At 73.2% G+C, this 41,560-nt stretch carries 38 protein-coding genes and 1 pseudogene; 26 read left to right on the top strand and 13 right to left on the bottom strand.

Annotated elements, in window-relative coordinates; genetic code table 11:
* The 11 genes from UW392_RS32370 to UW392_RS32320 all read left to right on the top strand — a co-directional run.
* The coding region (locus UW392_RS32370; protein ID WP_320778741.1) for a WYL domain-containing protein at positions 1-791 on the top strand (791 nt) is incomplete at its 5' end.
* Positions 792-820: 29 nt separating this feature from the next.
* Entirely contained in the window at positions 821-1,111 is a 291-nt protein-coding gene (locus UW392_RS32365; RefSeq protein ID WP_320778743.1) for a hypothetical protein, read from the top strand.
* Positions 1,112-1,121: 10 nt separating this feature from the next.
* The gene (locus UW392_RS32360) at positions 1,122-1,316 is read left to right on the top strand and encodes a hypothetical protein (RefSeq protein ID WP_320778740.1); all 195 of its coding nucleotides are present in this window, start codon (positions 1,122-1,124) and stop codon (positions 1,314-1,316) included.
* A gap of 313 nt (positions 1,317-1,629) precedes the next feature.
* Positions 1,630-1,911 carry a Sec-independent protein translocase subunit TatA gene (gene tatA / locus UW392_RS32355; RefSeq protein ID WP_320778739.1) on the top strand — a complete coding sequence of 94 codons (282 nt, stop codon included), beginning with the start codon at positions 1,630-1,632 and terminating at the stop codon, positions 1,909-1,911.
* A 48-nt stretch (positions 1,912-1,959) separates the two neighbouring features.
* Positions 1,960-2,907, top strand: a complete 948-nt coding sequence (tatC, locus tag UW392_RS32350) for a twin-arginine translocase subunit TatC (protein ID WP_320778738.1) — start codon at positions 1,960-1,962, stop codon at positions 2,905-2,907.
* Between the two features lie 119 nt (positions 2,908-3,026).
* A complete protein-coding gene (locus UW392_RS32345; RefSeq protein ID WP_320778737.1) occupies positions 3,027-5,879 on the top strand; it encodes a DEAD/DEAH box helicase in 2,853 nt (950 codons plus the stop codon).
* A 358-nt stretch (positions 5,880-6,237) separates the two neighbouring features.
* Positions 6,238-7,860, top strand: a complete 1,623-nt coding sequence (locus UW392_RS32340; RefSeq protein ID WP_320778736.1) for an ATP-binding protein — start codon at positions 6,238-6,240, stop codon at positions 7,858-7,860.
* Positions 7,861-7,886: 26 nt separating this feature from the next.
* Complete coding sequence (locus tag UW392_RS32335) at positions 7,887-8,264, top strand: roadblock/LC7 domain-containing protein (protein WP_414496727.1); 378 nt, start codon at positions 7,887-7,889, stop codon at positions 8,262-8,264.
* Positions 8,261-8,680, top strand: a complete 420-nt coding sequence (locus UW392_RS32330) for a DUF742 domain-containing protein (RefSeq protein WP_320778734.1) — start codon at positions 8,261-8,263, stop codon at positions 8,678-8,680. Before UW392_RS32335 ends, UW392_RS32330 begins: the two co-directional genes overlap by 4 nt.
* On the top strand, positions 8,661-9,281 hold the full coding sequence (locus UW392_RS32325; RefSeq protein WP_320778733.1) for a GTP-binding protein: 621 nt from the start codon (positions 8,661-8,663) through the stop codon (positions 9,279-9,281). Before UW392_RS32330 ends, UW392_RS32325 begins: the two co-directional genes overlap by 20 nt.
* Before the next feature lie 73 nt (positions 9,282-9,354).
* Positions 9,355-10,950 carry a cytochrome P450 gene (locus UW392_RS32320; RefSeq protein WP_320778732.1) on the top strand — a complete coding sequence of 532 codons (1,596 nt, stop codon included), beginning with the start codon at positions 9,355-9,357 and terminating at the stop codon, positions 10,948-10,950.
* On the opposite strand, the gene UW392_RS32315 is transcribed toward UW392_RS32320, so the two are convergent.
* A complete protein-coding gene (locus tag UW392_RS32315) occupies positions 10,944-11,924 on the bottom strand; it encodes an RluA family pseudouridine synthase (protein ID WP_320778731.1) in 981 nt (326 codons plus the stop codon). The two genes, UW392_RS32320 and UW392_RS32315, sit on opposite strands and share 7 nt — an antisense overlap.
* A gap of 172 nt (positions 11,925-12,096) precedes the next feature.
* On the opposite strand from UW392_RS32315, the gene UW392_RS32310 reads away from it, so the two are divergent.
* Positions 12,097-12,678, top strand: a complete 582-nt coding sequence (locus tag UW392_RS32310) for a GNAT family N-acetyltransferase (protein WP_320778730.1) — start codon at positions 12,097-12,099, stop codon at positions 12,676-12,678.
* Between the two features lie 89 nt (positions 12,679-12,767).
* Here UW392_RS32310 and UW392_RS32305 read toward each other — a convergent pair whose 3' ends face one another.
* Together UW392_RS32305 and UW392_RS32300 are read right to left on the bottom strand one after the other, a co-directional pair.
* Positions 12,768-13,619 (bottom strand): siderophore-interacting protein, encoded by an 852-nt coding sequence (locus UW392_RS32305; RefSeq protein WP_320778729.1) that lies wholly within the window; start codon positions 13,617-13,619, stop codon positions 12,768-12,770.
* 152 nt (positions 13,620-13,771) lie between these two features.
* Positions 13,772-14,704 (bottom strand): 5'-3' exonuclease, encoded by a 933-nt coding sequence (locus tag UW392_RS32300; protein WP_320778728.1) that lies wholly within the window; start codon positions 14,702-14,704, stop codon positions 13,772-13,774.
* A 259-nt stretch (positions 14,705-14,963) separates the two neighbouring features.
* Here UW392_RS32300 and UW392_RS32295 point away from each other — a divergent pair, with 259 nt between their 5' ends.
* The 4 genes from UW392_RS32295 (at position 14,964) to UW392_RS32280 (ending at position 20,596) form a co-directional block, all read left to right on the top strand.
* Complete coding sequence (locus UW392_RS32295) at positions 14,964-16,052, top strand: betaine/proline/choline family ABC transporter ATP-binding protein (RefSeq protein WP_320778727.1); 1,089 nt, start codon at positions 14,964-14,966, stop codon at positions 16,050-16,052.
* Positions 16,045-18,663: an ABC transporter permease/substrate binding protein gene (locus UW392_RS32290; protein ID WP_320778726.1), complete on the top strand. Its 2,619-nt coding sequence runs from the start codon at positions 16,045-16,047 to the stop codon at positions 18,661-18,663. Before UW392_RS32295 ends, UW392_RS32290 begins: the two co-directional genes overlap by 8 nt.
* Before the next feature lie 521 nt (positions 18,664-19,184).
* Positions 19,185-19,748 (top strand): XRE family transcriptional regulator, encoded by a 564-nt coding sequence (locus UW392_RS32285; RefSeq protein ID WP_320778725.1) that lies wholly within the window; start codon positions 19,185-19,187, stop codon positions 19,746-19,748.
* A complete protein-coding gene (locus tag UW392_RS32280; RefSeq protein ID WP_320778724.1) occupies positions 19,745-20,596 on the top strand; it encodes a helical backbone metal receptor in 852 nt (283 codons plus the stop codon). Before UW392_RS32285 ends, UW392_RS32280 begins: the two co-directional genes overlap by 4 nt.
* Here the strand turns inward: UW392_RS32280 and UW392_RS32275 are convergent.
* A complete protein-coding gene (locus UW392_RS32275) occupies positions 20,523-21,680 on the bottom strand; it encodes a TDT family transporter (RefSeq protein WP_320778723.1) in 1,158 nt (385 codons plus the stop codon). The genes UW392_RS32280 and UW392_RS32275 overlap by 74 nt on opposite strands.
* A 70-nt stretch (positions 21,681-21,750) precedes the next feature.
* On the opposite strand from UW392_RS32275, the gene UW392_RS32270 reads away from it, so the two are divergent.
* On the top strand, positions 21,751-22,710 hold the full coding sequence (locus UW392_RS32270) for a LysR family transcriptional regulator (RefSeq protein ID WP_320778722.1): 960 nt from the start codon (positions 21,751-21,753) through the stop codon (positions 22,708-22,710).
* A 69-nt stretch (positions 22,711-22,779) separates the two neighbouring features.
* On the opposite strand, the gene UW392_RS32265 is transcribed toward UW392_RS32270, so the two are convergent.
* From UW392_RS32265 to UW392_RS32250, 4 genes are all read right to left on the bottom strand, one after another.
* On the bottom strand, positions 22,780-23,445 hold the full coding sequence (locus tag UW392_RS32265) for an aspartate/glutamate racemase family protein (protein ID WP_320778721.1): 666 nt from the start codon (positions 23,443-23,445) through the stop codon (positions 22,780-22,782).
* A 42-nt stretch (positions 23,446-23,487) separates the two neighbouring features.
* Positions 23,488-24,210 (bottom strand): AroM family protein, encoded by a 723-nt coding sequence (locus tag UW392_RS32260; protein WP_320778720.1) that lies wholly within the window; start codon positions 24,208-24,210, stop codon positions 23,488-23,490.
* A 92-nt stretch (positions 24,211-24,302) separates the two neighbouring features.
* Complete coding sequence (locus UW392_RS32255) at positions 24,303-25,988, bottom strand: OPT family oligopeptide transporter (RefSeq protein WP_414496726.1); 1,686 nt, start codon at positions 25,986-25,988, stop codon at positions 24,303-24,305.
* Positions 25,989-26,125: 137 nt separating this feature from the next.
* Entirely contained in the window at positions 26,126-27,097 is a 972-nt protein-coding gene (locus UW392_RS32250) for a DUF1177 domain-containing protein (protein WP_320778719.1), read from the bottom strand.
* Between the two features lie 103 nt (positions 27,098-27,200).
* On the opposite strand from UW392_RS32250, the gene UW392_RS32245 reads away from it, so the two are divergent.
* Both UW392_RS32245 and pepE read left to right on the top strand, forming a co-directional pair.
* Complete coding sequence (locus UW392_RS32245) at positions 27,201-28,067, top strand: IclR family transcriptional regulator (RefSeq protein ID WP_320778718.1); 867 nt, start codon at positions 27,201-27,203, stop codon at positions 28,065-28,067.
* Positions 28,064-28,789: a dipeptidase PepE gene (pepE, locus tag UW392_RS32240; RefSeq protein ID WP_320778717.1), complete on the top strand. Its 726-nt coding sequence runs from the start codon at positions 28,064-28,066 to the stop codon at positions 28,787-28,789. The genes UW392_RS32245 and pepE overlap by 4 nt, the downstream gene beginning before the upstream one ends.
* Here the strand turns inward: pepE and UW392_RS32235 are convergent.
* On the bottom strand, positions 28,758-29,495 hold the full coding sequence (locus UW392_RS32235; RefSeq protein ID WP_320778716.1) for a gamma-glutamyl-gamma-aminobutyrate hydrolase family protein: 738 nt from the start codon (positions 29,493-29,495) through the stop codon (positions 28,758-28,760). The genes pepE and UW392_RS32235 overlap by 32 nt on opposite strands.
* A 92-nt stretch (positions 29,496-29,587) precedes the next feature.
* Positions 29,588-30,334 carry a FadR/GntR family transcriptional regulator gene (locus UW392_RS32230; RefSeq protein WP_320778715.1) on the bottom strand — a complete coding sequence of 249 codons (747 nt, stop codon included), beginning with the start codon at positions 30,332-30,334 and terminating at the stop codon, positions 29,588-29,590.
* A gap of 82 nt (positions 30,335-30,416) precedes the next feature.
* Between UW392_RS32230 and UW392_RS32225 the strand changes: the two genes are divergently transcribed.
* The 3 genes from UW392_RS32225 to UW392_RS32215 are packed head-to-tail and all read left to right on the top strand — an operon-like array spanning position 30,417 to position 33,972.
* The gene (locus UW392_RS32225; protein ID WP_320778714.1) at positions 30,417-31,778 is read left to right on the top strand and encodes a glutamine synthetase family protein; all 1,362 of its coding nucleotides are present in this window, start codon (positions 30,417-30,419) and stop codon (positions 31,776-31,778) included.
* Positions 31,779-31,786: 8 nt separating this feature from the next.
* Complete coding sequence (locus tag UW392_RS32220) at positions 31,787-33,193, top strand: aldehyde dehydrogenase family protein (RefSeq protein WP_320778713.1); 1,407 nt, start codon at positions 31,787-31,789, stop codon at positions 33,191-33,193.
* Positions 33,190-33,972 (top strand): 3-oxoacyl-ACP reductase, encoded by a 783-nt coding sequence (locus UW392_RS32215; RefSeq protein ID WP_320778712.1) that lies wholly within the window; start codon positions 33,190-33,192, stop codon positions 33,970-33,972. Before UW392_RS32220 ends, UW392_RS32215 begins: the two co-directional genes overlap by 4 nt.
* A gap of 46 nt (positions 33,973-34,018) precedes the next feature.
* On the opposite strand, the gene UW392_RS32210 is transcribed toward UW392_RS32215, so the two are convergent.
* Positions 34,019-35,221, bottom strand: a complete 1,203-nt coding sequence (locus UW392_RS32210; RefSeq protein ID WP_320778711.1) for an amino acid deaminase/aldolase — start codon at positions 35,219-35,221, stop codon at positions 34,019-34,021.
* Between the two features lie 1,604 nt (positions 35,222-36,825).
* Here UW392_RS32210 and UW392_RS32205 point away from each other — a divergent pair.
* Together UW392_RS32205 and mycP are read left to right on the top strand one after the other, a co-directional pair.
* Positions 36,826-37,638: a hypothetical protein gene (locus UW392_RS32205; RefSeq protein WP_320778710.1), complete on the top strand. Its 813-nt coding sequence runs from the start codon at positions 36,826-36,828 to the stop codon at positions 37,636-37,638.
* On the top strand, positions 37,635-38,816 hold the full coding sequence (gene mycP, locus UW392_RS32200) for a type VII secretion-associated serine protease mycosin (protein ID WP_320778709.1): 1,182 nt from the start codon (positions 37,635-37,637) through the stop codon (positions 38,814-38,816). Before UW392_RS32205 ends, mycP begins: the two co-directional genes overlap by 4 nt.
* On the opposite strand, the gene UW392_RS32195 is transcribed toward mycP, so the two are convergent.
* Positions 38,801-39,784 carry a serine hydrolase gene (locus UW392_RS32195; protein WP_320778708.1) on the bottom strand — a complete coding sequence of 328 codons (984 nt, stop codon included), beginning with the start codon at positions 39,782-39,784 and terminating at the stop codon, positions 38,801-38,803. The two genes, mycP and UW392_RS32195, sit on opposite strands and share 16 nt — an antisense overlap.
* A 128-nt stretch (positions 39,785-39,912) precedes the next feature.
* Between UW392_RS32195 and UW392_RS32190 the strand changes: the two genes are divergently transcribed.
* Entirely contained in the window at positions 39,913-40,641 is a 729-nt protein-coding gene (locus UW392_RS32190; RefSeq protein WP_320778707.1) for an SseB family protein, read from the top strand.
* Between the two features lie 23 nt (positions 40,642-40,664).
* On the opposite strand, the gene UW392_RS32185 is transcribed toward UW392_RS32190, so the two are convergent.
* Positions 40,665-41,030, bottom strand: a complete 366-nt coding sequence (locus UW392_RS32185) for a DUF1844 domain-containing protein (protein ID WP_320778706.1) — start codon at positions 41,028-41,030, stop codon at positions 40,665-40,667.
* 338 nt (positions 41,031-41,368) lie between these two features.
* On the opposite strand from UW392_RS32185, the pseudogene UW392_RS32180 reads away from it, so the two are divergent.
* Positions 41,369-41,560: pseudogene (locus UW392_RS32180) on the top strand (translation initiation factor IF-3); the annotation flags it as partial.

Raw genomic sequence — 41,560 nt, 5'->3', positions numbered from 1 at the left:
AGGCCACCGCCCTGCTCGTCGCCGCCCGCGCGGTGGCGACCCTGCCCGGTCTGCGCGAGGGCGACCGGCAGGCGCTGCTGCGGGCGACCGCGAAGGTGGAGGCCGCGGCGGGCGAGGCGGCCGGCGCCAGCTCCCGGCTGTCGGTCACCTTCGAGTCCGAGGGCGGTGTCTTCGCCGACGTCGACCGCGCCATCTCCGAGCGCCGCCGGCTGTGGATCCGCTACTACTCACCGGCCCGCGACGAGCTCACCGAGCGCGAGATCGACCCGATCCGCCTGGTCAGCGTCGGGCACACCTACGTAGAGGCGTGGTGCCGGCGTTCCGAGGCGCGGCGCACCTTCCGGCTCGACCGGGTCGCCGAGATCAAGATTCTGGACGAGCCGTCCGCGCCGCCCGAGATCGAGCCGCGGGACCTGTCGCAGGCGCTGGTGCAGCCGGCCGCCGAGGACCCCGAGGTGGTCGTGGAGGTCGGTCCCGGCGGACGCTGGGTGGCCGAGTACTACCCGCACGACAGTGCCGAGGAGCTGGCGGACGGCGGTCTGCGGATCACGCTGCGCACCCCCGACCCGGCGTCGCTGAGGCGCCTGGCGCTGCGGCTGGGCCGGGACGGCCGGATCGTCGCGCCGCGCGAGCTGGCCGACAGCGCCCGGCAGGCGGCGCGCGACGCGCTGGCGGCCTACGACGGTGTCGGCGGGGCCGACGGGACGGTCGACGCGTACGCGGTGGCGGCCCGGCCGGCGCCGCACGCGGTGGGAGACGGCCAGGACGACGGTCAGGAGCGGGCACGGTGAACGACTCGGCGGGTCCCGGCGCGACGGACATGACGGTGCCGGGCGTGACGGTGCCGGGCGTGACGGTGGCGTCCGCGTTCGCCGGGATGAGGAACGTGGCGCCCGTGGTCTTCAGGGCCGCCTGCCCGGACTGCCGGGGCCGCTTCGACCTCACCGCGAACGCCCTGCGGCTGGCCATCGGCGCCACGAGCCGCACCACGTTCTACTCGTTCACCTGCCCCGACTGCGGAGCCTCCGTCCGCAAGCCGGCGGGGGAGCGGATCGTGGAGCTGCTGACCGGCGGCGGGGTCCGCACCCTGCGGCTGCACCCCACGGTCTAGGCTCGTGCCCATGTTCTGGCCGATGTTCGCGGTTGCCATGGGGTTCCTGGGTCTCGCCGTCCTCGGGGTGCTCGCCGTCCGGGTCTTCGTCGAGGCGCAGCGGCTCGCCCGGCAGGTGGCCGAGTCGACGCGCCGGATCAACAGCGCCTCGGAGGACCTGGAGCGCGCGGCGGCCGGAGTGGGCCGTTCCGCGGAGGCTCTGTGAGCGACGCGACAGGCGGCCGGTGACGGTACGGAGAGTGCCGTCAGGGGTCTGTGGAGCGCCTGTGGGTGACGTCTTGGACAGCTGTGACTTGCGTTCCGGGCCGCTTCGCCCTGTCGTCCGGCTCGCCGGGAAAGGTACGCTGCTGGTCGCGGACCGGAAAACGAGGCCCGGTCGCGGACGGGAGTACGCACAGGGATTGCCTCACGTTTACCCCTGAGCGTTACGATCGCTGCACAACACGACCGTTGAGACATATGTCCGACCGGTCGGACAGCACCCCCACCCAGCCGCCTCGGTGAGAAGGTAAAGACTTATGTTCGGAAGGCTCGGCGCCCCCGAGATCATTCTCATCCTCGTCGTCATCATCCTGCTGTTCGGCGCGAAGAAGCTTCCCGACATGGCGCGTTCGCTCGGCAAGTCCGCTCGCATCCTCAAGAGCGAGGCCAAGGCGATGAAGAGCGACGACAAGTCCGCCGCTCCCGCCGACCCGCCCACTCCGGAGCAGGCCGCGTCGCAGCGCACCATCCAGGCCGCCCCGGGCGATGTGACCAGCTCCCGCCCGGTCGCCGAGCCGACGGACACGACCAAGCGCTGACGCGGGGCCGGTGACCTCCGGCCCGCCCGCACGAGATGGGAACGTGGGTTGCTGAAGTCCGCCCGCAAAGAGGAGAGGGATCCCGAGGGGCGCATGCCCCTCGCGGAGCACCTTCGTGAGCTCCGCAACCGGCTCGCGAAGGCGCTGCTGGCGATCGTCGTCATCACCATCGGCGCCGCCTTCTTCTACAACGACATCATCAATCTCCTCACCAAGCCGATCCTCGACTCGGTCGGATGCGACCAGACGTTCGCGGAACTGGCCAGGTCGACGACGGACAAGCCCTGTGCGTCGATCACCATCAACGGCCTGCTCACGCCGTTCACGCTCGCTCTGAAGGTGTCGCTGATGGCCGGCGTCGTGCTGGCCTCCCCGGTCTGGCTGTACCAGCTGTGGGGTTTCGTCGCCCCGGGCCTGCACAAGCACGAGAAGAAGTACGCCTACGCGTTCGTCGGCACGGGTGCCCCGCTCTTCCTCGGCGGCGCGTACTTCGCGTACAACGTCCTCCCCACCACGGCGGAGGTCCTGCTCGACTTCACCCCGGGCGGCACGACCAACCTGCTGCCGCTGGACGACCTGCTCGACCTCGTCCTGCGCATGGTGCTCGTCTTCGGTCTCTCCTTCGAGCTGCCGCTGCTCCTGGTCTTCCTCAATCTCACCGGCGCCCTCACCGGCAAGCGGATGCTCGGCTGGTGGCGCGGGATGATCATGGGGATCACGCTCTTCGCGGCCATCGCCACGCCCAGCACGGACCCGCTGACCATGCTCGCGCTGGCCGGACCGATCTGGATCCTGTACTTCGCAGCGGTCCTCTTCTCGCTGCTGAACGACCGCCGCAGGCGCCGCCGGCAGGAGCTGGGCCCCGCCGACGACGAGGCGTCCGACCTCGACCTCACCCCCGAGGACATCGGCGAGATCGAGCCCGTGACGACCAGCCGCGCCCTGCCCGAGCAGTCCCGGACCGACCGGGTCAACGGGTACGACGACGTGACCTGAGGTCCCTGACCGACGGTTCCCGGCCCGCCCGCGCCCGATACGGCGCGGCGCGGGCCGCGGCCTGTCCGGGCCCCCGTGAGCTGCGGCGATCCCGGGCCGGTGGGCAGCCGATCCGGATAATGATCGTCCTGTTGTCGGTGCGGACGGGTACGCTCGAAAGCACGATGACAGAGGACCTCTCACCGGCCGAGCGGTACGCGGCGGCCCGCAGGCGCGCTGCGGAGCAGGCCACCGCGCTCGCCTCCTTCCGCGAGATGTACGACTTCGGCCTCGACCCCTTCCAGATAGAGGCCTGCCAGGCGCTCGAAGCGGGCAAGGGCGTACTGGTGGCCGCGCCCACCGGCTCGGGCAAGACGATCGTCGGCGAGTTCGCCGTCCACCTCGCCCTCCAGCAGGGCAAGAAGTGCTTCTACACGACACCCATCAAGGCACTGTCGAACCAGAAGTACGCCGATCTGTGCCGCCGCTACGGCACGGACAAGGTGGGCCTGCTCACCGGCGACAACAGTGTGAACTCCGGCGCCCCGGTGGTCGTGATGACCACCGAGGTCCTGCGGAACATGCTGTACGCCGGGTCACAGACCCTCACCGGCCTCGGCTACGTGGTCATGGACGAGGTGCACTACCTCTCCGACCGCTTCCGCGGCGCGGTCTGGGAGGAAGTGATCATCCACCTCCCCGAGTCGGTGACCCTCGTGTCGCTGTCGGCGACGGTGTCGAACGCCGAGGAGTTCGGCGACTGGCTCGACACCGTCCGCGGCCACACCGAGGTGATCGTCTCCGAGCACCGGCCCGTGCCGCTGTTCCAGCACGTCCTGGCCGGGCGGCGCATGTACGACCTGTTCGAGGAGGGCGAGGGCCGCAAGCGGGCCGTCAACCCCGACCTCACCCGCATGGCGCGGATGGAGGCCAGCCGGCCGTCCTACCAGGACCGCAGACGCGGCCGCCACATGCGCGAGGCCGACCGCGAGCGGGAGCGCAGACAGCGCTCCCGGATCTGGACGCCGGGCCGGCCCGAGGTCATCGAGCGGCTGGACAGCGAGGGACTGCTGCCCGCCATCACCTTCATCTTCAGCCGCGCGGGCTGCGAGTCCGCCGTCCAGCAGTGCCTCCACGCGGGCCTGCGGCTCAACGACGAGGAAGCGCGGGAGCGGGTGCGCGCCCTGGTGGAGGAGCGCACCGCCTCCATCCCCGCCGAGGACCTGCACGTCCTCGGCTACTACGAGTGGCTGGAGGGCCTGGAGCGCGGCATCGCCGCCCATCACGCGGGCATGCTCCCGACCTTCAAGGAGGTCGTCGAGGAGCTGTTCGTACGGGGTCTGGTGAAGGCCGTCTTCGCCACCGAGACGCTGGCGCTCGGCATCAACATGCCCGCGAGGTCGGTGGTGCTGGAGAAGCTCGTCAAGTGGAACGGCGAGCAGCACGCGGACATCACCCCGGGCGAGTTCACCCAGCTCACCGGGCGGGCGGGCCGCCGCGGCATCGATGTCGAGGGCCACGCCGTGGTGCTGTGGCAGCGCGGCATGAACCCCGAGCACCTCGGCGGACTGGCGGGCACGCGCACGTACCCGCTGCGCTCCAGCTTCAAGCCCTCGTACAACATGGCGGTCAACCTCGTCGAGCAGTTCGGCCGGCACCGCTCCCGGGAACTGCTGGAGACCTCCTTCGCGCAGTTCCAGGCCGACAAGTCGGTCGTCGGGATCTCCCGGCAGGTGCAGCGCAACGAGGAGGGGCTGGAGGGCTACAAGGCCTCCATGACCTGCCACCTCGGCGACTTCGAGGAGTACGCGCGGCTGCGCCGCGAACTGAAGGACCGCGAGACGGAGCTGGCCCGGCAGGGCGTGGCCCAGCGGCGTGCCGAGGCCGCCGTAGCGCTGGAGAAGCTCAAGCCCGGTGACGTCATCCACGTGCCCACCGGCAAGTATGCGGGGCTGGCGCTGGTGCTGGACCCCGGTCTCGCCGCCGGGCGGTCCAACGGGCACCGGGGCTTCGAGCACCAGGACGGCCCGCGCCCGCTGGTGCTGACCGCGGAGCGGCAGGTCAAGCGGCTGGCGTCGATGGACTTTCCGGTGCCCGTGGAGCCGCTGGAGCGGATGCGCATCCCCAAGTCCTTCAATCCGCGCTCGCCGCAGTCCCGCCGGGACCTCGCCTCCGCGCTGCGCACCAAGGCCGGGCACATCCCGGCGGACCGGCACCGCAAGAAGCGGTCGCAGGCCGCCGACGACCGGGAGATCGCGCGGCTGCGCAAGGCGATCCGCGCCCATCCCTGCCACGGCTGCGACGAGCGCGAGGACCACGCCCGCTGGGCCGAGCGCTACCACCGGCTGCTGCGCGACACCTCGCAGCTGGAGCACCGGATCGAGGGCCGGACGAACACCATCGCCCGCACCTTCGACCGGATCGTGGCGCTGCTGACGGAGCTGGACTACCTGCGCGGTGACGAGGTCACCGAGCACGGCAAGCGGCTCGCCCGGCTCTACGGCGAGCTGGACCTGCTGGCCAGCGAGTGCCTGCGGGAGGGCGTCTGGGAGGGACTCGGACCGGCCGAGCTGGCCGCGTGCGTGTCGGCGCTGGTGTTCGAGTCCCGGATGGCCGACGACGCGATGGCGCCCAAGGTGCCCTCGGGGAAGGCGAAGGCCGCGCTCGGCGAGACGGTCCGCATCTGGGGCCGGCTCGACGCCCTGGAGGAGGACTTCCGGATCAGCCAGACCGAGGGGGTCGGCCAGCGCGAGCCGGACCTCGGCTTCGCCTGGGCGGCGTACATGTGGGCCTCCGGCAAGGGCCTCGACGAGGTGCTGCGCGAGGCGGAGATGCCGGCCGGTGACTTCGTGCGCTGGTCGAAGCAGGTGATCGACGTCCTCGGGCAGATCGCCGCCGCGGCACCGGCCGAGGGGTCGACGGTTCCGAAGAACGCGCGCAAGGCGGTCGAGGGACTGCTGCGCGGCGTGGTCGCCTACTCGTCGGTGGGGTAGCCGGCGCGACGCTCCGAAGGCGCCCGGGTGCGGCAACCCGGGCGCCTTCGTCATGTCCGGGGCAGCTCTTTCACTCGTTACGGTGAGTGACAATCGTACGCCCGTGCGTCGATACTTTACGTATTCGAATGGCTGCGAAGCGTGCAAATGGAACCGACATTACTCCGGCGGACCGCGCGTTTCAGAGGCTTGCCGAATATGACACGGCGTTGATCCGCTCGGACTAAGCTCGCCCGCAGCGCGCCGAGTTGAGGTGAATTCGCGCGCTTGTTCCCAATATCCAGAACATCCCGACAACTCCATGACATACCCCCTGCACGCTTCCCCATCCCTGCCGATTCGTTATCAGAGGGCCTACATGGTGAGTGTTGAATCCCCTCCAGGTCACCGCGAACTTCCCTTCGCGCGGGTGCTGTTGCTGCCCGCCGTGCTGATGGCCGCGGCGACCGGGTCCGCCGTCGCCCTGGTGCCGCAGCCGGCCCGGCTCGCCGTCGGCCTGTGCGGTGGCCTCGCCACCCTTCTGGTGATCGTTTCGGGTGCCGAGGCGGTCCGCCGCGGCCGCGCCCTGCGCACCGCCCGCGCCGAGCACGGCCGTCACTCCACGTATCTGGAACGGCGGATCGCCGGTCAGGACCAGGAGACCGCCCGCCTCGTCGACGAGATCCTCCCGGCCGCCCTGCACTACCTGCGCAGCGGCAACACCCCGCGCGAGGTGATGATCCACCTCGGCGACCTGGACCCGTCCTACGCCGCCCTGCCCGAGCCGCAGCGCAAGCTGATCCGCACGGTGATCGAGATCATCGACAGCGAGGAGGCGCTCCGCGACTCCGCCGCGCGCTCCTTCGTCGACGTCGCCCGCCGCGTCCAGGCCATCGTCCACCAGCAGAACAAGGAGCTGCGGGAGATGGAGGAGGACCACGGCCGCAACCCCGAGGTCTTCGACGACCTGCTGCGCCTGGACCACGGCACCGCCCTGATCGGCCGGCTCGCCGACTCCGTCTCCGTCCTCGGCGGCGGCCGCCCCGGCCGCCAGTGGCCCCAGCCGGTGGCGCTGTACAGCGTGCTGCGCGGTGCCATGTCCCGCATCCTGGAGTACCGCCGCATCCACCTGGCCTCCATCGCCAAGGTCAACATCAAGGGCACCGCCGTCGAGCCCGTCATCCACGCCGCCGCAGAACTGCTCGACAACGCCACCCGCTACTCCCCGCCGAACACCAAGGTCAACGTCACCGCGACCGAGGTGCAGACCGGCGTCGCCATCGAGATCGAGGACGCCGGCGTCAACCTCAGCGAGGAGTCCCGGCTGCGCATCGAAGGCATGCTGGAGGCCGCCAAGCGCGGCACGGACCTGCAGGACCTCGCCGGCAACCCGCGCCTCGGCCTCTCCGTCGTGGGCCGCCTGTGCAAGACCTACGACATGCAGGTCTCGCTCCGCGCCTCCGCCTACGGCGGCGTGCGCGCCATCCTGGTCGTGCCGAGCGCCATGATGACCACCGAGCCCGGTGTCGGCCTCGCCCACGGCATCGGGGCGACCTCGATCCCGCGGCCGGGCCCGGACGCGCTGGAAGGACCCAAGCGCAAGCCCAAGAAGCGCCGCCCCACCAGTCCGCGGATCCCTGACTCGGTCTCCCTGGAGGACGACGTCCCCGAGGTCACCGAGTGGACGGCGGGCGGCCTGCCGCAGCGCCGCAGCCGGGTCAAGATGCCGCTCAGCCAGCGCCTCGCCGAGCAGGCCGCCTTCGAGCGGGCCGAGGCCGAGCGCGAGGCCCGCGAGGCCGCCGAGCGGGCCAGGGCCGCCGCCTGGTCCACGCCCGCACCCGCGCCGGAGCCGGAGAAGCCGCAGGACGAGGAGGACCCGCCGGGACTGTGGGTCGAAGCCTTCTGGGAGGGACTCAAGGGCGACCCGGACCCCGACGCCTTCACCAAGCCGCCCCATGAGCCGGCCCACGCCCCGGCCGACGACGAGGGAGACCTCAAGTGATCGAACAGCAAGGCAAGTTCGACTGGATGCTCCGGGATCTCTACGACGGCGTCCCCGGCATCGAGATGATCGTGGTGCTCTCCGCCGACGGACTCCGCATCGCCCGCTACTCCGGCGACCCGGACGCCGCCGACCGCGTCGCCGCGGCCTGCGCCGGACTGCAGAGCCTCGCCGGAGCCGTGGCGCACGAGATCCCCGACAGCGACGGCCGGATGAAGCTGGTCATCATCGAGATCAACGGCGGCTACTTCTACCTCATGGCCGCCGGCCCCAACGCCTACCTGGCGGTCCTCTCCGACGTCACGTGCGAGCCCGGCCGGATGAGCAACCGCATGCGGGACCTCGTCGCCCGGATCGGCCCCCACCTGACCAGTCCCGCCCGGCGCAACGGGCAGACCGTATGACTCCTCCCCGACGCCAGAGGCGAAGCCCCGAGCACGAGCCGTCCGGCCCGCCGCCGCCCGCCGAGAACCCACCCGTCCAGGGCGGCGTCACGGGCAACCCCGAGCGATTGTTCGTCATCGGCGGTGACGGGGGCGGGGAGCGCGCGGACATCGACCTCGTGACCCTGATCGTGGCTCGCACCGAGCCGCCGGCCTCGGCGACACCGGAACAGGCCGCCCTGCTCCGGCTGTGCGTCGCGCCCCTCTCCGTGGCGGAACTCTCGGCCTACCTGGGACTGCCCTTCAGCGTGGTGACGGTACTGCTCACCGACATGCTGGCGGCGGAACTGGTACAGGCCCGTGCCCCGATCGTCCGGCAGAAGGTCGCCGACCGGTCCCTCCTCGAAGCGGTGATGCATGGACTTCAAAAACTCTGACACCATTCCCGGCCCACGCACGGAGGACCGGCTGCCGCACACCGCCGAGGCGGCCGTGAAGATCGTCATCGTGGGCGGCTTCGGCGTCGGCAAGACCACCATGGTCGGCTCGGTCAGCGAGATCAGGCCGCTGACCACCGAAGAGACCATGACCCAGGCCGGCATCGGGGTCGACGACAACTTCGGCTCGGCCTCCAAGACGGCGACCACCGTCGCCATGGACTTCGGCCGCATCAGCATCACCGACCAACTGGTGCTGTACCTCTTCGGCACCCCCGGCCAGGAGCGCTTCTGGTTCCTGTGGAACGGCCTGTTCGAGGGCGCGCTCGGCGCGGTCGTACTGGTCGACACCCGCCGGCTGGAGGTCAGCTTCGACGTCATGGGGCGGCTGGAGGAGCGCGGGGTGCCGTTCGTGGTCGCCGTGAACTCCTTCCCGGACGCGCCCCACTACCCCCTCGCCGAACTGCGCACCGCCCTCGACCTGTCCGAGGAGATCCCGATCATGGAGTGCGACGTACGCCGCAGAGCCTCCAGCCGGGACGTCCTGATGACGCTGATGCGCTTCCTGCACTCCCTCGCCATGACGGGCGCGCTCACCTGACCGCCGCCCGCCGCCGGCTCTCCCCGGCATCCGACTTCGCCACCTGACTCACCTCAGCTCCGGAGCGATCACTGTGACCTCTGAAACCCACCCCCTGACCGCGACGGACGGCCCGCTCCCGGGCCCGCCCCCCGGCTGCCCCGCGCACGGCCTCGGGCCCGGCGGACTGCGCCGACTGCACGAGGCGGAGGACCTGGACGAGCTGTACGAGGAGCTACGGGAGCAGTACGGCCCCGTGGCGCCCGCGCTGATCCACGACGACGTGCCGGTGTGGGTGGTCCTCGGACACTCCGAGAACCTGCACATGGTGAGCACGCCCTCGCAGTACTGCCGGGACAGCCGCAGCTGGACGCCGTTGAAGGAGGGCATGGTCAAGCCCGACCACCCCCTCATGCCGCACATCGCCTGGCAGCCCATCGCCTCCCACGTCGAGGGCGACGAGCACCAGCGGCTGCGCGGCGCGGTCTCCGGGGCCATGTCCACCATCGACTTCCGGGGCCTGCGCCGCCACATCAAGCGGCACACCCAGCGGCTGGTCAACCGGTTCTGCGAGGAAGGGCGGGCCGACCTGGTCAGCCAGTTCGCCGAGCATCTGCCGATGGCCGTGATGTGCGAACTGCTCGGCATGGCCGACGCCTACGACGACCGGCTGGTGGAGGCCGCCCGGGACGCCCTGAAGGGCACCGAGACCGCGATCGCCAGCCACACCCACGTCATGGACGCCCTGAGCCGGCTGACCGCGCGCCGCCGGGCCGAACCGGGGGAGGACTTCACCACCCACCTCATCAACCACCCCGCGCGGCTCACCGACGACGAGGTCAGGGAGCACCTGCGGCTGATCCTCTTCGCGGGGTACGAGGCGACCGTCAACCTCATCGCCAACGTGCTGCGGGTCGTCCTCACCGACCCGGGCTTCCGCGCCCAGCTCAGCGGCGGGCAGATGACGGTTCCGGAAGCGGTCGAGCAGTCCCTGTGGGACGAGCCCCCATTCAGCACGATCTTCGCCTACTTCGCCAAGCAGGAGACGGAGCTGGGCGGCCAGCGCATCCGCCAGGGCGACGGGCTGCTGCTCGGCATCGCGCCGGGCAACGTGGACCCGCGCATCCGCCCGGACCTGTCGGCGGGCATGCAGGGCAACCGCTCCCACCTCGCCTTCAGCGGCGGCCCGCACGAATGCCCGGGTCAGGACATCGGCCGTGCCATCGCCGACTCCGGGGTGGACGCGCTGCTGATGCGACTGCCGGACGTGCATCTCGACTGCGACGAGGACGAGCTGCGCTGGCGGTCGTCGATCTCCGCCCGGCACCTGGTGGAGCTGCCGGTGCGGTTCCAGCCCAGGCCGCCGCAGGATGTGACCCAGGCGCCGAGCCACGCTCCGGTGCCGCCGCGGCGCGAGGCATGGCACATCGGCGCGCCGTTGCCGCAACAGCTGGCCGAGCCGGGAGCGGGCGCGGGCTGGGGTACGGGGCCGGGTCCGGGATCGGCCTCGTCCGGCGGACAGCCGCTGCCGACCGCCTCCGCGGGACCGGCGGCGCAGCCGGGCCCTCAGTCGCAGCCACAGCCGCAGCCGGCGCCCCGGCCGGAGTCGGCACCGGAGGCGGTCGCCGAGGCACCGGTGCGTCCGCGCGGGCCCTGGCAGCGGCTCGTGCGCTGGTGGCGGGGTTACTGACCGGCGGCCCAGGCGGCGTACGAGGTCCAGGCGGTCAGCGTGCGCGTGCTGCGGAAGCGGTGGTGCCGGCCGGTGAGCGGGTCGGTGAACGCCAGTTCGCGGGCGAGCAGTTGCAGCGGGCGGCGGAAGTCGTCGGCCGGGACCGGGGCGGTGACCTCCGGATACAGCGGATCGCCCAGGATCGGGATGCCGAGGGCGGTCATGTGGACGCGGAGCTGGTGGGTCTGGCCGGTCTCCGGCAGCAGCCGGTAGCGGGCGAGACGGCGAGCGGGGCCGGGGCCCGGCAGTGGTGTCGGTGCCCGCTCGACCAGTTCGACGTGGCTCACCGCGTTGGCTTCGCCGTCGACCTCCCGGGCGGTCAGTACGCCGCGTTCCTTCACGATGCGGCTGCGGACGGTGCGGGGGAGGGCGAGTGCGGGGAGGCAGGGGGCGACGGCCTCGTAGGTCTTGTGCACCTGGCGGTCGCGGAAGAGCGACTGGTAGGCGCCGCGTTCCTCGGGGCGCACGGTGAAGAGCACGAGCCCGGCGGTGAGCCGGTCGAGGCGGTGGGCGGCGGTGAGGGAGGGGATGCCGAGTTCGCGGCGGAGACGGGCCAGGGCGGTTTCGGTGACGTGTCCGCCGCGGGGCGTGGTGGCCAGGAAGTGCGGCTTGTCGGCGACGACGATGTGTTCGTCGCGGTAGGCGATCCGCAGCGGGAAGGGGACCGGGACCTCGGTGGGCGGCGTGCGGTGGAACCAGACGAACATGCCCGGCCGGAAGGGGGCGTCGGCCGGTACGGGGCGCCCGTCGGCGTCGACCACTCCGCCCTTGCCGAGCAGCGCGTCGACGGCGCCGGGACCGGCGCCGGACAGGCGCTCGACGAGGTGGTCGCGGACCGTGGCCCACGGTCCCTCGACCGGCAGCCGCAACCGCACCGGGTCGACCCCGTCGCGCTGGGGGAGCGGGGAGGGAGGGGGCGGGGTGCGGCGTCTCATGGTGCGGCAAGGGTACGAGGTGCCGCCGACGGGGCCGCGGTCCGCGGCCACCGGCGGGCTGTGGCCGTGGGCCGCGCGGGCTGTGGCCCTGAGCCGCGCGGGTTGTGGCCGGGGGCCGCCGCCCAGGAAAAGCCGCTGCTCCCGTCCCCGCCCCCCTGCCAGGATGTGGATCATGCCTTACCTCACGAAGCCCGTCCTGGCCGCCGGCGCCCTCGCCCGTACCGCTCAGCCCGTTCTTCCGACCGGGGACGGGCTGGTGCTGCGGCCCTGGCGGGAAGGGGACGCGCCGGACGTCTTCGAGGCGTTCCAGGATCCGGTGATGCATCAGTGGCACATAAGGACCGCCGACTCCGTGGCCGAGGTGCGCGGCTGGATAGCCGACTGGCAGCGGTCCTGGGAGGGGGAGCGCAACGCCCAGTGGGCGGTGGCCGACGAGGTCACCGACCGGCCGCTCGGCCGGGTGGCCCTGCGCGACATCCTGCTCGGCGACGGTGTGGCCGAGGTGGCGTACTGGACCGCGGCGGCGGCCCGTGGACGGGGGGTCGCCCCGCGGGCCGCGCGGACGCTCGCGCGCTGGGCGCTCGACGGCATCGGTTTCCACCGGCTGGAGCTGAGCCATGCCGTGGCGAACACCGCGTCCTGCCGGGTCGCGGAGCGGGCGGGGTTCGCCGCGGAGGGGACCCGGCGTTCGGCGCTGCTGCACCCCGACGGCTGGCACGACATGCACCAGCACGCACGCGTACGCGGCGACTGAACCAGCCACCGGGCCTTGTAGGGCCCGAGAGGCCCGAGAGGCCCGAGAGCCCCGAGAGGTCCCAAGGGAGGGAGAGACGAAGCCTCCGCCTACGCGGCCGGGGAAGCCGAGCCGCTCTCCTGCTCCGCCTCGACCTGGGCGTTCCACTCGCGCTTGGAGGACTGCCAGCCGTCCTCGTTGTGGCCGAGGCGCCAGTAGCCGGAGATGGACAGGTCCTCGCGGGGGTACTGGCGCTCGACGCGGAGGAATTTGCGCAGTTCCTTCACGCAGCCCGCCTCGCCGTGGACGAACGCGTGCAGCCGGCCCTCGGGGAAGTCGAGACCTCGTACGGCCTCGACGAGTGCCTCGCCGGCCGGGCGGTCGCCGCGGTGCAGCCAGACGACCTCGACGTCCGAGTCGATCTTCTGCTCCTCCTCGGGGCCCGCGACCTCGACGAAGGCGAAGGCCCGCGCACCGGCGGGCAGCGCCTCGAGGGAGCGGGCGATGGCGGGCAGCGCGCTCTCGTCACCGGCGAGCAGGTGCCAGTCGGCGTCCGGGTCGGGGGTGTAGGCGCCGCCGGGTCCCATGAACAGGATGGTCTCGCCGGGGGTGACGTCCCGCGCCCAGGGGCCCGCCAGGCCCTCGTCGCCGTGGACGACGAAGTCCAGGGTGAGTTCGCGCAGCGCGGCGTCCCAGTGGCGCACCGTGTAGGTGCGGGTCACCGGCCACTGCTCGCGGGGGAACTCGGCCCGGATCCGCTCCATGTCGAACGGCTCCGGGTAGGTCGCGCCGCCGGAGGGGAAGAGGAGTTTCACGTAGTGGTCGGTGCAGGTGTCCGCGGCGAACGCGGCGAGCCCCTCGCCCCCGAGGACCACCCGCTGCATGTGCGGAGTGAGCCGCTCGGTGCGGACGACCTGCGCGGAGTGCGGTTTGCGCGGTTTGCGTCCCGGTCGGTCTGCCATGACGGCCTCCCAGTGCCTGAAGTTAGGTTTGCCTAAGTTAGCATCCCTCCCCCACTTAACACCTCATGGATGAAAGGTCCATGAATCCCCCCGGACCCATCCGGAACCGCAGACTACGGCTTCCCCCGGGAGGAACGGTGAAGCACCGCGCCTCAGGAGCCGAGGGTCGCAAGGAGGCGCCCGAGGGAGCCGCCCAGACCCCAGCGGGCCGTCAGGGCGTCGAGGGCGTGCCGGTCGCGGGGGGTGTGCGGCAGCGCGGTGTCGACGTCCGGCAGCGGGACGTCGTCGGCGACCCGTACGACCTTCGGGGCCACGGCGAGGTACGGCCGGGCCTCGTCCAGCCGTTTGCGCTGGGACGGCGTGAGCTTGGCGCCCGGGTCGTCGACCGCGGCGAGGATGCCGGCCAGGTCGCCGAAGGCGTCGAGCAGTTTCGCCGCCGTCTTCTCCCCGATGCCGGGCACTCCGGGCAGGCCGTCGCTCGGGTCGCCGCGCAGCAGGGCCAGATCGGCGTAGCCGGCGCCGTCGACGCCGTACTTCTCGCGCAGGACCGCCTCGTCGGTGAGCTGGAGGGTGCCGACACCCTTGACCGGGTACAGCACGCGCACGCCGCGGGCGTCGTCGACGAGCTGGTAGAGGTCGCGGTCGCCGGTGACGATGTCGACGGGACCGGCCGCGCGTGCGGTGAAGGTGCCGATGACGTCGTCCGCCTCGTACCCGGCGACGCCGACGCGGGCGATCCCGAGCGCGTCGAGCACCTCCTCGATCACCGGCACCTGCGGGGAGAGGGTGTCGGGGACCTCCTCCTCGTCCGGCCCTGCCGGGACCTCGGCGGCGACGCGGTGCGCCTTGTACGACGGGATGAGCTCCACCCGCCACGCGGGCCGCCAGTCGGCGTCCATGCAGGCCACCAGCGCGTCCGGCCGGTGGTCCTTGACCAGGCGGTCGATGAAGTCGAGCAGTCCGCGCACGGCGTTCACCGGCGTGCCGTCGGGGGCCTTCACCGATTCCGGGACGCCGAAATAAGCCCGGAAGTAGAGGGAGGCGGTGTCGAGAAGCATGAGTCGTCCGGTCACGCACCGCATCATGCCGCAGGGTGGCGCCCGAATGCGTTCCGCCTTGGCATGCGGGCGGAAAAGGGCTGACGGATGATGCGGAGGGGGTGCCTCAGACGGAGTGTGTGGATACGTTCCGTAATTGACACGTGTCCTGTAAGTGAAGCAGATCACACTTGTGTTTGGCCGATAAGGAACAGGGCAGGTGCGCAGCCGGGCCAAAGCTGGTTGATGAATTCAACTGTTAGTCGGCTTTCGGTCCTTGCCCCTGTCCCCTACGCAAGAGGTAAGCGTGTCAGCCAGGCTTGAGGCCGAGCACCTTTACAAGGTCTTCGGCAGGAAACCCGACCAGGCAGTCGAACGACTGCGCCAGGGAACCGAGAGGGAGGAACTGCGCGCCGACGGCACCACGGCCGCCGTCATCGACGCGTCCTTCACCGTCGAACCGGGCGAGATCTTCGTCGTCATGGGCCTGTCCGGGTCCGGCAAGTCCACGCTGCTGCGCATGCTCAACGGCCTGCTGGAGCCGACCGCGGGCCACGTCCGCTTCGGCGGCGACGACCTGACGGCGCTCGGTGACCGCGGGCTGCGCGAGGTGCGGTCGAAGAAGATCAGCATGGTCTTCCAGCACTTCGCCCTCTTCCCGCACCGCAGCGTCCGCGACAACGCCGCCTACGGCCTGGAAGTGCAGGGCGTGCCCCGCGCCGAGCGCGAACGCCGCGCCGACGAGGCGCTCGCCCTGTGCGGCCTGGCCGGCTGGGAGAAGTCCTGGCCCGACGAGCTGTCCGGCGGTATGCAGCAGCGCGTCGGCCTGGCCCGCGCCCTCGCCACCGACGCCGACGTGCTGCTCATGGACGAGTCGTTCAGCGCGCTCGACCCGCTGATCCGGCGCGACATGCAGGACCAGCTCCTCGAACTGCAGAAGTCGCTGAAGAAGACCATCATCTTCATCACCCACGACCTCAACGAGGCCATGCGCCTCGGCGACCGCATCGCCGTGATGCGCGACGGCCGCATCGTGCAGATAGGCACCGCGCAGGACATCCTCATCCGCCCGGCCAACGACTACGTCGCCTCCTTCACCCAGGACGTCGACCGCTCGCGGGTGCTCACCGCCGGTGCCGTCATGGAGACCGGGACGCGCGGCGACGAGGCCGACTGCGACTGCGAGACCGCGACGCCCGACACGTCGTTCACCGAGCTGTGCGCGATCAGCGCGCGCGTGCCGCACGCCGTGGCCGTGCTCAACGGCGAGGGCGAGCTGGTCGGTGTCGTGCCGCGGCAGCGGCTCATCGGCTTCCTCGGTGACGAGCCCGCCGCGCCCGGCACCTGTGCCCACCGCGGTGACAAGGGCGGGAACAAGGTGATGGCCAATGCCTAGAGTTCCGCTCGGTGACTGGGTGAACGACGTGGTCGAGTGGCTGCGAACGAACATCGCCTGGCTCTTCGACTTCTTCAAGACGGTCTTCACCGGCGCCTACGACGGCATCAACGCCGTTCTCCAGGCGCCCGAGCCGCTGCTGCTCGCCGGTATCTTCGCCGTGCTCGCCTTCTGGCTGCGCGGCAGCGTCGCCGGTGTCCTCACCTTCGTGGGATTCGCGTTCATCGACTCCATGGAGCTGTGGGAGGACGCGATGGTGACCCTGTCGCTCCTCCTGGTGGCGACGATCATCGCGCTGGTCATCTCCGTGCCGGTCGGCATCTGGGCCGCCCGCTCGGACCGGGTCAGCTCCTTCGTCCGGCCGGTCCTCGACTTCATGCAGACGCTCCCGGCGATGGTGTACCTCATCCCGGCGCTGCTGTTCTTCGGCACCGGCGCCCCCGCGGGCATCGTCGCCACCCTCGTCTTCGCGCTCGCCCCGGGCGTGCGCATGACCGAGCTGGGCATCCGGCAGGTCGACAAGGAACTGGTCGAGGCCGCCGAGGCGTTCGGCACCACGCCCCGCAACACCCTGCTGCGCGTCCAGCTCCCGCTGGCACTGCCCACGGTGATGGCGGGCGTCAACCAGGTCATCATGCTCGGCCTCTCCATGGCCGCCATCGCCGGCATGGTCGGCACCGGCGGTCTCGGCGGTGCCGTCAACCAGGCCATCGGCCAGCTCAACGTCGGTCTCGGCGCCGAGGCCGGTGTCGCCATCGTCATCCTGGCGATCTACCTCGACCGCATGACCAGCGCCCTGGGCACCCAGGTCTCCCCGCTCGGCCGGCGCGCCGCCGCCCGTGCCCGCGCGGCCGGCGGACTGAAGATCTGGTCCTACCGGCCCCGCCCGCAGATCGCCGTCGTCGGCGTCGTGGTCCTGGCCCTGGTGGCCGGCGGCATGGGCATGTTCGGCGGCTCCGGCGACTCCGCGGAGGTGGCCGACGGCAAGAACGTCGGCCAGGGCGAGAAGGTCACCCTCGGCTATGTCCCGTGGGACGAGGGCGTCGCCTCCACCTTCCTCTGGAAGGAGATCCTGGAGGAGCGCGGCTACGAGGTCGAGGCCAAGCAGTTCGACGCCGGGCCGCTGTACACCGCGCTGGCCCAGGGCGACGTCGACCTGATGACCAACTCCTGGCTGCCGACCACCCACGAGCAGTACTGGAAGAAGTACGGCTCGAAACTGGACGACCTCGGCTCCTGGTACGACGAGACGACGCTGGAGCTGACCGTCCCGTCGTACATGAAGGACATCGACTCCCTCGAAGACCTCAAGGGGAAGGCCGACGAGTTCGGCGGGAAGATCACCGGCATCGAGTCCAGCGCCGGTGAGATGGGCCTGCTGAAGAGCAAGGTCCTCAAGGCGTACGGCCTGGACAAGGAGTACGACGTCGTCGACAGCTCCACCCCGGCCATGCTGTCGGAGCTGAAGCGGGCCTACAGCGAGAAGAAGCCGATCGTCGTCACGCTCTGGTCGCCGCACTGGGCGTACAACGACTACGACCTGAAGAAGCTGAAGGACCCGAAGGGCGCCTGGGGCAGCGGCGACGGCGTGCACACGCTCTCCCGCAAGGGCCTCGCGGACGACGACCCGACCGTCGCCCAGTGGATGAAGGACTTCAAGCTCACCGAGGACCAGCTCACCAGCCTCGAAGCCGAGATCAACAAGGTCGGCAAGGGCAAGCAGCAGGACGCCGTCCGCACCTGGCTGAAGGAGAACGCGGGCCTCGTTGACAAGCTGGCCCCGGTCAAGTCCGGCTCCGGCTCCGACAACCCGGCGGAGGCCGAGCGCGCGCTGGACATCGCCTGGTTCCCCTGGGACGAGGACGTCGCCGTCACCTACCTCTGGAAGAACCTCCTGGAGGAGCGCGGCTACAAGATCAACCTCAAGCAGATGGACGTGGGCCCGGTCTACACCGGCCTCGCCTCGGGTGATCTGGACCTCAACTTCGACGCCTGGCTGCCGCACGCCCAGTCGAACTACTGGAACAAGAGCAAGGACAACCTGACCGACCTCGGCAGCTGGTACGAACCGACCTCACTGGAGGTCGCGGTGCCCAGCTACGTCAAGGACGTCAAGTCCATGCAGGACCTCAAGGGCAAGTCCGACCTCTTCGACGGGAAGATCATCGGCATCGAGCCGGGCACCGGCGAGATGAACCTGCTCAAGACGAAGGTCCTGCCGGGCTACGGCCTGGACAAGGAGTACGAGGTCGTCGACGGCTCCACCCCGGCGATGCTGGCGGAGCTCAAGCGCGCCCTCGCCAAGAAGGAGCCCGTCGCCGTCGTCCTGTGGTCGCCGCACTGGGCGTACAGCGACTACGAGCTGACCAAGCTCGCGGACGACAAGAAGTTCTGGGGCGAGAACAACAAGATCCACACGATCTCCAGCAAGGACTTCCCCGAGCAGTACCCGCAGCTCACCGAGTGGATCAAGAACTTCCACCTGAGCGAGGACGAGCTAGGCAGCCTGGAGAGCGAGATCAAGGACCGCGGCCAGGGTCACGAGGAGGACGCGGTGGCGTCCTGGATCGAGAAGAACCCGGAGGTCGCCGACCGGATGACCGCGGCCTGACCGCCGCAGCCACCACCGCCCGAGGGGCGGGCCGCCCCGCGCCGTCGCGCGCGGGAGGGGCCCGCCCCTCGGGCGTCTTCGCTCCCGCTACGGTGACACGGTAAGGATTTGGACAACCACGGAGCGCGATGCCACCGCCCGAGCCGTGTCCCGGCCGGACACGGAGCGGGGAAAGTGCGGGACAGCGCGGGGAGGGCACGGGCGAAACGGAGCGGAAACCGGCCGCGCGGACCGTGTACAGGCCCGCGGGGACCGTGCGCGGGCACGCGGCGACCGGTGTACCGGCCCGCGGCGACCGGTGTACCGGTCCGCGCCCGGCCGGATCGCTGGCGAGAACCGGTGGGTCCGCGCCACCGGGGCGTGACAGCGATGTGACGGCCGCGTGAAACGGTTTGCCGAACATGCGTAGGGTGCAGAGAACTCTTCAGAGAGAATTGCCGCGGGAAGCGTCCGGCCGGGGTTTCGTGCCCGGAGCACCGCACCGGGCTCCATGACGACAGGCGAAGGAGGGAGCCGGAGCGATGGGCGACCACAAAGAACAGCCCCTCCGGGTGGGCGCGGCCGTCCGGCGGCGACGCCGTGCGCTGGACCTCACCCTCGCCGTCGTGGCCGAGCGCAGCGGCCTGTCGGTGCCCTTCCTCAGCCAGATCGAGAACGACCGGGCCCGGCCCAGTACCGGCTCCCTGGAGAAGGTCGCCGACGCCCTGCGCACCACCGCCGTGGAGCTGCTCGCCGCCGCCGACCCCGCGTGCAGTGTGGACGTCGTCCGGGCCGAGGACGGCGGGTCCGCGCCCCGGGTGCGCTCGCTGGTGCGCGGGCACCACCAGATGCACGCCTCGGAGTTCACCGGCGACCACGACGCCGGCCGCGAACTGCAGTACCGCAACGACCAGTTGATGTACGTCGCCGAGGGCGCCGTGGAGATCGAGGCGGAGGGCCGCGCCTACCGGCTGGGCCGCGGCGACACGCTGTACCTCACCGGCGGGGTGCGGCACCGCTGGCGGGCGACGGTCCCGGACACCCGGCTGATCGTCGTCGCGGTCGCGGAACACATCGAGGCGGTACGGGACCGATCGCGCCCGTGAGCGCGGAGCGGCGGGGCGGCGCCCCGGTGCCGCCGCGCGTCGTCTCCCTCGTGCCGTCGCTGACCGAGGCCGTGGCCCGTACGGTGCCCGGCGCCCTGGTCGGCGCCACCGACTGGTGCGCTCGTCCGGCCGGGCTGGACGTCGTCCGGATCGGCGGCACCAAGAATCCCGACATCCGCCGTGTCCTGTCCCTCGCCCCGGACCTCGTCGTCGCCAACGAGGAGGAGAACCGCCCCGCCGACCTGGACGCCCTGCGCGCGGCGGGGACCGAGGTGCTGGTCACCGAGGTCCGTACGGTGGCCGCGGCCTTCACCGAACTGGACCGGACACTGAGGGCCTGCGGAGCGAGCGCCCGGCCGCGCTGGCTGGACGAGGCGGAGCGGGCCTGGTCGGCACTGCCGCCACCGAAGCGACCGGGGAGCCCGGAAAGCGCGGGGAGCCCGGGGAGCGCGGGGAGCCCGGAGGACACGGAGCAGCAGTCGGGGGACGGGGCGGTGGCCCAGCGGTACCAGGTGACGGCCGTGGTGCCGGTCTGGCGGCGGCCGTGGATGGTCCTCGGCCGGGACACCTTCGCGGGTGACGTGCTGGCCCGCCTCGGCGTCGCGAACCTCTACGCCGGTCACGCGGAGCGCTATCCGAGAGTCCGGCCGGAGGAACTGCGCGCCGCCCGCCCCGACCTCGTCGTCCTGCCCGACGAGCCCTACCGCTTCACCGCCGACGACGGCCCGGAGGTCTTCCCCGGTCTGCCCTGCGCCCTCGTCAGCGGCCGGCACCTCACCTGGTACGGGCCGTCACTGGCCGAGGCGCCGCGGGTGCTGGGCGCGGCGCTGCGAGCAGCTCGCCGCTGACCGTACCGCGCACCGTCCCGGCGGCGGCCACGGCCCAGGCGGCGGCCAGAAGGCCGTAGAGGACGACGGCCAGGAGGGCGTACACGGTGAGGCCGGTGTGGCGGGCGAGGGTCGTGGCGCCGGTGACGCAGGTGCCGACCGGGAACGTGAACGACCACCACGTCATCGAGAACCGCATCCCGAGCCGCCGGGCCCGCCCCACGAGCGCCGACGCCAGCACCAGCCAGAGCAGCGCGAAGCCCAGCACCGGGACGCCGTAGACCACGGCGAGGACACCGGCCCCGTCGGCGACCGGGGCCGGGACGACGCCCGGCGCGACGTCCGCGATCCGGCCGGCGGCCGTGGCCGACTGGCCGAGCGGACCCAGCACCAGGAACAGCGACGGGGTCAGCGCGAGGGGGAGCGGACCGCCGGTGAGCAGCCGCGCGAAGACCAGCGGCAGCATCAGCAGGGTCGCGAGCAGACTCACCCCGAACAGCGCCAGGCAGCCGTACAGGAGGGTCGCGCGCGGTTGTCCGGGCGGCAGCAGCTCCACGACCGACGGACCCGTCGCCGCGGCCACCATCGGTGCGACCAGCGGCAGCAGCCACACCGGCCCGGCCTGCGCGGGCGCCGGACGGTGGTGTACGGCCATCAGGTACGGGACGGCGACGGCCGCCGCCAGCGCCACGGCCGTACCGGCGGCGAACAGCACGGCGCCCAGGACGGCCGCCGCCGCCCCGCCGGTCCAGTCCGCGCCGACGGTCACCGCGCCGCCGCCCACGGACAGCAGCGCCATGGCGAGACAGCCGTAGAACGGGGCCACCGCCGGGTCGAGCAGATGGGCGCGGGCCCGGTCGCGGTGGTGGAGCCAGTGCAGGGCCCGCGCGGCGAGCAGGACCACCAGCAGCACGAGGGAGACGGCCCAGACGGTGGCGCAGGCCGTCCGCAGACCCGGTGGGTGCCACGGCAGCCCGGCCCCGGCGGTGGCCACGACGGAGGTGCCCATCACCGAGGCGTACCAGTTCGGTCCGAGGTGCCGGACGGACGGGAAGCGGGGAGCGGCCGGGACGGGGCGGGGAAGGGGGCGGACTGCGGTGACCATGTCCCCACGGTCGCGCCGGGCGGCCCCGGCGACCAGGGAGCACGGTCCTATGAGGACATAAACTGGACTTATGAGCAGGGTGGAGCAGCGGGGTGCCGGGGAGCCGGGCGACGAGGACGCGACCGGTCGGACGTATCCGCCGGGGCTGGCGCACCGGGTGCCCGACCTGGGCGCCCTGGAACTGCTCCTTGCGGTGGCCCGGCTGGGCAGCCTCGGCGGGGCCGCCCGCGAACTGGGCATCAGCCAGCCGGCGGCCAGCAGCCGGGTCCGGTCGATGGAACGCCAGCTGGGCGTCGCCCTGGTGGACCGGTCGCCGCGCGGCTCCCGGCTCACCGACGCCGGGGCGCTCGTCACCGACTGGGCGCGGCGGATCGTGGAGGCGGCCGAGGCGTTCGACGCGGGGGCGCAGGCGCTGCGGGACCGGCGGGACTCGCGGCTGCGGGTGGCCGCGAGCATGACCATCGCGGAGTACCTGCTGCCCGGCTGGCTGGTCGCGCTGCGCGCGCAGCGGCCGGACACCGCCGTCTCCCTGCTCGCCGGGAACTCCTCGTCGGTGGCGCGGCGGCTGCTCGCCGACGAGGCCGACCTGGGGTTCGTGGAGGGGCTGAGCGTGCCCGCCGGCCTCGACTCGGCGGTCATCGCCCACGACCGGCTGATCGTGGTGACGGCCCCCGGACACGCCTGGGCCAAGCGGCGGCGGCCGCTCGCCGCGCGGGAGCTGGCGGTGACGCCGCTCATCCTGCGGGAGAAGGGGTCGGGGACCCGGCAGGTGCTCGACGCGGCGCTGGGCGGGCTGGCCCGCCCCCTCATCGAGCTGTCCTCGACCACGGCGGTGAAGGCCGCGGCGGTCGGCGGTGCCGGGCCCGCGGTCCTCAGTGAGCTGGCCCTCGGCGAGGAACTGGCGCTGCGGCGCCTGGTCCGCGTTCCGGTCGAGGACGTCTCCCTCGCGCGGGAACTGCGGGCGGTCTGGCCGACCGGGCACCGGCCGACCGGGCCTGCCCGGCAGTTGCTGTCGCTGACCCGGGGGTGAGCGGGGATCGCGTGTGCGGGTTGACTGTGGCTGGTCGCGCCGTTCCCCGCGCCCCTTTCAGGGGCGTTCTCAGCTGCGTACGTATGACGTGACCAGTCCCGCCGCCAGGATCGCGTCGACCACCGGGACGCCCAGGTCGGCCTCCAGGCGGGGGCGGATGCCGATGGACGTCAGGCCCGTGCAGGCCAGAAGGAGCGTGTCGGCGCCTCCGGCGACGAGGCCGGCCGCCGCCGCGACGGCGGCCTCCGTGCCCTCGGCGGTGCGCAGGTCGCGGGTGCCGTGCACGCCCTCGGGACGGGCCGCCCCGGCCATCCGGTCGCCGAGCAGCGCGGCGACGGCGGGCGGTGCCTCGTCCCGGATGCCGAGGACGCCGACGCGCCGGCCGAGCCCCAGGGCGACCGCCGCCGCGGCCGAACCCGCGCCGACGACCGGGACGCGCAGCGCGGCACGGGTCTCCTCGACCGCCGGGTCCGCGGCGCAGCTGATGATCACCGATCCGACGCCCTCGGCCGCCAGCTCGGCGGCGAGCGCCACGATCTTCGGCTCGGCGAGCCGGTGGGTGGCGTCGTCGTGGATGCCGTCCGGCTGGCCGGGGATGCAGCGGGACACGGCAGGGAAGCCGAACCGCTCGGTCAGCAGCCGCCCGTGGTCCTCGACGACGGCCGGATCGTCGCTGGTCAGAACCCGGACGATGCCGACGGGGCGGGCGGACTGCCGTGAAGTACGCGAGGACATGGGGGCTCCGGGTTCTTGGCGAAGGGCGGTGGGGGGAGGGGGTCAGCCGTGTGCGGCGACGGTCTCCGCCGCGGCGCGTACGGCGAGGGAGCGGGCGAGCAGCACCGGGCGGCCCGCGGTCCCGGCGGCGGCGCGGCGCATCTCCTCCGTGTAGCCGATGCAGTCCAGCACCAGCCAGGCGGCACCGCCGTCGGCGAGTTCCCGGGCCGCCGCCGCGACCCGGTCGAGCGCCTCGTCGCGCGGCGCGTACGGGTCGGCCCCGGCGGCGCTCACCCGGCCGGGCAGCAGCCGCGTCCAGCGGCCGGCGACGTCGTCCCGCTGGTCCTGGCGCGGGCAGACCAGTCCGACAGGCGCGGCGCCGACCAGCGCGGCGACCCCGTGCTGGACCAGCGGTTCGGCGTGCAGCAACGGCCGTCCGGAGCGCACCGCGGGGAAGTGCCCGGTGCACAGCAGCAGCGTCGCGACGGCCCCGTCCCGTTCCGCGCGGGCGACCGCCCGCTCCAGCCGGGGCACCAGCGCGCCGTGCCCGAGGAGCACCGAACCGCCGTCGCGCAGCCGGGAGACGAGCGGCGCCTCACCCGGCTCCGGCGCCAGCCGCCGCCGTACGGCCCTGTCGTCGGCGCCGCCGAACTCCTCCTCGTCCAGCGCCCCGTGCTCGACCAGCCGCAGGCCGGGCAGCAACGGTTCGGCGTCCGGGCGCAGGTCGGAACGGGGGGCCTGGCCGATGGTCACCAGGCCCAGCGCGGGAAGTCCTACGGTGTTCATGCTCGTGCCTCTCGTGCCTCTCGTGCGTTTCGTGCGTTTCGTGCGTTTCGGAAGGGGGGCGATCGGAGCGTCTTCGTCAGCCGGCCCAGCGGTCAGAGCGCCTTCGTCAGCTGGCCCACGTCGTTCAGCGAACTGCCCGCGACGAGTCCGGCGCCGACCAGCGACAGGTCGTTGTCGGCCTCCTCGTCCGACCGGCGCCGCTCGGCCGCGTCCTTCGTGCCGCGCCGCCGCCACAGCACGTAGGCGCGGCGTACGGCGAGACCGCCCAGCACCATCCAGCCCGCCTGCGGGGTCGCCACCAGCAGACCCGTGGCGAGCAGCACGCCCATCTGCCGGGAGGAGCCGCCGATCAGCTGGACCAGCGCGCCCGGGATCGCCCAGAGCAGCAGGGTGCGCATGGTGTCGGGGTCGAGGCCGGTCTTGATCGTGGCGACGTACACCTCCGAGACCGGGGGCACCTTGCCGTCGGTGAAGAACGTGTGCCAGGCCAGCGCGACGACGACGAGGGCCACGCCGAACCCGATGAGCTGGGCGATGTACTGCTGGCGGCGGCCGTCCAGTTCGAACGGCTGCCACGGCACGGCGTCCCGGCGCAGCAGCCACCCGGCCTTGAAGTCGTAGCCGAGGTCGGCGAAGGCCGGTCCGGTGGACGCGGTGTACCCGACGAGCAGCGCCAGCGGCACCGTCGGCACGTGCAGGAACAGTCCGACGATCAGCACGATCAGGGTGACGGCGAAGGCCGGGAACCAGCCCGAGTGCATCGCCGCCAGACCCACGATCAGCTGGTGCGACACGGCGGCGACCCCGGCCAGCGCCACCCAGCCGACCAGCCCCGGCAGCGACATCCCGCCGGCGATCCCGCCGACCAGGGCGACCACCAGCGCGCCCACCAGGAACAGGACCATCCCCTCCAGCAGGCCCCGGCGCAGCCGCGTCGCGCCCACGGTCGGCCCCGGGACGCCCCCGTCCCCGGCCGGCGCGGTGCCGCCGCCCTTCGTACGGCCCTTGCGCATCAGCGCGATCGCCTGCCCGAGCGCGACCAGTCCGGCGCCGATCATCAGCCCGTGCGGGACGTGCGCGGCGGACAGGTCGACGTCGAGGACGGTAGGGGCGTACTGGGCGACCAGCAGCCCGATGCCGAACATCAGCAGCGCCCAGATGTTGCCGAGGAAGGCGACACCGGCCGCGCTCGTCGGCAGCTTCAGCGCCGCGCCGATCACTCCGACGAGGGCGCTGACACCGAGCACCGCCGCCTTGCGGCCCCCGGAGTCGCCGGCCTTGATGGTCTCGGCGGCGGCGATGCCGGCGGGCCAGGAGTTGGACGCGGGCAGCAGCCGTGAGTCGAACACCCGGTACAGCACCCAGCTGTCCACCGCCAGGCCGATGACCGCGCCGCCGAGCATCGGCCAGACCAGGTCGGTGCGGCCCAGCGCGAAGGGCACCGCGATCGGCGTCATCAGGGAGTTGGCGGCGGCGAAGGTGGAGCCGGAGACGGCGGACTGCACCAGGTTCTGCCGGTGCGGTGAGCGCATGCCGGTCAGCAGTCGCAGCGGGATGCGGCCGATCACCATGGCGACCAGGGCGCCGATCACCGCGGTGTTCGGCGAGATGCCGAGCGAGGTGATGAGCACGACGCCGATCAGCGCGCCGAGGACCGACAGCACCACGGTCAGGACGGCGGTGACGGGCTCCAGGGCACGGGGGTGCCGGGGCGGTGCGGCGGCGGGGCCGGGCGCGGCGCTCGGGGCCGGTGGGCCGGGCGGGGCGGTGGAACGCACGGGGACTCCTGGGCGGGGGAGGGGAGCGGGCGGTTCCGTTCACACGGGGACGTTCACGGAGCCGACGGGGGAGCCGACGGGGGGGTCGAGGGGGAGGGGGGCGAGGGGGAGATGAGGGGGAGCCGGGGCGAAGAGGGTCAGGGCGCCGTGCCCTGGAGCCGCGTCATCGGGCCGTACAGCTCCACGAGCCGGGCGAACTCCGCCGGGTCGAGGAACCGCGCCCCGCCGCGTCCGAACTCCTTCGCCGTCTCCAGCGCGAAGCGCGCGGCGGCGGCGATGTCCGTCTCGTGGCTCGCGCCGGTCGCGCAGCCCGCGACAGCCGACCCGGCGGTGATGGCGAGGCCGACGACCGGCGCGTCGGTGGCGACGGCGGGCTGGAGCAGGGAGTTGATGTGGTGCACGCCGTTGCCGTACGGCGTGATGTCCTGCGTCGTCACCGGCAGCACCCTGGCCTGCTCCCCGGTGACCGTCTCCAGGACGGACAGCAGGTCCTCGCTGACCCGCAGGATCCAGCCCTGGCAGATCGTCGGGGAGAGCGCGATGCCGCGGTGGCTGAGCAGCCGGTTGCCCTTGGTGGTGTCGATGGACACGACCGCGTCCATCGCCTCGGAGACCTCCTCGCGGTTGCACACCGCGATGTCGACGGGGGAGTCCATGAACGGCACCGGGTCGTGCGGCCGGGTCGGCGCCCAGCCGCAGACATGGGTGGAGACGATCACGTCGCCGTCGAGGACGTCCCCGCGGGCGTGCATGTCCAGCAGCTTCGCGGCGGCGGCCAGGGCGGCGACGGCACCGTCGGCGTCGGAGACCAGCCCGATCCGCTCCGGCCGCGCCCCTACCCCGCCGAGCCGCCCGAGGACACCGAGCGTCGGCGCGTCACCGCCGGACAGCCGGCCCGCGCGGCCCGGCACGGTCACCGCGACGAAGTCGGTGCTGCCCTTGTCGCCGGTGACGGTGCGCACCTCGATCACCGGCTCGGGGCCCGTCGCCTCACCGCCGGTCTCCTTCACGGCGGCGGCGTGGACGGCGCGCAGATGGGCGGCGAGGAGTTCGCCGCCGGTCTGCGGACGGTCGAGGAGTTCGATGACATCGAGGACGTGCTTGAGCAAGGGATGCGCCTTTCCTGAGGGCCGGGCGGGACCCTCAGAGTTTCTCCGCAGTGCGCTGAGCGCAATTGTTTCCCGTTATTCGAGAAGCGTTACAGTGCACGTCATGTCCGACAACCCGTCCGTAACGCCGCCGGGGCCGCCGACGTCCTCGGGGCCGCCGACGTCCCCGGGGCAGCCCGCCCCACGTCCGCCGCTCCAGACCGCAGACCGGCTGTTGAGCCTGCTCCAGTCCTTCGACCGGGACCGCCCCGAGTGGGGCGTCTCGGACGTGGCCCGGGAGTTCGGCCTGGACAAGTCGGTGGCGCAGCGCCTGCTCGCGGCGCTCGCCTACCGCGGATTCCTGGTCTCCGACCCGCAGACCCGCCGCTACCGCCTCGGCCCGGCCGTCTGGCACCTCGCGCGTGGCTGGGAGCGCGACGGCGGCCTCGCGACACTGGTCATGCCGGCCCTGCAACGGCTCGCCGCCGAGACCGGGGCCAGCGCGCTCTTCGCGGTGCCGGACGGCATCCACATGCGGTGCGTCGCGGCGGCCGACGGCGTCCACGGACCGCTCCGGGTGCACGGTCTGACCGGCGAGCTGTACCCGGCGCACGCCGGGGCGACCTCCCGCGCCTACTTCGGCATGCTGCCGCCCGACGACCGCGCCGCGCTGCTCTACAGCCGGCCCATGGCCAGCTTCAGCGAGCGGACCCTGACCGACCCCGCCGCCCTGGAGGAGCGGTTCGCCGAGGTCAGACGGTCCGGATACGCGTACTCGGAGGGAGAGTACGATCCCGAGACCGCCGCGCTCGCCGCATCCGTCGCCGTCGGCCGCCGTGCCGTCGGCACGCTCTCCGTGGTCGGTTCCCTGGACGCCCTGCGCCCCCGCCACCAGGAGCTGGTCGCGCCGCTGCTGCGGAGCGCCACGGAGATCGGCCGGCTGCTGACCCCGCGCCGGCCCCGCCCCCACCTGCCCGAGAGGACCACATGAACCTGCTGCTGCTCTCCAACTCCACCGCCCCCGGCCGCCGTTACCTCGACCACGCCCTGGACGAGATACGCGACGTCCTCGGTGCCGCGCGCGAGCTGCTCTTCGTGCCGTACGCCGGTGCCGACCACGACCGCTACACCGCGCAGGTGGCCGCCGCGCTGAAGCCGCTCGGCGTCGGGGTGACCGGGGTGCACACCGCCGCCGACCCGGCGCGCGCGGTGCGGGAGGCCGACGCGGTGTTCACCGGCGGCGGGAACAGCTTCCGGCTGCTGAAGGCGCTGCACGCGCACGGCCTGGTGACCGCCGTACGGGAACGGGTCGCCGCCGGTGCCCCCTACCTCGGTTCCAGCGCGGGCACCAACATGGCCTGCCCGACGCTGCGCACCACCAATGACATGCCGATCGTGCAGCCGCCGAGCTTCGAGTCGTTCGGCCTGCTGCCGTTCCAGATCAACCCGCACTACCAGGACGCGCCGGCGGACCGTACGCACATGGGCGAGACCCGCGCCGAGCGGCTCACCGAGTTCCTCCAGGAGAACGACGTGCCGGTGGTGGCGCTGCGCGAGGGCACCTGGCTGCGCCGGGACGGCGACCGGCTGGCCCTCGGCGGCACCGAGGCCGGAGGTGTCCTCTTCCGGCGCGGCGCGGAGCCGCGGGAACTGTCCACCGGCCACGATCTGAGCGCCCTGCTCACCGAGCCGGTCCGCTTCGACCACCGCTGACCCGGGCGGCGGCCGGCTCCGGCCGCGCCGCCTCCACCAGCGCCCGCATCACCCGCACGTCCTCGCCCATCTCGGGATGCCACTGCACCCCGAGCACCCACCCGTCGGCGGACGGCAGTTCGAGCGCCTCCACCGTGCCGTCGGCCGCGTGCGCCGAGGGCATGAGGCCCGTGCCGAGCCGGTCCACCGCCTGGTGGTGGTAGGTCGGGACGAACGTGGCCTCCGGGACGACACCTGCGTACCGCGTGCCCGGCACCGGCTCGACCCGGTGGCCGCCGAACACGCCCACCACCTCGGCGTGTCCGTCGAGGTGCTGGACGAGGGTGCCGCCGAGGGCGACGTTCAGCAGCTGCATCCCGCGGCAGATGCCCAGCAGCGGCAGCCGGGCGGCCAGCGCCGCCTCGATCAGCGCCAGTTCCCAGGTGTCCCGGGCGCGGGCGGGCGGGCCGGTGCGCGGATGCGGCTCGGCACCGTAGCGGACGGGTTCCACGTCGGGGCCGCCCGCGATCACCAGGCCGTCGAGCCGGGCCACGGCCGCGGCGGCGTGCTCCGGGACGTCCGGCGGCAGCATCGCGGCCAGCCCGCCGGCCTGCTGCACCAGCCGCGGGTACCCGGCCGGCAGCAGCGCCGCCTCCAGCTCCCACACCCCCCAGCGGGCGGCGCCCTCCAGATACGTACTGACACCGATCAGCGGCCTGTCCGTCATCGGTTCTCCCCTCAACGGCCCTCGACGGCCTTGACGGCCCTCAATGGAGCCCACCCGTACCTTTACCGAAGGAAGGGGGCCGGGCAAACCGCTCAGGACAGGAACCCGCGCAGCAGCGCCGCCGTGCCCGCGCAGTGCTCCCGCATCGCCTCGCGCGCACCGTCCGCGTCCCCGTCGAGCACCGCCTGGACCAGCGCGGTGTGCTGGCGCTGCGAGTGCTCCAGGTTGCGCACGAGCAGCGGGATGCAGTCCAGCAGCCCGTTCACCCGGGCCCGTACGGCCGCGTACTGCGCGGTCAGGGACGGCGACCCGCTCAGCTCCGCGAGGGTCAGATGCAGCATCGTGTCCCGCCGCCGGTAGTCGGCCAGCGGCGCGTCGTGGGTCCGGGCCAGCGCCTCCCGCAGCCGCTCCGCCCGCTCCCCGGCCAGCCCGTGCCCGGCGCACAGGCCCGCCGCGCCGGTCTCCAGCACCTCCCGGAAACGCAGTACGTCCTCGATGTCCACGCCCGCGACCCGGCGCCGCAGCTCGGCGGCGCCGTCGGCGCCGCCGTCGCGATCCGCCCGCGCCAGCACGAACGTCCCGCCGTACCGCCCCCGCCGGGACTCCACCAGACCCTCGTCCTGGAGCACCTTCAGCACCTCGCGCAGCGTCACCCGGCTGATCCCGAGCCGCTCGGCCAGCCCCCGCTCGGCCGGCAGCCGCCCGCCCGCCGGGACCAGGCCCAGCCGCAGGACCTGGAGGATCTGCTCCAGCGCCTCCTCGAAGCCGTTGCCCGTACGGACCGGCCGCAGCACCGGCGCGAGCCGGTCCGCCACCGCACCCCCGGATCCCTCCGCCATGCGGCCGTGCCCCCTTCCCAAGCAATGGTCCTGCGCAATACCTTATGGCTCCCGGCCCGACGAGGAAGCCCGAGGAGCCCCCGTGGCAGACCGCACGCCCCCGCTCGGTGTCGAGGAACTGCACGCACTCGTCGCCGGCGGCGAGATCGACACCGTCGTCCTGGCCTTCCCGGACATGCAGGGGCGGCTCCAGGGCAAGCGGTTCGCGGCGCGCTTCTTCCTCGACGAGGTACTGCACCACGGCACCGAGGGCTGCAACTACCTCCTCGCCGTCGACGCCGAGATGAACACCGTCGACGGCTACGCCATGTCCTCCTGGGACCGCGGCTACGGGGACTTCGCGCTCCACCCCGACCTCGCCACCCTGCGCCGCATCCCCTGGCACGAGGGCACGGCGTACGTCACCGCCGACCTCGCCTGGGCGGACGGCTCCCCGGTGGTGGCCGCGCCCCGCCAGATCCTCCGCCGCCAACTGGACCGCCTCGCGGAGCACGGCCACACCGCTCGGGCCGGCACCGAGCTGGAGTTCATCGTCTTCAAGGACACCTACGAACGGGCCTGGGACGTCAACTACCGCGGGCTGACCCCGGCCAACCAGTACAACGTCGACTACTCCGTCCTCGGCACCGGCCGCGTCGAACCCCTGCTGCGCCGCATCCGCAACGAGATGGCCGCCGCCGGTCTCACCCCCGAGTCCGCCAAGGGCGAGTGCAACCCCGGCCAGCACGAGATCGCCTTCCGCTACGACGAGGCCCTCACCACCTGCGACCAGCACGCCCTCTACAAGACCGGGGCCAAGGAGATCGCCGCCCAGGAGGGCGTCTCCCTCACCTTCATGGCCAAGTACGACGAGCGCGAGGGCAACTCCTGCCACATCCACCTCTCCCTCGCCGGCCCCGACGGCCGCCCGGCCATGGCCGGACCCGACGGGGAGATGTCCCCGCTCATGCGGCACTTCCTCGCCGGACAGCTCGCCGCGCTCCGTGACTTCTCGCTCCTCTACGCCCCGAACATCAACTCCTACAAGCGGTTCCAGCCGGGCTCCTTCGCCCCGACCGCCGTCGCCTGGGGCCACGACAACCGCACCTGCGCGCTGCGCGTCGTCGGCCACGGCCCGTCCCTGCGCTTCGAGAACCGCCTCCCCGGCGGCGACGTCAACCCCTACCTCGCCGTCGCCGGCATGGTCGCTGCCGGCCTGTACGGCGTCGAGCGGGAGCTGGAACTGCCCGACCCCTGCGCGGGCAACGCCTACACCGCCGACTACGACCACGTCCCGACGACCCTGCGCGAGGCCGCCGACGTCTGGGCGGAGAGCCCCCTCGCCGAGGCCGCCTTCGGCCCCGAGGTCGTCGCCCACTACCGCAACATGGCGCGGGTCGAACTGGACGCCTTCGACGCCGCGGTCACCGACTGGGAACTGCGCCGCTCCTTCGAACGCATGTGAGGCACCCGTTGTCCGACCAGCACGAGCCGCACGAAGCGCACGACCCGCACCGACTGCGGGTGCTCAACCCCGCCACCGAGGAGACCGTCGCCACGGTCCCGGCCGCCTCGGCCGCCGACGTCGACACCGCCGTCGTACGGGCCGTCCGCGCCCAGGAGCGCTGGGCCGCCCTCGCCCCCGGCGACCGCGCCCGGCTGCTGCGCCGCTTCGCCACCGCCGTCGACGGCCACCTGGAGGAACTGGCCCGCCTGGAGGTCCGCGAGGCCGGGCACACCCTCGCCGGCGCCCGCTGGGAGGCCGGCAACGTCCGTGACCTGCTCGACTACGCGGCCGGGGGAGTGGAGCGGCTCACCGGCCGCCAGATCCCGGTCCCCGGCGGCCTCGACGTCACGATCCTCGAACCGCTCGGCGTCGTCGGCGTCATCGCCCCCTGGAACTTCCCGATGCCGATCGCGGCCTGGGGCACCGCCCCGGCCCTCGCCGCAGGCAACGCCGTCGTCCTCAAACCCGCCGAGACCACCCCGCTCACCGCGCTGCGCCTCGCCGAACTGGCCCTCGACGCCGGTCTCCCCGAGCACCTCTTCCAGGTGCTGCCCGGCCACGGCCCGGTCGCCGGACACGCCCTCGTCGAGCACCCGGACGTCGCGAAGATCGTCTTCACCGGGTCGACGGCCGTCGGCAAGGCGGTCCTGGCCCGCGGCGCCGCCCGCCTCAAGCGCGTCACCCTCGAACTCGGCGGCAAGAGCCCCAACATCGTCTTCGCCGACGCGGACGTGGAGGCGGCTGCGGCCGCCGCCCCCATGTCCTTCCTCGACAACGCGGGCCAGGACTGCTGCGCCCGCACCCGCATCCTCGTCCAGCGCGCCGTGTACGACCGTTTCCTGGACCTCCTCGCCCCCGCGATCGAGGCGGTCGTCGTCGGCGACCCGGCCGACGAACGCACCGAGATGGGCCCGCTGATCTCCGCCGCCCAGCGGGACCGCGTCCGCTCCTACGTCCCCGAGGACGCCGCCGCCCTGCGCGGCAAGGCACCCGAGGGCCCCGGCTTCTGGTACCCGCCGACCGTCCTCACCGGCGTCGACCCCCACGCGCGCGTGGCCGTCGAGGAGGTCTTCGGCCCCGTCGCCGTACTCCTCCCCTTCGAGGACGAGGCGGAGGCCGTGGCCCTCGCCAACGCCACCGACTACGGGCTCGCCGGCTCCGTCTGGACCCGGGACGTGGGCCGCGCCCTGCGCGTCACCTCCGCCGTCCGCGCCGGGAACCTCTCCGTCAACTCGCACTCCAGCGTCCGCTACTGGACCCCGTTCGGCGGCTTCAAACAGTCCGGGATCGGCCGCGAACTCGGCCCCGACGCCCTCACCGCCTTCACCGAGACCAAGAACGTCTTCCTCAGCACGGAGGGTCCCGCACAGTGACCGACACCCCAGTCTGCCGCCGCCTGGTCGGCCGCACCGCCGTCGTCACCGGAGCCGGCAGCGGCATCGGCCTCGCCACCGCCCGGCGGCTCGCCGCGGAGGGCGCCCACGTCGTGTGCGCCGACGTCGACGAGACCCGCGGCAAGGCCGCGGCCGAGGAGACCGGCGGCCTCTTCGTACGGACCGACGTCACCGACCCCGAGCAGGTCGAGGCGTTGTTCCGCACGGCGTACGACACCTACGGCAGCGTCGACGTGGCCTTCAACAACGCCGGGATCTCGCCGCCCGACGACGACTCCATCCTGGAGACCGGCCTGGAGGCGTGGAAGCGGGTCCAGGAGGTCAACCTGACCTCCGTCTACCTGTGCTGCAAGGCCGCCATCCCCTATATGCGGCGCCAGGGCAAGGGCTCCGTCATCAACACGGCGTCGTTCGTGGCGCGGATGGGCGCGGCGACGTCGCAGATCTCCTACACCGCCTCCAAGGGCGGGGTGCTGGCCATGTCCCGCGAACTGGGCGTGCAGTTCGCGAGGGAGGGCATCCGGGTCAACGCGCTCTGCCCCGGCCCGGTGAACACCCCGCTGCTCCGGGAACTGTTCGCCAAGGACCCCGAGCGCGCGGCGCGCCGCCTCGTCCACATCCCCGTCGGCCGGTTCGCCGAGGCGGAGGAGATCGCCGCCGCGGTGGCCTTCCTCGCCAGCGACGACTCGTCCTTCGTCAACGCCACGGACTTCCTGGTGGACGGCGGAATCTCGGGGGCGTACGTCACACCCCTGTGAGCCGGTCCTGTGAGCCGGTCCTGTGAGCCGGCCCTGTGAGCCGGTCCTACAGGAAGGTGCGCCCCTCACCCCGGTACGTGGGGACGGTCGCCGTCACCGCGTCCCCCTCCACCAGGTGCAGTTCGTCGAACCGCTCGCACAGCTCCCCGGCCTTGGCGTGCCGGAACCACACCTTGTCGCCGATGAGGAGGTCGTCGGCCGGGGAGCCGAGCAGCGGCGTCTGCACCTCGCCGGCGCCCTCCTGGGAGTCGTAGCGCAGCCCCTCGGGCAGGTACGGCTCCGGCAGCCGGTCGGCACCGGCCGCGCCGGAGGCCGGGTAGCCCCCGCCGAGCACGGTCACGACCCCCAGCCCCGGCCGCCGTACGACGGGCTGGGCGAAGAGGGCCGCCGGACGGCCCCGGAACGACGTGTAGTTGTCGAACAGCCGCGGTACGTACAGCCCCGACCCGGCGGCGACCTCCGTGACCGCGTCCTCCGCGACCGTGTGCTGCACGCTGCCCGTGCCGCCGCCGTTGACGAACTCCAGGTCCGGTACGACGGCCCGCACCGCCGCCACCACGGCGGCGCGCCGCTCGGCCAGTTCCCGGCGGGCGGCGGCCTGCATCAGCCGTACCGCGCGTGAGCGCAGCGGACGCCCGGCGACGGCGTCGCCGACCCCGGCGACATGACCCTCGTACGCCATGATCCCCACGACCCGGAACCCGGGCCGCCCGGCCACGGCCCGCGCGAGGTCGGCGACCTCGGCGGGGGAGTGCAGCGGCGAGCGCCTGGCGCCGACCCGCACCCGGCCGCCGAACAGCCGCAGCGAGGTGTCCAACTCCAGGCACACGCGGACGACTTCGCGTCCTCCGTCGCGCGCGGCGTCGATGAGCGCGAGCTGAGCGGGGTCGTCGATCATCACGGTGACCGCCGAGGCGAGCTTGGGGTCGGCGGTCAGTTCGGCATAACCGGCGCGGTCCGCGGAAGGGTAGGCCAGCAGCACGTCCTCGAACCCCGAACGCGCCAGCCACAGCGACTCGGCCAGCGTGTACGACATGACGCCCTCGAACCCGTCCCGGGCGAGGACGCGTTCGAGCAGCGCACGGCAGCGTACGGACTTGCTGGCGACGCGCACCGGCTTGCCGGCGGCCCGGCGCACCAGGTCGTCCGCGTTGGTGTCGAACGCCGCCAGGTCCACGATCGCCAGCGGGGCGTCGAGGTGTGCGGTGGCCCGGTCGTAACGGGCCCGGTCGGCGGGGCGCGCGGTCATGGAGGCAGCCTGCCAGACGGGATCGGCGCAGGGTAGGGGGACGATCCGGGCCAATGCCGCGGGCGCGCGGACTGGTTCCCCGCGGTAGGTCATCACGCCGTAGAGTGACGCGCACGCATGTCGGAGGCGGCCGGGCACGGGATGACGCTCCGGCCGTGCGGGTATGCGCCCGGGGACGGCACCGTCCGCGCCGGGCGGCCGGCGGCAGGACACACCCGCGGACGAGGAAGGCCCGGGTACGAGGAAACGGGGGGTGCATGAGCACGGAAGCGCGACATGCCTCCGTTCCCCCGCACCCTCCGACGACACCGGCACCCGCCGCCGGGCGGTCGACCCCGTTGCCGCCGGAGCGGTCCCCGGCCGTCGGGGAGAGCCCTGGAGCCGTCCCGCCGGTCCCCCGCTCGGCACCGCTCCCGCCGGAACAGACCCCGGACCGCTCCGGGTCCGTACCGCCCCGTTCCACCCCACTGCCGCCCGCCCGCACGGGCTCCGCGACGGTCCCCGGCCCCACGAACGACACACCGCCCCGCCCGTCTGAGCCGCCGGCCCCTCGGCAAGTGCCGCCCCGCCCGTCTGAGCCGCCGGCCCCCCGATCCGCACCACCGCGTACGACCGGAGCACCGTCCGCCCGATCGATGCCGCCACGGCCGACCGGAACGCCGACCGACCGGGCGGTGTCCCCCCGCCCGACCGGAGCACCGTCCGACCGGGCCGTGCCGCCACGACCGACCGGTGCTCCCGACCCGCGGGCCGTGTCGTCGCGTCCCGCCGACGCGTCGGCCCCCCGGGCCGAATCCCCGCATGCCGTCGCCGCCGACCCCGACGGCACGCCGCCTCCTCCTCCGCCGTCTTCGGCCCGGTTCCCGGACGCGCCGCCGAGGGTGGGCCGGGAGGCCCACGGCGGGCCGCGCCCCCCGGCGCGGGCGTCGTCAGCGACCGGTACGCCCGCGGAGCAGGCCGGGGCCCGCCGCCCCGGTACCTCGACGAACCCGTCCGTGCCGTCCCGCCCCGGAAACTTGGCGCAGCCGTCCACACCGTCCCGCCCCGGCACCTCGACGGCCCCGCCCGTGCCGTCCCGCGCCGGAAACTCGGTGCAGCCGTCCGGGTCGGCCCGTCCCGGTACTTCCGCGGACTCGTCCGCGCCGTCCCGCCCCGGTACCTCCGCGGGGAGCCCCTCGGCGACCCCGCGCACGGCACCGCCGTCGCACCCCGGTGCGCCCGCCGAGACCTCCGCCGAGACGACCAGGCGTCTCCGTCCCGTCCCACCCGAGCCCGAACCCGGGCGCCACCCGGGCATCCCGGCATCCGCCCGGCCCCCGTCCGCCGCCTCGGGCGGACCCACCGCATCCCGCGCCGGCGGCATGCCCCCTCACCCCACCGAGCCCCCCGCCGAAACGACTCGCCGCCTCCGACCCGTGCCCCCCGGCCCAACCGCGGCCGCTCCCTTCGTTCACGGCTCTGCCGCTACCGGTTCTTTCGCCTCCGGGACCGGTTCCTTCGGCTCCGAGACCGGTCCCTTCGTTTCCGAGACCGGTCCCTTCGCGCCCGCGGCCGCCCCCGACTGGGCGACCGCCCCCGCCTCCGGCGGCCGCCGGAGGCCCTACGTGTCGTTCGGGGAGCCCGAGGGGTACGACGAGCGGACGCGGTCGCGGCCGTTCGGGCGGCGCGTGCGGTCGCAGGTGGTCGCCGCCGCCGTCTGCCTCGTCCTCGGCCTCGGCCTCCTCACCGGCGCCGTCACCGGCGCCTGGCTCGCCGACGACCCCGGGGACGGCGGCGCGCAGGGCACCTTCGACGCCGCCGCCGACCTCTGGCACACCGCCCCCGTCGACGACCTGTTCCCGCCCACCGTGCGGGGACAGGGCGCCGGCCCCGGCGGCGCCGACCGCACCTGGACCCGCGTCGCGGTCGCCCCCGACAGCGGCTGCGCCAAGGCCTTCGACCCGCTCCTGCGCAAGGCCCTCGCCCCCGTCGGCTGCGCCCGCCTCCTCCGCGCCACCTACACGGACGCCACCCGCAGCAGCGTCACCACCGTCGGCCTCCTCTTCACCAAGGCCGACGCCGCCGGGATGACCTCCCTGGCCGACCGGTTCGACAAGGAGGGCCTGGACAGCCGTAGCGACCTGATGCCGCTGCCCTACGCCGCGAAGGACACCGTCGCCGCCGGCTTCGGCGCCCGGCAGCGCGCCTCCTGGACCGTCTCCGTCCTCACCGACGCCCCGGTCGTCGTCTACGCCGTCTCCGGCTGGGCCGACGGCCGCGAGGTCGACGCCCCGCAGCCCGCCGGGCAGGCGATGGCCGCGGGCGCCACCACGCCCCCCGCCGAGGCGGGCCTCGGCCACGAGGCCAAGGGCCTCGCCGACCGCGTCGAACGCCGCCTGCGCAAGAACGTCGGACCCGCCACGGAGCAGCCCTCGTGACGTACGCCCTCCCGCGCCGCCGCACCGCGGCCCTCGGCCTCCTCCTCGCCGCCTCCCTGGCCCTCGTCCCCGCCACCTCCGCCCACGCCGACGGCATACGGGCCAAGCAGTGGGCCCTGGACGCCCTCCACCTCGACGAGGCCTGGCGCACCACCAAGGGCGCCGGCATCACCGTCGCCGTCCTGGACACCGGCGTCGAGGCCGACCATCCCGACCTCGCCGGCAACGTCCTCGCCGGCCAGGACCTCGTCGGTTTCGGCGCCGCGGAGGGCGACGAGTCCTGGGCCGAGCACGGCACCGCCATGGCCGGGATCGTCGCCGGTCACGGACACGGCACCGGCAACGGCGACGGCGTCATGGGCGTCGCCCCCGAGGCGAAGGTGCTGCCCGTCCGCGTCATCCTGGAGGACGACGACCCCGCCCGCGCCAAGGCCCGCAAGACCCGCGGCGGCGCCCTCGCCGAGGGCATCCGCTGGGCCGCCGACCACGGCGCCGACGTCATCAACCTCTCCCTCGGCGACGACTCCTCCTCCGCCCACCCCGAACGCGCCGAGGACGAGGCGATCCAGTACGCCCTGCGGAAGAACGTCGTCGTGGTCGCCTCCGCGGGCAACGGCGGCGAGAAGGGCGACCACCTCTCCTACCCGGCCGCCTACCCGGGTGTCATCGCCGCGACCGCCGTCGACCGCTACGGCACGCGCGCCTCGTTCTCCACCCGCCGCTGGTACGCCACGGTCAGCGCCCCCGGCGACGACGTGATCATCGCCGCCCCCGACCACCAGTACTACGAGGGCTGGGGCACCAGCGCCGCCGCCGCCTTCGTCTCCGGCTCCGTCGCCCTGGTCCGCGCGGCCCGCCCCGGCCTCACCCCGGCCCAGGTCAAGTCCCTCCTGGAGGACACCGCCGACAACCCGCCCGCCGACGGCCGCGACGACTCCCGCGGGTACGGCTTCATCGACCCCGTCGCCGCGATCGAGGCCGCGGGACGGCTGGACGTGGAGGACCCGGAACCGGCCGCGTACGGCAAGGAGTACTTCGGCTCCGGACCCGACGAGGAGTCCTCGGCCGGCGCCACCTCGGCCTGGGCGGCCCCACTGGCCGGCGGCGCGGGCGGCGTCCTGATCGTCGCGGCCGTCGTCCTGTGGCGGGGCCGGCGCGAACGCTACGACGACTTCTGAGCGGCGGGGGAGCCGGAAGCCACTGCCACCGCGGCTTCCGTGTCGTCGGAGAACACCGACACCGCCGCCCTGGCCGCCGCCTCCACCAGCGAGACGCCGTCCGCCTTGGCCGCGTTGCCCCGCGACACCACGGCCACCAGGTACGTACGGCCGTCGGCCGTCACCCGCCCGATGCTGTTGATCACCCACAGACCGGTCGTGCTCCGCGGCAGCCAGCCGTTCTTCAGCGCCGCCGACGACCCCGCGGCCGAGACACCCCAGTCCTGCCCGTCCGCTATCCGCTCCATCAGCCCCACCAGGTACGTCCGCGAGTCCTCGCTCAGCTCCGAGGTGTCCGTGCCGTCGGTGGGGAACACCTGCCGCAACAGCGTCAGCTGGTCGGCGGCCGTGGTCCGGGTCAGCCCCCACAGCTCGCCGTCGCCGCCCTCGGTCCGCGTGAGCCCGAAGCGCGCGTTGGCGGTGTCGAGGCCGTCGGCCCGCCCGATCGCCTTCCACAGGGCCGTCGTGGCGGCGTTGTCGCTCTGCTCGATCATGGCGGTGGCGTACGTCCGCTCCTGCGCGGTCAGGGAACGCCCCGCGTCCTGGCTCTGCAGCAGCAGCGTAGCCAGTACGTCGACCTTGACGATGCTCGCGGTGTCGAAGGCCGCGTCACCGTAGGAGGCGCTCTCGCCGCCGTCGGTGTCCAGCACCGCCACGGAGACCTCCGCGCCGTCCGCCACCGACACGGAGGCCATCGCCTGGGCCAGCAGCGCGTCACGGTCCACGGTCACGGGCTCCTCCGACTCCTGGGCGGCCGGCGTGGTCTCCGCGCTCGCCGCGGCCGGCGCCACGCCGCGGGTGCCCACCGATCCTGTCAGGTACACAGCCCCCGCGCCCGTACCCCCCGCGACGGCGACGGACGCGAGCACGGCGTACAGCCAGGGGAGCCTACGGGCTCGGGCACGGGCGCGGACTCTGTGGGACGGCATGCCGCGATGCTGGCCGCGACGGCTGTGCGGCCTGTTTGACGCACGTTAAATGCCGGTCAGCGTTTCCTGAGAAGACCGTGAGGGACCGGGGCCGGACCGGTGACGGCCCACCGATAGGCTCGTGGACCGTGGCGAACAAGAACATCCCCGACCCCGGCTACTCCGACGACGACGGCTCCGCCGACCCCCGGCTGAGCGCGGCGCTCGCCGCCTGGGCGGAGGACCGCACCGCCCTCGCGCCGGTGCTCGAAGCCCTCAAGGGCGCCCGGCTGCTCGTCCCCGTGGTCGCCGTTCTCGGGGAGGTGGAGGAGGACGAGAACGGGCTGCGGCGGGAGAAGACCAGCGACATGGCCGTGCCCACCCTCAAGGCGGGCGGCCGGACCGCGCTGCCCGCCTTCACCTCCACCGCCTCGCTCGCCCGGTGGGACCCGGGCGCCCGGCCCGTCGCCGTCCCCCTGCACCAGGCGCTGCGGGCCGCCGCCCACGAGAAGGCCGACACGGTCGTCCTGGACCTGGCCGGCCCCGTGCCGTTCGAACTGACCGGCTCCGCGCTGCTCGCGCTGGCCGAGGGCCGCACCACCGCCGACCCGCTGACCGACCCCGCCGTCGTCGAGGCCGTACGCGGCGCCGTGGCCGCCGAGGCCGCCGTGCTCAGCGCCCACCTCGGGCCGGGGACCGCCGACGGCACCCTCGCCCTCGTCCTGGACCCGGCCGCGGCGCCCGCCGAGGCCGCCCGCGCCGTCGCCGAGCGGCTGGCCGCCGACGAGACACTGCGGGCCCGCCTGGTGCGCGGCCTCGACCTGGCACTGCTGCCGGCCGGGGCCACCCCTCCGGGCGAGCCCTTGTACGTACGGTGATCTGAGGACCGCGGGATGCGGGATCAGCCGTAGACCGCGCCCGTGTACTTCTCGCCCGGTCCCTGGCCCGGCTCGTCCGGGACCAGGGACGCCTCGCGGAAGGCGAGCTGGAGCGACTTCAGGCCGTCGCGCAGCGGGGCGGCGTGGAAGGAGCTGATCTCCGTCGCGCTCGCGTCCAGCAGTCCGGCCAGCGCGTGCACCAGCTTGCGGGCCTCGTCCAGGTCCTTGTGGGCGTCGCCGTCCTCCGTCAGACCGAGCTTCACCGCCGCCGCGCTCATCAGATTGACGGCCACCGTCACGATGACCTCGACCGCGGGGACCTCGGCGATGTCACGGGTCATGGCGTCGAAGTCGGCGTCCGCGGGCGTCTCAGCAGGGGTCTCACTCATGCCGCACACGATAGGGCCCCCGGCGGGCCCTCTTGACAGCAGGAGGGGCGGGCGACACCTGGTTAGCGCACGCGTCCGGGAACTGCTAACCTTGTGTAACGACCGGTCGGACATGTATGCCTCACGGCGACGCGACCGACCCACAAGTGGAGGCTTTCGAACTCCCACCTGACCGTCCCCCGGGACGGCGGGTCACCGGTCAGGCGGCCTCCGTTCCCACGGCGGTCGGCCCGAAAGCGCGCCCCGCGACCATCGCGGCGGTGCTCCGGTAGTTCGAGGAGCCCCGCCTGTGATCGTCGTCCGGGGCATTTTTTGTGCGTCGGCGCGGTTAGGTCTATATCGAACAAAGACGTGACGCGGCTGTCCGCCAGACGGTCGCGTGGTGCTACCGAGGAGGATCCATCAGCGCCGAGCCCCGCATCAACGACCGGATTCGCGTTCCCGAGGTGCGACTTGTCGGTCCCAGCGGCGAGCAGGTCGGGATTGTCCCGCTTGCCAAGGCCCTGGAGCTTGCGCAGGAGTACGACCTC

This window comes from Streptomyces sp. CRN 30 (assembly GCF_034105845.1).
This window is presented reverse-complemented; position numbering and strand designations above follow the sequence as displayed.

Bases quoted from the DNA above. Each gene is read 5' to 3' on its own strand.
- UW392_RS32270 (WP_320778722.1), top strand. From the start codon at position 21,751: ATGAGCAGGGTGGAGCAGCGGGGTGCCGGGGAGCCGGGCGACGAGGAC.
- UW392_RS32360 (WP_320778740.1), top strand. From the start codon at position 1,122: ATGTTCTGGCCGATGTTCGCGGTTGCCATGGGGTTCCTGGGTCTCGCC.
- UW392_RS32260 (WP_320778720.1), bottom strand. From the start codon at position 24,210: ATGAACACCGTAGGACTTCCCGCGCTGGGCCTGGTGACCATCGGCCAG.
- UW392_RS32345 (WP_320778737.1), top strand. From the start codon at position 3,027: ATGATCGTCCTGTTGTCGGTGCGGACGGGTACGCTCGAAAGCACGATG.
- UW392_RS32325 (WP_320778733.1), top strand. From the start codon at position 8,661: ATGGACTTCAAAAACTCTGACACCATTCCCGGCCCACGCACGGAGGAC.
- UW392_RS32305 (WP_320778729.1), bottom strand. From the start codon at position 13,619: ATGGCAGACCGACCGGGACGCAAACCGCGCAAACCGCACTCCGCGCAG.
- UW392_RS32245 (WP_320778718.1), top strand. From the start codon at position 27,201: ATGTCCGACAACCCGTCCGTAACGCCGCCGGGGCCGCCGACGTCCTCG.
- UW392_RS32185 (WP_320778706.1), bottom strand. From the start codon at position 41,030: ATGAGTGAGACCCCTGCTGAGACGCCCGCGGACGCCGACTTCGACGCC.
- UW392_RS32365 (WP_320778743.1), top strand. From the start codon at position 821: ATGACGGTGCCGGGCGTGACGGTGCCGGGCGTGACGGTGGCGTCCGCG.
- UW392_RS32335 (WP_414496727.1), top strand. From the start codon at position 7,887: ATGCTCCGGGATCTCTACGACGGCGTCCCCGGCATCGAGATGATCGTG.
- UW392_RS32230 (WP_320778715.1), bottom strand. From the start codon at position 30,334: ATGGCGGAGGGATCCGGGGGTGCGGTGGCGGACCGGCTCGCGCCGGTG.
- UW392_RS32330 (WP_320778734.1), top strand. From the start codon at position 8,261: ATGACTCCTCCCCGACGCCAGAGGCGAAGCCCCGAGCACGAGCCGTCC.
- UW392_RS32310 (WP_320778730.1), top strand. From the start codon at position 12,097: ATGCCTTACCTCACGAAGCCCGTCCTGGCCGCCGGCGCCCTCGCCCGT.
- UW392_RS32340 (WP_320778736.1), top strand. From the start codon at position 6,238: ATGGTGAGTGTTGAATCCCCTCCAGGTCACCGCGAACTTCCCTTCGCG.
- UW392_RS32235 (WP_320778716.1), bottom strand. From the start codon at position 29,495: ATGACGGACAGGCCGCTGATCGGTGTCAGTACGTATCTGGAGGGCGCC.
- UW392_RS32210 (WP_320778711.1), bottom strand. From the start codon at position 35,221: ATGACCGCGCGCCCCGCCGACCGGGCCCGTTACGACCGGGCCACCGCA.
- UW392_RS32285 (WP_320778725.1), top strand. From the start codon at position 19,185: ATGGGCGACCACAAAGAACAGCCCCTCCGGGTGGGCGCGGCCGTCCGG.
- UW392_RS32315 (WP_320778731.1), bottom strand. From the start codon at position 11,924: ATGAGACGCCGCACCCCGCCCCCTCCCTCCCCGCTCCCCCAGCGCGAC.
- UW392_RS32265 (WP_320778721.1), bottom strand. From the start codon at position 23,445: ATGTCCTCGCGTACTTCACGGCAGTCCGCCCGCCCCGTCGGCATCGTC.
- UW392_RS32275 (WP_320778723.1), bottom strand. From the start codon at position 21,680: ATGGTCACCGCAGTCCGCCCCCTTCCCCGCCCCGTCCCGGCCGCTCCC.
- UW392_RS32195 (WP_320778708.1), bottom strand. From the start codon at position 39,784: ATGCCGTCCCACAGAGTCCGCGCCCGTGCCCGAGCCCGTAGGCTCCCC.
- tatA (WP_320778739.1), top strand. From the start codon at position 1,630: ATGTTCGGAAGGCTCGGCGCCCCCGAGATCATTCTCATCCTCGTCGTC.
- pepE (WP_320778717.1), top strand. From the start codon at position 28,064: ATGAACCTGCTGCTGCTCTCCAACTCCACCGCCCCCGGCCGCCGTTAC.
- UW392_RS32300 (WP_320778728.1), bottom strand. From the start codon at position 14,704: ATGATGCGGTGCGTGACCGGACGACTCATGCTTCTCGACACCGCCTCC.
- UW392_RS32290 (WP_320778726.1), top strand. From the start codon at position 16,045: ATGCCTAGAGTTCCGCTCGGTGACTGGGTGAACGACGTGGTCGAGTGG.